Raw genomic sequence first — 56,101 nt, 5'->3', positions numbered from 1 at the left:
CCCCGGGCACCCCCGGTGGCGCGCCTCCCGGCGGTGTCCACCACGCCGCGACGGTGCTCGCCGGGCCTGGCGGCACCCCGCCGCCCCCGGGCGCCCCCGCGACCCCCGGCGTACCGCACCCTCCCGCGCCCCCCGGCGCGCCTGGCGCCCCCGGCGTCCAAGGAGGTCAGGCCGGCGTGCACCACGCCCCCACCGTGCTGGCCGCGCCCCCGGTCGGCCCCGGCGCGCCCCCGTCCGCCCCCGGCGTGCCGCAGGGTGCCGTACCGCCCCCCGGTCAGCCGCAGCCGATGTCCCAGCCGGTGCCGCAACAGGGTGCCGTGCCGCCGCCGTCGTCGCCCCCGGCGTACGGGTATCCGCCGCGGCCCGCCGGGCAGCCGACCGTCGGTCCCGGGTACCAGGCGGTGCTGCGCTACCGCGCGCAGGACGGTTCCGAGCAGCAGCTGATCCGGCGGTCCGCGCCGGGCACCCCGCATCCGGAGTGGCAGATCTACCACGAGCTGCGGGCCATGAACGTGCCGCCGGACCAGGTGCTGGAGCTGCACACCGAGCTGGAGTCCTGCGAGCTGCCGGGCGCGTACTGTGCGCGGATGATCCGGGAGCAGTGGCCGCAGGCGCGGATCACGTCGATCGCGCCGTACGGCACCGATCACGCGAGCCGGCAGCAGGGCATGGCTCAACTGATCAGTCATCAGGGCGAGTTGCATCAGGTCGCGGACGGTCCGGCGCGGCCGGCGCCGGTGCGGGCGCCGTTGCCGTCGGTGCCGCCGGCCCCGCCGCTGCCGCCGGAGGGCATCGCGCAGGAGCTGGCGGCGGCGTTCGGGCCGGGGGTGTTCCGCTTCGAGCAGGCGGCGGTGGACCGGCAGGGAGTGCCGCCGGTGGTGGCGCACACGCTGGTCGTGGCGGGGCTGCCGGTGGACATGGGACCGTTCTTCTGGGCGCAGGCGCAGCCGGGCCGGCCGGTGCCGACGCTGGCGGAGCTGGCGGCCGAGCGGGGGGTGCGGCCGGCCTCGGACGCCGGTTCGTACCTGGTCGTCGGCAGTGACTTCGGCAAGGCGGTCTGTGTGCAGTACGGCACGGCGAACATCGTGGCGGTGCCGGTGGAGGCCGGCCTCGGCGGTGCGCCGGTGCCGCCGCAGTTCGTGAACACGGGGCTGCCGGAGTTCGCGCGCTGTCTGGCGCTGCTGGGGCGGATGTGGCGGCTGCGGTACGGGCTGAACCAGGAGCAGGCGGGCCGCTGGACCGTCGACTTCCAGGCCCAGCTGGCCGCGCTGGACGGGCCGGCGCTGGGGTCGCCGGAGAGCTGGTGGTCGGTGCTGCTGGAGGAGATGTGGGACGGGCTGCTGTGACGCGGCGCGGCTGAGCGCCTCCGTCACCCCCTCCCCATGTGCCCGGAGTGTCGCGTTATGAGCACTTACGTCACATCTATAAAGATGTGCGGACATGAGCACCGCACCGATGCCGTCCCGAGGCTTCGTCCCCGTACGGGGGCGTGGCTACCGTCCTGAGCAGGTCGAGGCGTGTGCCGCGGTCCTCTGTGAGGAGCGGGACGCCGCCTGGGAGCGGGCCGCCCGGCTCACCGTGCTGGCCCGGGAGATGGCCGAGGAGCTGGCCGCGCTGCGGGAGACGGTGGCCGGGCTGGCGCCGCAGGACTACGAGGCGCTCGGCGCGGGCGCCCGCGACCTGTTCCGGGCCGCGGGCGAGGAGGCCGACGCGGTGCGCGGGCGGGCGCGGGCGGAGGGTGACCGCCTGGTGGGGGAGGCGCGGGCGTACGCGGCGGGCGTGACGGAGTCGGTACGGGCGTACGCCGACGCCGTGCGCGCCGAGGCCGATGAGCGGGCCCGGCAGCGGCTGCTCGCGGCGCGGGCCGAGGCCGACGAGCTGCGGATCGGGGCCCGGCGCGAGGTGAAGGCGCGGCGCGGCGAGGTGCTGGGCGCGCTGCGCGAGATGCGGCGGCGCACCTCCGGGATGCTCGCCGAGCAGGCCCGGGAGCACGCGGCGCGGTGGGCCGCGGCCGAGCGGGAGGACGCCGAGCGGGCCGCCGCGGTGGACGTGCGTCACGCCGAGCTGCTGGCCCGCGCCGAGCGGGAGCTGGCCGGCGCGGAGCAGGACCTGGCCGCGGCCGAGGAGTCGGCGCGGCGGCGGCCGGAGGAGGCGCGGGTCCGGGCGGCCGAGCTGGTCGCCGGGGCTCGGGCGCGCAGGGAGCGGATCGTCCGGGAGACGGAGCGGGTGCTGCGCGAGCACGGGGAGCGGTGGGACGACGTGCAGGCGCAGCTGGACCAGGTCCGCGGCCGGCTGAGCGCGCTGACGGGGCGGGCGGTGGAGTGACCGGCCGGCACCGTCGCCCCGGTCAGGCGGCCGGACCGCCGCGGGCGGTTCCCGCGTAGAGGTCCGCCTCCAGGGCCTCGTACCGTACGCGTTGTTCCTCCGCCGGTCGCCGGCCGGAGAGCACCGTGCCCAGCCAGCCGAAGGCGAAGCCGGCGGGTATGGAGACCAGGCCGGTGGTGGTGAACGGGAACCAGTTGAAGTCGGCGTCGGGGAAGGCGGCGACGGGGGTGCCGGAGACCAGGCTGGTGCCCGGGGTCAGGGCGAGCACGACGAGGCTGCCGCCGATGAGGGTCCACAGCAGGCCGCTGCGGGTGTAGCGGCGCCAGAAGAGGCTGTAGACCAGGGCGGGGCACAGGGCCGAGGCGCCCAGGCAGAAGGAGAGGGTGGCCAGCGGCTGGAGGCTGCGGTGCTGCACCAGGACGGCCAGCGCGATGGTGGGGATGCCGACGGCGACGGCGGACAGCCGGGCCATGGTCATCTCCCGGCGCGGGGTGAGCGGGCGGGGGCGGGTGGCGAAGACGTCGTGGGCGAGGGAGTTGGCGCAGGCCAGGATCATGCCGGCGACCGAGGCGAGCAGGGTGAGGAACATGGCGGTGCCGACGGTGGTGAACAGGAAGGTCTCCACCATCGTCACGTCGGTGCCGAAGGCGGCGCGGGAGCCCAGCAGGTAGGCCGAGTTGCCGGCTGCGTCGGTCTCGGCGACCGTCTCCCGCCCGACCAGCGCCGTCGCGCCGAACGCGACCACGGTGACGACCACCACGAACAGGGCCGTCAGGGAGACCGCCCAGGACATCGACCGGCGTACCTGGCGGGCGCTGGACGCGGTGTACATGCGCATGGTGACGTGCGGCAGACAGGCGCCGCCGAGGACCACGGCGAGCTGGGAGGAGAGCATGTCCAGGCCCGGCTGCGGTCCGGCGGCGTACTCCAGGCCGGGGTGCAGGAACGCCTGCCCGGCGCCGCTGCCCCGGGCCGCCGCGTCGAACAGGTGGCCCGGGTTCCAGTCGAACCGGTACAGGAGCAGCAGGGTGACCACGGCGCCCGAGCCGAGCAGCATGACGATCTTCATGATCTGGATGAGGGCGGTGCCCTTCATGCCGCCGATCGCCGCGTAGCTGATCATCAGCGCGCCCACCCCGATGACGCAGCCGGTCTGGAGCGACGCGCTGCTGAAGCCGAGCAGGAACGACATCAGCTGCCCGGTGCCGGCCAGTTGCACCAGCATCATCGGGACCAGCGCGGCGAGGGTGACCGCGCAGGCGGTGACGCGCACGGCGCGGCCGGTCATCCGGCGGGCCAGTACGTCGCCCATGGTGAACCGGCCCGCGTTGCGCAGCGGTTCGGCCATCAGGAACATCAGGAGCAGCAGCGACAGGGCGGTGCTCAGGGCGAGGACCACCCCGTCGAAGCCGAACAGGGCGATGACGCCGCCGGTGCCGAGGACGGTCGCGGCGGAGATGTAGTCGCCGGCGATGGCCAGTCCGTTGCGCAGCGCGGAGAGCGAGCCGTACCCGGTGTAGAACTCGTCCAGGTCGTCGCGGTCGGGGCCGGTCATCACGCACAGCAGCAGCGTGATGGCGGCGACGGCGGAGAAGCCGACCAGGAACATCGCCTGGGCGCTCTCGCTGAACCCGGTCATCGGCGCGCCTCCCGTCGCGCGTCCACTGCGCTCGCCTTGCGGATGCGTTCCACGAGCGGGTCGACGCGGCGCCGCGCGGTGTGCTCGTACAGGACGATCGCCAGCCAGGTGACGGGCAGTTGGAGCAGGGCGAGGAGCAGGCCGAGGGGCAGGCCGGCGGTGACGTCACCGGTCAGCGCCGACGGGGCGAAGGCGGCCAGGCAGAGGAACACCAGGAAGTAGCCGAGCGCGGCGAAGGTGGCGATCCGCCGCTGTCTGCGGTAGGCGGTGCGCAGGGCGCGTACGTCGCCGCGCGCGCGGACGGAGGGCAGGCGGAGGGTCGCGGTGTCCTCCGGTGCGGGAGCGGGGACGGGTTGCGTTAATGGCATGTACGGGTCATGGGTCATCCCGTGCTCCTTGCGAGGCTCGGGTCCGCTGTGGACGGACCGCAGGGAGAGGGGGGTGCGGTGCTCGCACGTTACCCGGCGGTTCTGGGGCGTGTGGGGTTTTCCCCAAACTGAGTGGTCGGTATGTGGAAAACCTCGGATTCCGGTTCTCCTCGGAACGGGGACCGGGCCGGTCGTTCCGTTCTTTGGTTCAGTCCGTCAGGACCGGGAACTTGCGCGGGGCGAGGATCAGCAGCACCAGGAACGCCAGGGCCGCCGCCCCCGCCGCGCCGAGGTAGACGGCGTGCACGGCCTCGGCGACGGCCCGTCGTACGGCCTCGTCCGCCACCCCCGCCCCGGCCGCGACGCCCGTCCCCGCTCCCGCTCCCGCTTCCGTTCCCGCTTCCGTTCCCGCGTCCAGCGCCCGCGTCACCGAGTCGAGGTCGCTCGCGCCGCCGAGCCGCGCGGCCAGTACCCCGTTGGCGATCGCGCCGAAGACGGCCGCCCCGGCGGTCTGGCCGCTCTGCCGGCAGAACAGCACGGACGCGGTCGCGGTGCCCCGCTCCGCCCAGCCGACCGTCGACTGCACGCCGACGATCAGCGGGAGCTGGAACAGGCCGAGCGCGCCGCCGAGCAGCAGCATCAGCAGGGCCGGCTGCCAGGCCGCGCCGGGATACGGCAGGAACGGGAACGCGAACAGGATCAGCGCGGCCGTGCCGATGCCGAGCAGGGCGGTGTCGCGGAAGCCGATCCTGCGGTACGCGTGCTGGCTCAGCGCCGCCGACACCGGCCAGCTCAGCGTCCACACCGACAGCACGAACCCGGCGGCCACCGGCGCCAGGCCCAGTACCGACTGGGCGTACGTCGGCAGGAACACCGTGGGCGCCACCATCAGCAGGCCGAGCGCGCCGAGCGCCAGGTTGACGGCGGCGATCGTGCGGCGCCGCCACACCCAGCCGGGCATGATCGGGTCGGCCGCCCGGCGTTCGACGGCCACGACGGCTGCCAGCAGGACCAGTCCCGTCCCGAACAGGGTGAGTGACGGCGCGGACCACCAGGGCCAGGCCACCCCGCCCTGCACCAGCGCGGTCAGCAGCACGCCGCCGCACGCGAACACGGTCAGCGCGCCCGCCCAGTCGGTACGCGCGCGTGTGCCCTCGCTCGCCCGGCGCGGCTCGTGCAGGTGGCGCACGACGAGCCAGAGGGCGACCGCGCCGACCGGCAGGTTGACCAGGAAGATCCACCGCCAGTCGGCGTACGAGGCGAGCAGTCCGCCGAGGGCGGGTCCGGCGACCGCGGAGACCGCCCACACGGTGGACAGCCGGGCCTGTATCTTCGGGCGGTCCTTGAGCGGGTACAGGTCGGCGGCGAGGGTCTGCACGGTGCCCTGGAGCGCGCCGCCGCCCAGGCCCTGCACGACGCGGAAGGCGATCAGCGCGGCCATGTTCCAGGCCAGCGCGCACAGCAGTGAGCCCAGCAGGAACAGGGCGGCGCCCGCGACGAGTACGGGTTTGCGGCCGAAGGTGTCGGAGAGCCTGCCGTACACCGGGAGGGTGACGGTGACGGCCAGCAGATAGCCGGAGAACAGCCAGGAGAAGACGGAGAAGCCGCCGAGGTCGCCGACGATCTGCGGGACGGCGGTGGAGACGATGGTGGAGTCCAGGGCCGCCAGTGCCATCGCCAGCATGAGCGCGGCGACCACCGGTCCGCGCCGGCCGCTGCCGCCGGCCCGCGCGGCGTCACGGGCCGCGTCCTTGGTGTCGTCCACCCTGGAACCCTCCTCCACCGGTACCTCCCCAACTGGGGGTATCAGCTTCGCACTTGCCGCTGACGCGGCGGGAGGGTGCAGGCCGGGTGCGTCCCAGGGTGGAGAGCGACCCCGAGACGCTGTCCACCGGAGGGTGGACTGCCCCTAGGGGTACCTCCGTACCAGGGCTCGGGGAGGGTTCGTACCGCCGGAGGACGAGAGCGGCCCCCTGTGGTCCTTAGCCTGGCTTTACGCCGCTGGGGGGCGGTGAACCGGACCGGTGGGGGTGGGGTTTGCCCCAGGAGAAGACTGCGCTGAACACCATCGCGGACGGCTGCCGCGGGCGGCCAGACTCTTCTCCGTCACCACGTATCCAGCACCACGTATTCAGCACTACGTATCCAGCACCACGCATCCAGCACCACGCACGCGCGCTGCTCGTCGCCGGCACCGGCGGCTCATTCGATGACCGACATAGGAGACTTGCCATGACATCGGCCGTGACCATTCCCGCGCACGGGAGCACAGGAGGACGTACGGCCGTCGCCGCGCGGGCGCGGCAGGTCGTGAAGGCGTACGGGGCGGGGGAGACCCGGGTCGTCGCCCTGGACCACGTCGACGTGGACATGGCGCGCGGGGAGTTCACCGCGATCATGGGCCCGTCGGGGTCGGGCAAGTCGACGCTGATGCACTGCCTCGCCGGGCTCGACACCGTCACCTCCGGGCAGATCCACCTGGCCGAGACCGAGATCACCGGGCTGAAGGACAAGAAGCTCACGCGGCTGCGCCGGGACCGGATCGGCTTCATCTTCCAGGCGTTCAACCTGCTGCCGACGCTGAACGCGCTGGAGAACATCACGCTGCCGATGGACATCGCCGGCCGCCGGCCCGACAAGGCGTGGCTGGACCGGGTGGTGGACACCGTGGGGCTGGCCGGGCGGCTGGGGCACCGGCCCGCCCAGCTCTCCGGCGGTCAGCAGCAGCGGGTGGCGGTGGCGCGGGCGCTGGCCGCCCGGCCGGAGATCATCTTCGGGGACGAGCCGACCGGCAACCTCGACTCCCGCGCGGGCGCCGAGGTACTGGGCTTCCTGCGCAGGTCGGTGGACGAACTGGGGCAGACCATCGTCATGGTCACGCACGACCCGGTGGCGGCCAGTTACGCGGACCGGGTGCTGTACCTGGCCGACGGCCGGATCGTCGACGAGATGCGCGAGCCGACCGCCGACGCGGTGCTCGACCGGATGAAGGACTTCGACGCGCGGGGGCGTACGTCATGACCGTGCTGAAGACCTCGATGCGCAACTTCTTCGCGCACAAAGGCCGGATGGCGCTGTCGGCGGTGGCGGTGCTGCTGTCGGTGGCGTTCGTGTGCGGCACGCTGGTGTTCACCGACACGATGAACACGACGTTCGACAAGCTCTTCGCGGTCACCTCCTCCGACGTGACGGTCGCCCCGAAGGACGCCGAGTCCGAGGACACGCCGCAGAGCGGGGTGCCGCTGTCGCTGCCGGCGGCCACGCTGGAGGAGATCCGCTCGACGGACGGCGTGCGGTCGGCCGAGGGCGCGGTCGTCTCGATGAACGTGACCGTGGTCGACGCCGACAACGACAACGTGGGCGCCACCAGCGGCGCCCCGACCATCGCCGGCAACTGGACGAAGAACGACCTGCGGTCGATGGAGATCACCTCCGGGCACGCCCCGCGCGGCCCGACCGAGACGATGATCGACTCCGACACCGCCGACAAGCACCACCTGAAGATCGGCGACGAACTGCGCACCATCGCGCAGACCGGCGACTTCAAGGCGCGGATCGTCGGCATCGCCGCCTTCACCGTCACCAACCCCGGGGCCGCGGTGATCTACTTCGACACCGCCACCGCGCAGCGCCAACTGCTCGGCGGGGCGGACCGGTTCAGCCAGGTCAATGTGACGGCGGCGGCCGGGGTGTCCGACGAGACCCTCAAGCGGAACGTCGCGCGGACTGTCGGCGACGACGCCGGCGGTTACCAGATCCAGACGGCCAAGGAGGCGTCCGACGAGGCCCGTTCGGAGGTCGGCGAGTTCATGGACGTCATCAAGTACGCCATGCTCGGCTTCGCCGGGATCGCGTTCCTGGTCGGCATCTTCCTGATCATCAACACCTTCTCGATGCTGGTCGCCCAGCGCACCCGCGAGATCGGCCTGCTGCGGGCCATCGGCTCCTCCCGCCGCCAGGTCAACCGCTCGGTCCTCATCGAGGCACTGCTCCTCGGCGTCGTCGGCTCCGTGCTCGGTGTCGCGGCCGGCGTCGGCATCGCGATCGGGCTGATGGAGCTGATGTCGGCCGCGGGCATGAACCTGTCCACCGACGACCTGACCGTGAAGGCGGCCACCCCGGTGGTCGGCCTGGTACTCGGCGTCGTGGTCACCGTGCTGGCCGCCTACCTGCCGGCCCGCCGGGCGGGCAAGGTCTCCCCGATGGCCGCGCTGCGCGACGCGGGCACCCCGGCCGACGGCCGGGCGGGACGGATCCGCGCCGCGCTCGGCGTCGTCCTGACCGGCGCGGGCGGCGCGGCGCTGTACGCGGCGGGCACGGCGGACAAGGCGAGCGACGGGGCGTCGCTGCTCGGCGTGGGCGTGGTCCTGTCCCTGATCGGCTTCGTCGTGATCGGCCCGCTGCTGGCCGGTGTGGTGGTCCGCGTCCTCGGCGCGGTGCTGCTGCGGGTCTTCGGCCCGGTCGGCCGGCTGGCCGAGCGCAACGCGCTGCGCAACCCGCGCCGTACCGGTGCCACCGGCGCGGCCCTGATGATCGGCCTGGCGCTGGTGGCCTGTCTGTCGGTGGTGGGCTCCTCGATGGTCGCCTCGGCCACCAGTGAGCTGGACAAGTCGGTCGGCGCGGACTTCATCGTCGAGGGCAACCAGCGGATCGTGCCGGGGGCCGAGCAGGCGATGCGGGACACGCCGGGCCTGGCACACGTCACCCGCTACAAGGTCCTCGACGCCACGCTCACCTCGCCCGACGGCAAGACGGACGACAACGGCGTCACCGCCGCCGACGCCACCTACGCCGAGGACCTGCGCCGCCCGACCACGGCCGGCGACCTGTCCGACGCGTACGGCACGGACGCGATGTCGGTCGGCTCGGACTACGCGAAGCAGCACGGGGTGAGCGTCGGCGACACGATCTCCGTCGCCTTCGAAGGCGGCCGGACGGCGAAACTCAAGGTCGCCGCCATCACCGACGACGACACGGCGATCGACCAGGGCGCCCGCTACCTCAGCATCGACACGATGCGCAAGTACGTACCGGCCGCCGCGATCCCGCCGAACACGATCATGTTCGCCAAGGCGGCGGACGGCCAGGAGGACCAGGCGTACGCGGCGCTGAAGAAGTCGCTGGACCCCTACCCGCAGTACCAGGTCCGCGACCAGACCGACTACAAGCAGGAACTGAAGGACCAGATAGGCCAGTTGCTCAACATGGTCTACGGCCTGCTCGCCCTGGCCATCGTCGTCGCGGTGCTCGGCGTGGTGAACACCCTGGCCCTCTCGGTCGTCGAACGCACCCGCGAGATCGGCCTGATGCGCGCCATCGGCCTCTCCCGCCGCCAACTGCGCCGCATGATCCGCCTGGAGTCCGTGGTCATCGCCCTCTTCGGCGCCCTGCTCGGCCTCGGCCTCGGCCTGGGCTGGGGCACCACCGCCCAGCGCCTGCTCGCCCTGGAGGGCCTGAACGTCCTGGACATCCCCTGGCCGACCATCACCGGCGTCTTCGTCGCCGCCGCCTTCGTGGGCCTGTTCGCCGCGCTGATCCCGGCGTTCCGCGCGGGCCGCATGAACGTACTGAACGCGATCGCCACGGAGTAGCCACCTCCTGAAGACCACCGTGTACGGGGGACACGGGGGAACGGCGCCGGGGAGTCAAGGACTCCCCGGCGCCGTCGCGCGCCGGTGCCGGACGCGCCGTGGCGGGACGGGGCGATGGCCCGTTCGGGACGTCCGGGGGGTGCCGAGGGGATGGGTTCCCGGCGATCAGTTAGACGCAGCGCGACCGGTCGTTACGTTCAGCGCATGACGCCCGCGCGGCGCCGGGCCGCCGGTGCGCCGAGGGCGGACCCGATCCCCACCCGGTGCCACCGAGCCGAGGAGTACCCCGTGAACGGACAGCCCATCGCCCACCCTGCCGGCCGCACCCGCCCAGGCGGGCTCGTGGTGGCCGGGGGCGTGCTGGCCACCGCCGTCGTCGCCGTGGCCCTCAACGCCGCCGTCGCCGCGATCGCCCACGCCGCCGGCGCCTCCGACGACTTCGAGCAGCTCCACCTGGCCGACTACGCCCTCCTCACCGTCGTCGGCGTACTGGCCGGCGCCGGCGGCTGGGCCCTGGTCCGGGCCCGCGCGGCCCACCCCGCCCGGGTACTGCGCACCTGGATACCGGTGATCCTGCTCGTCACGTTCGTCCCCGACATCCTCCTCGGCACCTCCGACCAGCCCGGCACGAGCTGGGGCGCGGTCATCGCCCTGATGGTGATGCACCTGATCGTCGCCGCGGTGGCCGTCCCGGCCTTCCGCGTCCTGCTGCCGCTGCCCGGCAGACAGGACTGACCCGGACGTCAGCGACAGCGGGGGCAGGCGCAGGGCGGATACCGGCTGAAGAGTTCCGGCAAGGTGTCGGGTGTCACGGTCCGCTTGCCCCGTACCGGGGTGCGCGCACCGGTCCGCGGATCGACCCGGTAGACCCGGATGGTCATGGCCACTGCTTGCCCCCGTCGATTCGCGCGAGCCGGTAGCCGCCCCACAGTTCCTGACCTTCGGCACACCCCTCCGCGACGGCGGCGACCCGCTTGCACACCTCGCACCCGCGGGCGTGCTCGAACCAGAGCCGGTAGGCCCGCTGCCAGTCGGACTCGGGGGCGCTCACCGGCCGGCTCCCGGCACGGTGCTCGTGGCCTGCGGGGCCGCCCAACTGGCAGGTGGCAGAACCCACGCCGGGCCGTACGGAACCGGAACCGGAACGGGCGTCGGCACCGGCACCGGCACCGCCCTGACCGGGGAGTCCCACGGGCTCGCGGGCCCACGCCGGACGGCCGTACTCAGCCACCGCAAAACTGTATGGACAACGTTTCTCATGTCCTCGCTCCTCTGAAGCGTCGGCCACGCCCCCGGGTCGTTCGCGCGGTCGCGGGGGTCCTTGCCTGAGTCAGGCTGCCGGGCCGTACCCAGGTCGCACCACGGCGGAAATGCGGCATCCCGGCGGCGGAAAGGCCGCACGCGCTACGCTGACCAGGGCGGACGGCATCCCGGACGGAGCACGGGCATGGCAGTGAAGCGGCAGCGTCTGGCACGGCGCCGAAAGGCGAGCGGGTACACGCAGGAAGAGTTCGCGGAAGCGTTGCGTGTCGACCGCACCACTGTGCAGAGATGGGAACGGGGTGACGCGGAACCCCAGCCGCACCAACGCCCGAAGTTGGCGAAGCTCTTGCGCTTGACGTCCAGGGGACTGGACGAACTGCTGGCGGCAGATGTCCTGCCCGCCGCCGACACATCCGGCTGGCTCTGCCACGGTGAGCCGGCCGACGATGCCGAAGTGGCCGCCTGGGAGTTGGCGCGGCGCGTGCAGGCCAGTGACGTCGGGCCGGAGACGCTCACCCGCCTCGAAACCGCCTTCGACGACTTGGCGATGGCGTATCCGGTGACGCCGCCGGTCGAGCTGTTGGAACGCGTCCGGAAGCACTCCGCGTACGTCGTGCGTCTGCTCGACGCCCGCATGACCCTTGCGGAACATCGGCGGCTGCTGGTCGTCGGCGGCTGGCTGTCCCTGCTCGGTGCGACGCTCCACATCGACCTGGAACAGGAGCGTGCGGCGACCGCCGGGCTCCAGGCCGCGACCACCCTGGCACGACAGGCGGACCACCCCGAGATCGAAGCCTGGTGCTTCGAGACCGACGCGTGGCGCGTGCTCACGACGGGTGACTACCCGCGTGCACTGGACCTGTCGCTGGCCGCCCAGAGCGTCGCCCCCAAGGGTTCCTCCGCCCTGATCCAGGCCACCGCCCAGGAAGGGCGCGCACGCGCGCGGCTGGGGCAGGCCAAGGAGACATACGCGGCCGTCGACCGGGTGCAGAAGATGTCGGCCGCGCTGGTGGCACCGCAGCGGCCGAGGGAGCATCACTACCAGTACGACCCGGCCAAGTGCCTCGCGTACACGGCGACCACGCTGGCGTGGCTGGGGGACGCCGCGGCGGAGCCGTACGCGCGTGAGGTCATCAAACGTCTGGGCCCCTCCGAAGACGTCGGTCAATGGCCGCGTCGGGTGGCTTCCGCCAACATCGATCTGGGCTTGGTCCTCCTCGCCGGGGACCGTCTGGACGAGGCGTGCGACGCGGTACGGAAGGCCATACTGAGCGGCCGCGTCGTGCCGTCCAACCACTGGCGGGCACTGGAAGTCGTCCGCGTGGTGGAGGCGAGACGACTGTCGGAGGCGTCCGATCTGCGGGAGGCTTATGAAGGGCTGCGGGCCCGGTGAGGCCGGTGCGCGTGGTGACCGTGTCCGGAACGCGTGACATCGCGCATCGAAGTGTCACCGAGTACGCAGATCTGTTCGCCGCCTACCTCGGACCGCTCGTGGACGGTGCCCACTGCTACGTCGGCGGAGCCAAAGGCATCGACACGCTCGCCCTGTGCTGGCTGGCGAGCAGGACCGGGGCCGGGCTGACCGTAGTGGTCCCCGGCACCGTGCAGCAGCAGCCGGCGGAGGCCCGGCAGGCCATCGCCCAGGTGCGTGATCGCCTCGCGGAGGTCGTCGAGCTGCGCGCCCCGGCGCTGGATACGCCCGCCTATCACGCCCGCAACCGCTGGATGGTCGACCGCAGCACGATGACGATCGGTTTCCCCCGGGCCGAGCGGACCCGGTCGGGAACATGGCAGACGTTGACGTATACGCACGATGCGGGGAAGCCGCATCTGATCGTGCCGGTGTAGCGGCCTGACGTGTCCCGAGCCGCTCGTTCCAACGGGTGAACGCCCCCGACCCGACGTACCCTGGACACCCCCGCCCCGCGCCGCGTGTCGGGCCCTTCGTGTTGTCCAGCCCCAGGATTCACGGCCCCCGGGATTCACGGTCCCCGGGATTCACAGTTCACCCAAGAAGCACAGTTCGGACGGAAAGCCTCTCCATGAGCCTGCACGGTCTGCTCGACGCCGTCGTCAAGGACACCGCCCTCGCGGAAGCGATCGCGGCGGCCGGTGACGGCAACCGCATGCATGTCGACCTGGTCGGTCCGCCCGCGGCCCGGCCCTTCTCGGTGGCCGCGCTGGCCCGTGAGTCGGGCCGCACCGTGCTCGCCGTCACGGCGACCGGGCGGGAGGCGGAGGACCTGGCCGCGGCGCTGCGCTCGCTGCTGCCGTCCGAGGGCGTGGTCGAGTACCCGTCCTGGGAGACGCTGCCGCACGAGCGGCTCAGCCCGCGCAGCGACACCGTGGGGCGGCGCCTCGCGGTGCTGCGCCGCCTCGTCCACCCCCGGGCCGACGACCCGGAGACGGGGCCGGTCTCCGTCGTCGTGGCGCCGGTGCGGTCCGTGCTCCAGCCGCAGGTCAAGGGGCTGGGGGAGCTGGAGCCGGTGGCCTTGCGCAGTGGGCAGACGGCCGATCTGGAGGAGGTCGTCACCGCCCTCGCCGCCGCCGCGTACGCACGGGTGGAGCTGGTGGAGAAGCGGGGGGAGTTCGCCGTACGGGGTGGGATTCTCGACGTGTTCCCGCCCACCGAGGAGCATCCGCTGCGGGTGGAGTTCTGGGGCGACGACGTCGAGGAGATCCGGTACTTCAAGGTCGCCGACCAGCGGTCCCTGGAGGTCGCCGAGCACGGGCTGTGGGCACCGCCCTGCCGGGAGCTGCTGCTCACCGAGGAGGTGCGCCGACGGGCCGCCGCCCTGGCCGAGGAACATCCCGAGCTGGGAGAGCTGCTCGGGAAGATCGCCGAGGGGATCGCCGTGGAGGGGATGGAGTCCCTCGCGCCGGTGCTCGTCGACGAGATGGAGCTGCTGCTCGACGTACTGCCGGACAGCGCGATGGCCGTCGTATGCGATCCGGAGCGGGTGCGGACCCGGTCCGCCGATCTCGTCGCCACCAGTCAGGAGTTCCTCCAGGCGTCCTGGGCGGCCACCGCCGGCGGCGGCGAGGCGCCGATCGATGTCGACGCCGCCTCCCTGTGGTCGCTCGCGGACGTCCGGGACCGGGCCCGTGAGCTGGGCATGATGTGGTGGTCGGTGTCGCCGTTCGCCGCCGACGACGAGCTGGACGAAGACACCCTCAAGCTCGGCATGCACGCCCCCGAGACCTACCGCGGCGACACCGCCAAGGCGCTGGCCGACACCAAGGGCTGGCTGGCCGACGGGTGGCGGGTCGCCTACGTGACGGAGGGGCACGGCACCGCCGCCCGGACCGTCGAGGTGCTGGGCGGGGAGGGGATCGCGGCCCGGCTCGACATCCCCGACGCCAAGTCGGCGGGGCTGGGGGAGCTGAGTCCGGCCGTCGTGCATGTGGCCTGCGGGTCCATCGACCACGGGTTCGTCGAGCCGGGGCTCAGGCTCGCCGTGCTCACCGAGACCGACCTGTCCGGGCAGAAGGCCGCCGGCCGCGAGGGCGCGCGGATGCCGGCCCGGCGCCGCAAGACCATCGACCCGCTCACCCTGGAGGCGGGCGACTACATCGTCCACGAGCAGCACGGCGTGGGCCGCTACATCGAGATGGTGCAGCGCACCGTGCAGGGCGCCACCCGGGAGTACCTGGTGGTGGAGTACGCGCCGGCCAAGCGCGGACAGCCCGGCGACCGCCTCTACATCCCCACCGACCAGCTGGAGCAGATCACCAAGTACGTCGGCGGCGAGGCCCCCACCCTGCACCGGCTCGGCGGCGCCGACTGGACCAAGACCAAGGCGCGGGCGAAGAAGGCGGTCAAGGAGATCGCCGCCGATCTCATTAAGTTGTACAGCGCGCGGATGGCCGCCCCCGGGCACGCCTTCGGGGCCGACACGCCCTGGCAGCGGGAGCTGGAGGACGCCTTCCCCTACGCGGAGACGCCGGACCAGCTCACCACCATCGCCGAGGTCAAGGACGACATGGAGAAGACGGTCCCGATGGACCGGCTGATCTGCGGTGACGTGGGCTACGGGAAGACCGAGATCGCGGTGCGGGCCGCGTTCAAGGCGGTGCAGGACGGCAAGCAGGTGGCCGTCCTGGTGCCGACGACGCTGCTGGTGCAGCAGCACTTCGGGACGTTCAGCGAGCGGTACGCGCAGTTCCCGGTGAAGGTGCGGGCGCTGTCCCGGTTCCAGACCGACACCGAGTCGAAGGCGACCCTGGAGGGGCTGCGGGAGGGGTCCGTCGACGTCGTCATCGGCACCCACCGGCTGTTCTCCGCCGAGACCAAGTTCAAGGACCTCGGCCTGGTCATCGTCGACGAGGAGCAGCGCTTCGGCGTCGAGCACAAGGAGCAGCTGAAGAAGCTGCGGGCGAACGTGGATGTGCTGACGATGTCCGCCACGCCCATTCCCCGCACGCTCGAGATGGCGGTCACCGGCATCCGCGAGATGTCCACCATCACCACCCCGCCCGAGGAACGGCACCCGGTGCTGACCTTCGTCGGCCCCTACGAGCAGAAGCAGATCGGCGCCGCCATCCGCCGCGAGCTGCTGCGCGAGGGCCAGGTCTTCTACATCCACAACCGGGTCGAGTCCATCGACCGGGCGGCGGCCCGGCTGCGCGAGATCGTGCCCGAGGCGCGGATCGCCACCGCCCACGGCCAGATGTCCGAACAGGCCCTGGAACAGGTCGTGGTCGACTTCTGGGAGAAGCGGTTCGACGTGCTCGTCTCGACGACGATCGTCGAGTCCGGCATCGACATCTCCAACGCCAACACCCTCATCGTGGAGCGCGGCGACAACTTCGGGCTCAGTCAGCTGCACCAGCTGCGCGGCCGGGTCGGGCGCGGCCGCGAGCGCGGGTACGCGTACTTCCTGTACCCGCCGGAGAAGCCGCTGACCGAGACCGCGCACGAACGGCTCGCCACCATCGCCCAGCACACCGAGATGGGCGCGGGCATGTATGTGGCCATGAAGGACCTGGAGATCCGCGGCGCGGGCAATCTGCTCGGCGGCGAGCAGTCCGGGCACATCGCCGGCGTCGGCTTCGACCTGTACGTGCGGATGGTCGGCGAGGCGGTGGCCGACTACCGGGCCGCGCTGGAGGGCGGTGTGGAGGAGGAGCCGCCGCTGGAGGTCAAGATCGAGCTGCCGGTCGACGCGCACGTCCCGCACGACTACGCGCCCGGCGAGCGGCTGCGCTTGGCGGCGTACCGCTCCATCGCCTCCGCCAACAGCGAGGAGGACATCAAGGCGGTACGGGAGGAACTCGTCGACCGGTACGGCAAACTCCCCGAACCGGTGGAGAACCTGCTGCTGGTGGCGGGGTTGCGGATGCTCGCGCGGGCGTGCGCCGTCGGCGAGATCGTGCTCCAGGGCAACAACATCCGGTTCGCGCCGGTCGAGCTGCGGGAGTCGCAGGAGCTCAGGCTGAAGCGGCTCTACCCCGGCACGGTCATCAAGACGACCGCCCACCAGGTGCTGGTGCCGCGCCCGAAGACCGCCAAGGTCGGCGGAAAGCCGCTGGTCGGGCGGGAGTTGCTGGCGTGGGTCGGGGAGTTCCTGACCTCTGTGCTGGGGTCGTAGCCAGGCCCGTGCGACGTGCGAGAGGGCCCGTGGCGCTGTTGGCGCCACGGGCCGTCCCACGTCGCTGAGTGGGTCAGTGCTGGTCGCCGCCCCGCTTGCCCATGCCGAACCTGTCCTCGGCCTGCTGCTGCGCGGCGTCGACCTGCTTCTCGTACTTGCCGCCGGTCCGCTGGTCGACCTGTTTCGCAGCGGCGTCCGACATCTTCCGGGTCTTGTCGGGGTTCTTGCCGGCCATGCTCTTGACCTTGTCGAGGAAGCCCATGCAGGTGCTCCTTCCGAGACGTAACTCTTTTCGACGTTACGCCCTAAATCGGCTAAATGCCCCTTAAGGCACCATTTGGTCTGGACCTCTCCCTCGCTACCGTGGGACGGACGCACAACAAGGGGAGGCGCGCATGGCGCGGTACGGCAGGACGCGAACCGGATGGGCCGCGGCCGCGGCACTGGCTCTGGCCCTGGTCAGCGGGTGCGACGGGCTGGAGGACGGCGGGAGAACGGCGGCCGGCAGCGGCGGCAGCGGCGCGGAAGCGGAACCCGCCGCCGGGCCCGCCGTGAGCCCGCTGAAGAACCCGGACGGGACCAAGCCCGGCCTCGCCGTCGTCACCGACGACGCCGACCGGTCCGCGGCCCGCGAACTCATCGGCAAACTGGACACCAAGGGCCGCGGCCCGAAGACCGGCTACGACCGGGACGAGTTCGGGTACGCCTGGATGGACACGGCCGACGGCGTGCCGCTCGCGAGAAACGGCTGCGACACCCGCAACGACGTGCTCCAGCGCGACGGCCAGGACGTGAAGTTCAAGTCCGGCTCCGACTGCGTGGTCGTCGCCATGACGCTGGCCGACCCGTACACCGCCAAGACCATCGAGTGGCGCAAGCAGGACGCCGCCGAGGTGCAGATCGACCACGTGGTGCCGCTCTCCTACAGCTGGCAGCTGGGGGCCTCGCGATGGGAGGAGAAGAAGCGGCAGCAGCTCGCCAACGACCCGCTCAACCTCATCCCGGCCGACGGCTCCGCCAACTCCGCCAAGGGCGACTCCGGACCGGCGACCTGGCTGCCGCCGAACAAGAAGATCCGGTGCGCCTACGCGGTCCGCTTCGCGCAGGTCGCCGAGAAGTACGAACTGGCGGTGACCAAGCCGGACCGGGCGGCGCTGCTGAAGCAGTGCGGGGGGTGAGGGCCGGCGCCGTCACCCCCCGCACTGCTCACTCGGCGGGCGGCGCCGGGAGCTTGTGTGCGGTGAAGGTGGGTGCGGGCTTGGCGGCGGTGGTGGAGCGGGCGGCGAGGCCGGTGGCGCCGGCTTCGTAGACGCGGGTCTGGTTGCTGCTGGTGCGGAAGGTGTAGGCCCAGGTGGGGCCGTTGGTGTTGGTGTAGAGGAAGGCGGTGGGGTCGGTCGCGGCGGTGTCCCAGTCGAGTTGCTGCCAGGTGCGCCAGGTGCCGGAGCCCTGGGTCTGTTCGCCGGTGTTGTAGGTGTAGCCGTCGTCGGCGCGGGCGACGATCTCGGTGATGCCGGTCAGGGGGCTGATGACGGCGGAGGGTGAGCCGGCGAAGGTGTTGTCGCCGACCTGGGCCCAGGCGGCGGGGAAGGCGGTGCCTTCGGTGGTCTGGGTGAGGCCGATGATGTGGCCGGTGGTGTCGCGGGCGAAGACGCCGAGGCGGTAGCCGGGGTAGACGATGACGGACGGGGTGCCGGTGATGGTCCGGTCGCCGAGGGTGGTCCAGGTGCCGACGGCGCCGTTGCTGAAGGTGGCGGTGCGCAGGGTGCCGTTCGCGTCGGTGCCGAAGAGCTGGATGCCGTCGCGGACGGTGACGGCGGTGAGCGGTCCGGTGAAGCCCTCGCCGGTCAGCGGCATCCACCCCAGGAAGTCGACGTTGGCCCGCTGCTGGACGCGGTACCAGGGCTTGCCGTCGGCGTCCACCGCGAACTGCGCGAGCACCCCGGCGGCCGTCTTGGCGGTGACCGGGTGCTCGGCCATCGCACCGGCCAGATTGACCCAGCCGCCCCAGTCAGGGGTACTCGCGGCGTGCCGCCGCCACCAGATCTCGCTGTTGACGTTCTGCGCGGTCAGCGCGACCTTTCCGTCCGGCTGCTCGGCGAGCTGCGGCTGCCCGGAGAAGGCGTCGTTGTCCGAGACGGTCGTCCACTGCACCGAGTTGAAGTCCGCCGGGTCGGTCTGCCGGCCGCTGACCAGCCGCCCGATGTTGTCCGTGTAGGCGTACTCGATCTCACCGCTGGACGCCTGCATGACACTGTTCGGCGTGAAGGACTCGGTGCTGACGGCGGGGCTGGCCGGGGTGTGGTCCGCGGCCAGCCGGCAGGCGTCCGGGGCGCCGGTCACGCTGGTGTAGCCGGACCACCAGCTGCCGCTGCCCAGCAGCACGTTGTAGGGGGCGAAGTCACCCGCGTCCTCCCGGAAGCGGTACTGGCGCACCTCTCCGTTGGGCTTGACCCGGAGGATGGTGTCACCGCCGAAGGAGGTGAGGTCCTCGGTATCGCGCCAGTCCGCCCAGCTGACCGTGCGGTGCTGCTCGATCCAGCGCTGGCTGGTGAAGTCGTAGCGCGAGCGCAGCAGGTAGCCGGTGGTCGAGTCCACGCCGTAGACCACGCCCAGCTCGGTGGCGACGATGAAGCTGTACCGGCCCCAGCCCGAGGCGACCTTCCAGTTGCTGGTCGCGGTCCAGGTGTCGGTGGAGCTGAGGTAGCGGGCGGTCCGCAGGTCGCCGTCGCCGTCGACGAACCAGAGGTTGCCACCCCGGTCGGCGCTGATCTTGTTGCGGCCGGCGTCCAGGCGGTAACCGCCGAACGAGTCGCTGATCTTGCGGTGGTGAACGTCCCAGGTGCCGGTCGTCCCGTCGCGGTGGCTGAAGTACAGGCCGTCCGACTTGATGCCGTAGAAGGTCGCCCCGTTGGCGGTCAGTACGCGCGGGTACTGGTCCCAGCCGGTGTCGATGGTGCTGGCCTCGGGCAGGGCGCCGGTCGCGCCGGCCGGGTCGGGGACGTTGCGCCGCAACAGGCTGCCCGCGGTGGTGACCGAGTAGAGGGCACCACTCGACGAGCAGGTGATCTCGTCCGCGGCCTGGGCGGTGCCCGCGGCGGTGGTCATGACGATGGGCAGTGCGGCGGCCGCGGTGGTGAGGGCGATCACCCGGCGGCTGAACCGTCCACGGGACAGGGGTCTCATCTGCATCCTTCCGGACTGTGACTCGGTGGGGTCCGGCCGTCCCGCGGCACAGGGCGGTGGGACGGCGGGCGGACGGGGGTGGCGTGGCTCCGGTCGTCGTTCATGTGAAGACGATGAGGAGGACGGCGGCCGGCGGCGTCAACGCGGCTGCGCGCGGGCCGCAGCGGGCGCCGGAAAGCGGCTTCATCGATGTCCTCCCAGCTCAGCGCGGTGATCCCGGGCAGGAAGGCAGCGAGCCGACATGATCGCGCACCCCCCGGCAGGGGGACGGTAGGCGGCGCCGGGTTAACGCGGCAGTGGCGGGAGAGTGAACAGCTAACTCGTGTACATGACAATCAGGTGGACAGTCGGTGCGCCCCTGGACAAGATCTTCACTCAACTCTCAGGATCCACAAGTCGATTCATCACCCGCATGTGGTCCTGAGGGGGAACTGTGCCTGGCTTCCGGAGAGCTGCCCGGAGACTGCTCGTCCGCCGGCTGTGCCACAGCCGCTGGGGCATGGCCATCGGCATCCTCCTGGCGTCCCTGATCGCGGTCAGTTCCCTGGAACTGTCCGGCACCGGCATCCCGCTGTTCCCCGCGGACCCCCAGGGCCGCTCGGCCCCCGGTCAGCGCTGGTCGTCCGCGGCCGGCAAGGACCACCTGGTCGGCGAGAACGACATCAACACCAAGGCCCCGAGCACCCTCCGGTCCAGGTACCCGCTCAAGAACGCCAAGCAGAGCCTCGCCGCCGCCGGGAAGAAGGCCCGCAACAAGGCCGCCGCCGTCGCCCCGCCGGCCACCGAGGTCACCGGATTCGACGCCGAGCACAGCGAGGAACTGCCCGCCGAGCGGAACGGGTTCAGCCGCACCTACGCCAACGAGGACGGCACCCGGACCACCGAGGTGTCCCCGACCCCCGTCAACTACCGCGGCCCGAACGGTGTCTGGCTGCCCATCGACACCGAGCTGCGGGCGGCCGGCGACGGCGGCGGCTGGCGCAACACCGCCGACTCGGTCGGCGTCCGCGTCGACGAGCGGGCCGACTCCGCGCGGCTGGCCACCGTCGAACTGCCCGGCGGACAGTCCCTGTCGTACGGCCTGAGCGGCGCCGCCGCCGTGCAGGGCCGCGCCGCCGGCAGCACCGTCTCCTACCCGGGGGTGCTCCCGGACACCGATCTGACGCTGGCGGCCCAGGCCGGCGGCGTCAAGGAGACCCTCGTCCTGAACTCGGCCGACGCCCCGACCACCTTCGACTTCCCGCTCGCCCTGGACGGGCTGACGGCACGGATCGTGGACGGCGCGGTCGAGCTGACCGACGCCAGGGGCCGGGTCGCCGGTGTCGTCCCGGCCGGTTTCATGGAGGACTCCGGACACGGCGGCGAGCAGGGCGCCCCGGCCCGCTCCGAGGACGTGACCTACGACCTCGTCGAGCAGGCCGGCGGCGGCCAGGCACTGCGGATCACCGTCGACGCGAACTGGCTGCGCGACCCGGAGCGGGTCTTCCCGGTCCTGGTCGACCCCTCCGTGGACACCTCGTCCGCCGAGACCAGCGTCTACGTCAAGAGCGGCGGCTCGGTCGTCGGCACCAGCGAACTGCAGGCCGGCAAGGGCGCCGACGGCGCGACCGCCAGCTACCTCGGCTTCCCCTCGCTGGACGAGGAGCTGAAGCACCACAAGATCTTCGGCGCCCAGCTCCAGCTGACCAACTACGACGCCCCCTCTTGCAAGGCCCGCCCGGTCACCGTCCACCCGGTCACCGAGTCCTGGTCCGCGGGCACCGGCCTCAGCTACCCCGGCCCCGCGGTCGGCGGCAGCCTCGCCGCCAAGTCCTTCGCCTACGGCTACATAGCCACCGGCAAGTCGAAGTCCGCCTGCCCCGCCGCCTCCGAGCTGTTCGACCTCGGCAAGTCCGGCCGCGACCTGGTGCAGCGCTGGGTCGACGGCACCCAGGCCAACTACGGCCTGTCGGTGCGCGCGTCGGCCACCGACTCGCTGGGCTGGAAGAAGTTCGCCGGCACCGGCTCCGCCAACCCGCCCAAGCTGTACGTCACCCACTCGCCCTACAACGCGAGCTACTCCTTCACCCAGCCGGTCCCCGACCCGCCGGTCCTGCAGAACCAGGCCGGCCAGGTCAAGGTCGCGGTCACCAACAAGGGCGCGCAGACCTGGACGCCCGGCGGCTACTACCTGGCCTACCGGGCCTACGACAAGGACGGCAAGCTGGTCACCCAGCAGCGGGCCGCCAACCTCACCACCAACGTCGCCCACGGCGCCAGGACCACCTTCACCGCCACCATCAAGGCGCTGCCGCCGGGCGCGTACATGCTGGACTTCTCCATGGTGAAGTCCGGCGGCCCGGTCTTCACCGACGAGCAGGTCGCCCCCGGCCGGCTCTCCCTCCAGGTCTTCGACATCGCGCCCGTGGTGCAGGAGCAGTACCCGCCCAACGGCTACCAGGCGCAGACCCTCAGCCCGCAGCTGTGGGCCAGCGCCGTGGACATCGACGCGCCCGCCGGGCAGACCCTCCAGTACAAGTTCGAGGTCTGCGAGAAGGGCGACGACGACCAGCCCGTCAACTGCGTCACCTCGCCCTACCAGTCGAGCCCCGCCTACTCCGTCCCGGCCGGCCAGCTGTCCTGGAACAAGACCTACCTGTGGCGCGGCTTCGCCAAGGACGCGAGCAACGAGGTGCCCACCGCGCAGATCGCCATGCTCACCTCGGTGCCGCAGCCGGAGATCACCTCCCGGCTGAGCGAGGGCCAGGACCTCGAATTCGATCCGGGGGTCGGCAACTACGCGACCTCGGCGATCGACGCCTCACTGGCCGGCGTCGGCCCGGACCTGACCCTGGTACGCACCTACAACAGCCTCGACCCGCGCCGCGACCTGGCCTTCGGCACCGGCTGGACGACCCGCTACGACATCCGGCTCACCCCCGACAACGACGGCACCGGCAACGTCGTCATCCGCTACCCCGACGGCCGGGACGTCCGCTTCGGCAAGAACCCCGACGGCTCCTACGCCCCGCCGCCCGGCCGGTTCGCCAAGCTCGCCCAGGACACCACCGCCGGCACCTGGACGCTCCAGGACAAGTCCGGGACGACGTACTCCTTCAGCAACACCGGCCTGCTCGTCAAGATCACCGACGCCACCTCCAACGTCGTCAACTACACCTACTCCGGCGGCAAGCTCGCCAAGGCCGAGAACCCGCGCAGCAAGCGCTCCCTGACCTTCACCTGGACCGGCAGCCACGTCACCCGGGTCGCCACCAACGCGGTCGACGGCGCCCCACTCGCCTGGACGTACACCTACACCGGTGACGTCCTGGACCAGGTCTGCGACCCCGCGGCCGGCTGCACCGCCTACACCTACACCGCCGGCAGCCACTACGCGGCCGGGGTGCGCGACTCCCGTCCCGAGTCCTACTGGCGGTTCGGTGAGGAGGAGGGCACGACGGCCGACAGCGCCATCGAGGTCAACCTCGGCAAGGACCGCGGCACCTACACCGACGTCACCCTCGGCACCGCGGGCGCCGCCACCGGCGACCCCTCCACCGCCGCCACCTTCAACGGCACCACCTCCCGCGTCACGCTGCCCGGCGGCACCCTGAAGGCGAGCCGGGACGCGGCCGTCGAGGTGTGGTTCAAGACCATCGCCAGCGGCGTCGGCGGACCGCTGCTCGGCTACCAGGACAAGGCGTGGGGCACCGCCCCCGGCACCGGCGTGCCCACCCTGTACGTCGGCACCGACGGCAAGCTGCGCGGCCAGTTCTGGGACGGCACCGCCCACCCGATGACCGCCACCAGCGTCAACGTCAACGACGGCAAGTGGCACCACGCGGTGCTCTCCGCCACCGGCTCCACCCAGACCCTCTACCTGGACGGCAAGCAGGCCGCCACCCTGGCCGGCGGCCAGCTCGCGGCACAGAACCTCACCTACAACCAGATCGGCGCGGCCCGGCCCAGCTCCCCGGCGAGCTGGCCCGGCTGGGGCGGCGCCCAGGACCGCTCCTTCGCGGGCTCGATCGATGAGGCCGCCGTCTACCACCACCCGCTGGGCTCCCAGGCGGTCGCCACCCACTACGCCCTGGGCACCAAGGCCGCCGACTCCCTCGTGAAGACGGTGCTGCCCAGCGGCCGCACCGCCGCCGAGGTCGCCTACGACACCGCCCGCGACCGGGTCAGCGAGTACACCGACGCAGGCGGCGGCACCTGGGAGCTGGGCGCCCCCGCCGTCTTCGGCGACACGGACGACCTGCGCCGCACCGTCGAGGTGCACGACCCGGTCGACCAGCCGTACTTCTACGAGTACGACGGCATGACCTCGCAACTGCTGCGCTACGGCGAACCGCTGGGCCTGGGCACCCGGCAGTACGACGAGACCCCCTCGCCGTCCCCGTCCACCTCCGCGCCCACCGAGGTCTGCACGGACCCGGACCCCGGCGACCCGATGTTCTGCACCACCCCGCCGGGCAACGACGACGGCAGCCCCGACTTCATCCGGCACCCCGTCGACGGCGTCGCGATCCGCAGCTACACCTACGACGACCGCGGCTACCAGACCGTCACCACCAGCGAGACCGGCGACACCGTCACCCTCGGCTACGACGACCGGGGCAACGTCAACAGCCAGACCACCTGCCGGGCCAAGGGCGACTGCCACACCTCGTACACCACCTACCCGGCCGGCCTGGACGAGCTGGACCTGCGGATCGACCTGCCCACCGAGACCCGCGACGCCCGCTCCACCAGCGCCACCGACAACCGCTACCTCACCACGTACAAGTACGACACCAACGGCAACCTGCTCACCCAGAAGAACCCGGACAGCGGCTCGGTCCTCAACACCTACACCACCGGTGTGGAACCGGCCCGGGACGGCGGCAACACCCCCACCGGCCTGCTGAAGACCAGCACCGACCCGCGCGGCGCCATCACCCGCTACGCCTACTTCAACAGCGGCGACATCGCCGAGGTCACCGAGCCGTCCGGCCTGATCACCCGCTACACCTACGACGCCATCGGCCGCCGGCTCAGCGAGACCGAGATCTCCGACAGCCAGCCCGCCGGCGTCACCACCACCTACCAGTACGACAAGCTGTCCCGTCTGGTGTCCGCCACGGACCCGCAGGTCGGCGACGCCGTCACCGGCGCCCAGCACCAGCAGCGCACCACGACCACGTACGACCCGGACGGCGTGGTGACGGCCACCGCGATCGACGACGTGGTCGGCGCCGACCTGCCGCGCGCGATGACGTACGAACTCGACGACCACGGCCGCCCGGCGCGGGTCACCGACGCGGAGGGCAACGAGACCTCCTACGGCTACGACCCGTTCGGCAACCAGACCTTCATGGTCGACGGCAACGGCAACCGCTTCGAGTACACCTACACCGCGCGCAACATGATCGCCGAGGTGCGCCTCGTCGACTGGGACGGCGACCCCGACGACGCCGACGGCGCCGGCTCCGGCGAGGACCTGGTCATGCAGTCCTACGCCTACGACATGGCCGGCCGCCTCGCCCAGCACACCGACGCCATGGGCCGCACCTTGGAGTACCAGTACTACGGCGACGACCTGGTCAAGTCCATCACCCTGAAGGGCTTCCACAACGCCGACGGCACCACCCGCGACATCGTGGTGGAGGCCAACGAGTACGACGGCGCCGGCAACGTCACCAAGGAGACCACCGACAACGGGCAGACCGTCACCAAGACGGCCTACGACCCCGTCGGCCGGGTCGCCTCCACCGTGACCGACCCGGACGGCCTGGCCCGCTCCACCAGCTACACCTACGACCAGGCCGGCAACGTCCTCACGACGAAGAACAGCGGCAACCCGTCGCACGTGCCGTGGCCGGTGAGCGCCACCCCGGAGCAGGTCGACTACGTCTACGACCTCGCGGGCAACGCCACCAAGGAGATCGTCCACAACGGCACCGAGACGCTCACCACGACCTACGCCTACGACCAGCGCGGGCTGACCGAGTCCGTGACCGACCCCGCCGGGAACGTCACCGACCACGGCTACGACGCGCTGGGCCGGCAGATCTCCACGCTGGCCCCCGAGACCGACACCGAGCAGGCCGGCACCGCCGCCGCGCGGACCCGCGCGCTGAGCATCGTCGGCCTGGACACCTACGGCGCCGCCACCTCCACCCAGGACCCGCTGGGCAACATCAGCCACACCGAGTACGACCGGCTGGGCCGGCAGATCAGCAGCACCGGCACCCCGTACACCGCGCCCGGCAGCAGCACACCGGTCACCCCGGCCGCCCAGTACCGCTACGACGCGCTCGGCAACGTGGTCGAGGCCACCGACCCCCTCGACCAGGTCACCCGCTACAGCTACGACCGCCTCAACCGGGTCACCACCCGCGACGAACCCACCGGCACCGGCGACGACCGCGCCCAGTGGAAGTACACCTACACCCGCACCGGCGAGGTCCTCTCCGTCACCGGCCCGACCGGCGCCCGCGCCGAGACGACCTACGACGACCTGGACCGCCCGGTCACCCAGACACAGATCGAACGCAAGCCCAACGACGACGCGTTCACCACCCGCTACAGCTACGACGACGCGGGCAACGTCACCGCGCAGACCGACCCCAGCGGCGCGAAAACGTCGTTCACCTACGACAGCCTCGGCCAGATCGTCCGGCTGACCGAACCCAGCGGCACGGTCACCGAGTTCGGCTACGACCTGACCGGCCGCGAGGTCCGCCGCTCCGACGGCCTCGGCCGCACCTCGTCGCTCCTCTACGACCAGGCCGGCCGCCTGGTCTCCGAGTCCGACCTGGCCCCGAACAGCAACGCGCTGCGCACCATCGGCTACGACTACGACAAGGCCGGCAACCTGGTGGGGTCGACCGACCCGCTCGGCCACACCACCAGCTACGCCTACGACGCGCTGGGCCGCCTGACGCAGCAGACCGAGCCGGTCTCCGACACCGACACCATCACCACCTCCTTCGGCTACGACGCGGCCGGCCACCGCACCCGCTACACCGACGGCCGCGGCAACGCCACGTACTACACGTTCAACACCCTCGGCCTCGCCGAGTCGGTCATCGAGCCGGCCACGACGGCTGACCCGGCCGCCGCCGACCGCACCTGGACCACCGCCTACGACGCGGCCGGCCAGGCGGTACGGGCCACCGCCCCCGGCGGCGTCACCCAGAACCGGGTCTACGACAACACCGGCCAACTGGTCAAGGAGACCGGCACCGGCGCCGAGACCGCCACCGCCGACCGCTCCTACGGCTACGACGCGGCCGGCCGCCTCACCTCCGCCGCCACCCCCGACGGCGACAACACCTACACCTACGACGACCGCGGCCTGCTGCTGGCGGCCAAGGGCCCGTCCGGCGAGGCGAGCTACACCTACGACGACGACGGCCTGCTGACCAGCCGCACCGACGCCGCCGGCACCTCCCTGTTCACCTACACCAAGCAGCAGCTGACCACGGCGAACGACTCCCTGACCGGAACGTCCCAGAGCTACGCCTACGACACCTCCGGCACCCTCCGCCAGGTCTCCTACGGCGCCGGCCAGAGCCGCAGCTACGGCTACGACGACCTGGGCCGCATCGACACCGACACCCTCACCAACAGCACCGGCCAGGCCGTCACCGCCATCGACTACGGCTACGACGACAACGACCACCTGACCTCGAAGAAGGTCACCGGCAGCAACGCGGCCGACAACACCTACGACTACGACCAGGCCGGCCGCCTCACCTCCTGGACCGCCGGCGACGACACCACCGCCTACGCCTGGGACGACTCCGGCAACCGCACCCAGGAGGGCGACAAGACGGCCGTCTACGACGAACGCAACCGCGTCCAGTCCGACGGCGACTACACGTACACGTACAGCTCACGCGGCACCCTGTCCTCCCGCACCAGCTCCGGCCTGACCGAGGACTTCGCCTTCGACGCCTTCGACCGCCTGCTCCAGGCCGGCGACGTGTCGTACGACTACGACTCCCTGGACCGCGTCGACTCCCGCAACGGCACCGACTTCAGCTACGCGGGCCTCAGCCCCGACCCGACCAGCGACGGCACCTCGACCTACGGCCGCGGCCCGCTGGACGAGCTGATGTCGGTCTCGGAGAACGGCACCGCGCAACTGATCCTGACCGACTCGCACGGCGACGTGGTCGGCGACTTCGACGCGACGGACGCCGACCTGACGGAGCTGGCGGACGCGACTACGTACAGCCCGTTCGGCGAGGAGGTGGAGTCGGAGGACACCGGCTCCGGAGTGGCGGGCGAACTCGGCTACCAGGGCGACTACACCGACCCGGACACCGACCAGGTGAACATGGGCGCCCGCTGGTACGACTCCGGCACCGGCACCTTCGACTCCCGCGACTCGGTGGGCTACGCGGGCGGCGCCTCCATCCTCGCCAACCGCTACACCTACGGCGCCGGCGCACCGCTGGACTACGTCGACGCCGACGGCCACTGGCCCAGCTGCGGCTGGTGCAAGAAGGTCGCGTCCGGGGTGAAGAAGGTCGGCAGCGCCATCAAGAGCGGCGTCAAGAAGGTGGCCAGCAAGGTCAAGTCGGTCGTCAAGAAGGCATGGCGGGTCGCGGTATCCGCGGTGAAGGCGGTCGGCCGGGCCATCAGCAGGGCGGCCAGCTGGGTCTACAACAAGGCGAAGTCGGCCGTCAGCTGGGCCGTGCAGAAGGTGTCCTCGGCGGTCAGCTGGGTGACGAGCAAGGCGACCTCGGCGGCGAAGTCGGCGGCCGCGTGGGCCCGCGAGAAGGCGGCGGCGGCCAAACGGGCCGCGGTGGCCCGCGCGAAGGCCATCACCAAGAAGGCGAAGGCGGCGGTAAGTTACGCGATCCAGCACAGCCCCCTCCCGGAGATAGCGGCGGCGGTCAAACCTCTGATCTCGGTGACGAAGGACATCGTCTCCGCAGCGGCCAACCTGCCCGCCCAGATCGTGGACACCGCCCGCAACGTCATCGCGGACGCGGCCCAGGCGGCCACGGACCTGCGGGACGCGGTGGTCGCGGCGGCCGGCGAGGTCGTGGAGACGGTCTCCGCAGCGGTCGAGGCGGCCACGGAGTTCGCCCGTGCCGCCGCCCCCTACATCCGGGACGGTCTGAAGGTCGGCCTGGAGCTCGCGGCCGAGGCCTCCGGCTTCAACGACTTCAAGGACTGCCTGACCAAGGGCGACATGGAGGCGTGCGCCTGGGCGGCGGCCACGGTGGCCGGCGCGCTGGCGGGCGGCGCGGGAGCGGGCGTGGTCCGCGCGGCCAAGGCGGGCCGGATGGCGACGAAGGCGGCGAAGTACGCGGACGACATCGCGGAGGCCGCCGACAAACTCGACACGGCGGTGGAGTACACGTCCTGCGCCGCGGACGTGGCCGGCCTGGCCGCCTCGGCCAACAGCTTCGTCGAAGGCACGAAGGTGGTCATGGCGGACGGCAGCCGCAAACCCATCGAGGACGTCGACGTAGGCGACTCGGTACAGGCCACCGACCCGACGACGGGCGAGTCCGTATCGTCGGAGAAGGTCACCGCCACGATCACCGGCAAGGGCGAGAAGCACCTGGTCGCCCTGACCATCGACACGGACGGCCCGGCCGGCGACGCGACAGCCGTCCTGACCGCCACGGAGGGCCACCCCTTCTGGGTCCCCGACCTGAACGAATGGCTGGACGCCGGCGACCTGAAGCCGGGCCAGTGGCTGAGCACGGGCTCGGGCACGAAGGTCGAACTGACGGCAGTGAGGGCGTGGACCCAGACCACGGCAGTCCATAACCTGACAGTGGACCGGGCCCACACGTTCTTCGTGGCGGCGGGGGCTGCGCCGGTTCTGGTGCACAACTGCCCCTCGGGCACCAGGGGGCTGCAGGGCAAGTTCAAGCCCTCCTTGATGATGGACCGTGCTCAGGGCAACTGGCACATGGACACCAGGCTCTCCGACGCCACCGCGCTGCGGGACGAGATGGCGAGGGCAGCGACGGGAAAGGCGAAGTCGCGCACGTACACGGCGGCAGTGAACAAGAAGTCCGGTGACATCGCAGTGAGTTGTTCCGGCAACGGAAGCTGCGCGGAGCCGAACATTCTGAACGCCACCGGATGGTCGGCGGACGATGTGACCTTTACGCGTGCCGTTCGAAGAGAGGACGTTGGCGACGGCATGGGCAAGGTGCTCCAGGAGAAGGAAATATGCGTCGTCTGTCAGGGCAATTACGGACCCGACAACTTCGTATCAGGAGTTCTGTACGATCCTCAGGGACCTTGGATGCTGGGGGCAGGATGAGAGCTTCATCTATCGAGCTGGGACGACATGACTGGGCTTCCCTTCGATGCGGGTGCGGACAGTCGGCTGCGCATATCCCCTCATCGCTGACCACCCTCATCGAGGCCAAGTCGCTGGAGGAGACGATCGGCCGCACGCTGGACGGTCACTTGGAACGGCAGTCCATGCTGTTCCAGGTGGCGCCCCACACAGTGCCGGTCATCCTGGCGGCGCTGACGGAGGAACTGCCGCAGTTCACCAGAGGCCACTTCCTGAACATGCTCTGGTACCTCGTCACGGGAGAGTCTCACTCGACCGAGGTGGAGGCGGGGCTGCCCGACCTGGAGATGGACTGTCTTTCAGCCGTCCGGGAGGGGCTCTGGCTGGTGTACAAGGAAGCGGCGTCGGGAGACAGCGAGACCGCGCTGGACATCCTGGAGTTCGCGGACCCGGACGTCGATCGATTCGAATACTTCCGGTCGGTGGTGACAGCGAGCGAGAAGTGAGGGGCTCGCCGCGCGGTGGGAGTTTCCAGGGCTTGAGTGACCTGAGGACGGCGGCGAACGCGATGACCGGCAAGATGAGGGCGCGGGCGGTCGGTGCTCCGAAGCCGCGTATCCCCACGTGACTTGGGTGGCTTGTCGCGGATCGGGGCGTGGGACACCGACCCCGTGCCGCCCGACCGGCCCGCCGGTGAACTGGAGGATGGTCGGGGGCTGACCCTGGTGCGGGCCTGCGCCGACCGCCCGCCCTGAACTCCGTCAAGGTCATGAACCGACCCGACGGAACGAGGAGCGCCCCGATGGGGCGACAGCCCTTGACACTCGTCTTGACCACCGCGGTCGTGGCCGCACTGTCCGCCGCCTGGGCGGGGCGGGCGGCAGCGGAGAGGGCGCGGACTACGGCGCGATCAGCTGAGCGGTGCAGAACGTGTCCTCGGCGGTCAGCTGGGTGACGAGCAAGGCGACCTCGGCGGCGAAGCCGGCGGTACGGGCGTGAGGATGACCACAGTCCCCCTGACCATCACTGCCGTGGCCGTCCTGACCGCCGCCTGCACGGTGTCGGGCGGCGGTGGAGAAGCGGCGGGCTCCTGCGCGATCACGGCCACGTACGGAGGTCGGACCTACATGGATGCGGCCGACGCCGACTTCACCGTGGGCGCTGTCCTCGGTACCGCGGTGTTCCCGCCCTGTGTCGACACCCCGAACGGTCCTGACGACACGGTTCCTCGCGGACCTGCCACGGCGTACGCCGTCGCGGGCGTGGATCCGCGTACGGCCATCGCGGTGCGCTGGGACGAGGGCGAGCTGATGCTGCTTACGGTTCAGCAGGGCTGACGGGACGGCGAGGGGGTGTCCGGTGAGTGTTCGGAAATGGATGACAGTTCGGGGGGAAGTGTCATCCATTTGTTGGAGAGGGTTCAGGACTTGAGCGATCTGACGAAGGTGGTGAAGGCGACCACCGGGAAGGTGAGGGTGGGGGCGGTCGGGGCCGTCTTCGAGTCGCGTATCGCCACGTGGGTTGGGGAGTTGGCTATCTCCACGCAGGCGTTGCCGTCATCCGGACCCGAGTAGGAGGACTTGCGCCAGTTGTCCATGCCGTTCCTCACAACTCTTTCGCCAGCCGGTTGATGAAGTCGCGCGACCGTTCGGGGCTCATCGATACGGCTTCCACCTTACGGAAGCGAGCTCGGAACACGCCCAGTTGTGCCTCGCAGTCGATGAAGGCCGACCCGTAAGGCACGTCACGTACCACTGTGTCCAGCTTGGTGACGGGCCCACCCACGTACGTCATGGCACTGGTCGCCCGGGTGAATCCGTCCAGGTCGAAGGGGATGACGCGCACGGTGATGCGATCGGCCTCGGAGAGCTGCAACAGTGTGGTGAGCTGCGCCCGGGAAGCGGCGCGGTCACCGACTCTGATGCGCAAGGCAGCCTCGTGAATCACCAACTCGTACGGGCTGGTGATGCGCTGGCGCTTCAAGCGGTGCTGTACGCGTAGCTCAAGTTCTGCGGGTGTCAGTTCAGGCACCCGTGACGAGAAGATGGCGCGAGCGTACTCCTCCGTCTGCAACAGGCCGGGAACGTACAGAACCGCCACTTCGCGCTGGAACGCGGCGTGGTGCTCCAGTTCGGCAAGGTCCAGGAAAGGCGTGGGCAGCAGGCCCCGGTACTCCTCCCACCAGCCGCGCGTCCGGTCCGTGGCCATGGGAACCAGGGAGTTGACGAACTGCTCGTCGATGCAGGAGTAGTGGGACGCGAGGCGGCGCAGTCGCTCCTCGCTCACGCCCGCGAGGCCGGCTTCGATCTGGCTGATCTGGACCCTGTTCGCTCCCAGCAGTGCCGCTGCCTCGATGGTCGTGAGCCCTGCCGCTTCGCGGAGTCTGCGCAGCTCGACTCCCAAGCGCGCCTGACGTGCCGTTGGTTCACGCCTGAGGACCACAGTTGCTCCCTGGTACAGCCCGTTCGGGGTCACGTTACGCGATCAGCTTGCCACGTATTACGTGCAAGCCCTACCGTCGGTGATGCGACGCACACCCTGCGAAACACTGGGGCACCGGAAGCGCACCGCTCCGTCCTGCCATCACGGCTGCGGCAATGACACCGACCGCCCCCACTCATCCCCCACACCACACACCTGGAGCTGCGCTATGCCCGAAACCGCCCCCTGGGAGTACACCCTCTACATCCCGAACGACGTTCGCGCCGTCACCGTCAGCCGCCGCACCCTCCGCCTGATCCTGACCGTGCACGGTCTGATCCGCCTCGTCGACACCGCCGAACCGCTCGCGGCCGAGCTGGTCTCCAACGCCGTACGGCACACCAAGGGCCCCGCCGGACTCCGGCTGCGCTGGTCGGGCGGCGTGCTGCGGATCGCGGCGTGGGACACCGACCCCGAGCCGCCCGCACCGCCCCCGGCGCCCGACCGGCCCGCCGGTGAACTGGAGGACGGGCGGGGCCTGACCCTGGTGCGGGCCTGCGCCGATCTGTGGGGGTGGCAGCCGCTGGTCGAAGGCGGCAATCGAGGCAAGTTGGTGTGGTGCGAGCTGGCGGCGGCCTGACGTCGTTGTCAGTCGTTTCACTGACTGTTCAGTGGATCCACACAGGGAAACACGAGTCGTTCTCCCGTCCGACACTGCCCAGTTCACCGACCGTTGCCTAACGTCCGGTGATCAAGAGATTCGGCTCCGTGAGGGAAGGACATCGATGAGACACCCGACGCGAAGACGAGCCGGTCGCCGGCTGGCCGCATTCGTGACCGCTGCCGCCGCGCTGCCCGTCGTGGCGCTGGCGCCCACCCCCGCCCAGGCCGCCGCCGCAGTCACCTGCGCCGCCACCGGGCCCACGTACGCCGTGGACACCGCCGGCAACCTGCTGCGCCAGGCCATGCCCACCCCCCTGACCGGCGGCACGATGCCGTCGCCCAGCACCATCGACACCGGCTGGTCCGGCTACGGGCAGGTCATGGCCGGCCCGGGCGGGGAGCTGTACGGCGTCAAGGCCGACGGTCTGTACCTGAGCCGGCGCACCAGTTCCGGCACCTGGGACATCCACCACAAGAAGATCAGCAACAACTTCGGCCAGTATCAACAGGCCGCGAACCGCGACAAGATAACCGTCGACCGCGGCGGCCACATCTGGCGGCTCGACGAGAACGGCGCCCTGCGCTGGCACCAGTACTTCGCCGACACCAGCTCCTGGTATCCCGGCGGCGACAAGATCGTCGACGCTGACTGGAGCCGCTACGACGCCATCGTCGCCGGTGACGAGGGAGTGATCTACGGACGGGAAGCCGCCACCGGCTCCCTCTACCGCTCCCGCTACGACTTCACCAGCCAGCGCTGGATCGAGCGCCACGTACGGGTGAGCTACTCCGGTTGGAACACCGAGGGCGACCTGGCGTCGCTCGGCGGCGACACCCTGCTGCGCGTGATGCCGGACGGCAACCTGCGTTACTACCGCTACGACGAGGACACCGACGCCTTCGCCGTCGCCGCCAAGGTGATCGGCTCCGACCGCTGGGCCGGCTACCTCAACGTGACCGCCGCCCCCGACACCTGCGCCGTCACCACCGGCCACACCCCGGCCTCGCCCTCGATCGCGCTGGAGGGCGACGCCGCCACCAGCATCCTCCAGTCCTCCGCAGGCACCCTGGAGTACGCCTACACGGACGGCAACGGCCGGCTCGTCCACGGACGCCAGGCGGACCCGAGCGACTTCAACAGCGTCCAGTGGACCCCCATCCACGACAACGAGGCGTTCGCCGGTCAGCCGTCGCTCGCCGAGCAGGCCGACGGCCGCGTGGTGGTGACCGCCCACAACGTCAACGGCAGCGTCTGGACGCGCGACCAGGCCGCCCAGTCCAGCGCCGACTGGTCGAACTGGGTCGACCTGGCCGGCGCGATGGCCCAGCACGCCACCACGGCGAAGCTGCCGGACGGACGGCTCGTGCAGTTCTCCGTCGACGCGGAGGGCCGGCCCTGGTACCGCAGCGAGCAGGCGGCCAACGGCTATTTCATGAGCTGGCTGCCCCTGAACGGCGGCAGCCACAGCCGGCCGCTGACCGCAGTCACCGTCCGCGACGGCGTCCAGTTGTTCGGCGTCAACTCCTCCGGCTCCATCACCACCGCCCTCTTCAGCGGCGACGGCACCCTCTCGGCCTGGACCAACCTCGCCGGTACGGGCTTCACCGGTACTCCGGCGGTGGTGGTCTACCCGGGCTACCGGCTCGCCGTGTTCGCCCGGGACGCCGACGGGCACATCGTCACCGTGCGGCAGGCCACCGAGGGGGCCGCCTTCCCGGACGCCTGGTCCCAGGTCGGCGACGCCACCTTCGCCGGTGCGCCGTCCGCCGTCATCAGCCCGCTGACCGGCAACACCGAGATCGTGGCCCGCGCCGACGACGGATACATGTACAACACCGGCGAGCAGACGCCCGGCTCGGGCACCTGGCGGGCCTGGCAGCAGGAGAGCTACGAGGCGGCGGCCACCGACCCGACCGCCTTCACCTACACCAACTCCAGCGGATCCACCTGGGCCTACTCCTACCGCACCGGCACCAACCAGACCCGCGTCTACGAAGTCGCCCCGACCACCTTCGCCGCCGCCCGCTCCACCACGGCCACGGCCACGGCCACGGCACCGGCACCGGCGGCACCCGCCTTCACCGCCCACGACCTGCCCGTACCCACCGGCGGATAACCCGCGCCGGTCCGACCGGAACGCGGCGGTGCCCGACGTCCCGGTGAATCGTTGGTCCAATGGGTTGGCCGGAGCCCGCCCACTGCCTACCATCGATCACCGCAAGACTTTGTGCACCGTCGCACAATCTCCAACGGGAGGTTCCCTTGCACCGCCGCTGCCGTCGCCGTCGCTCCGCGCTCGTCCTCACCGCCGCGATCGCCGCGGCCGCACCGCTCCTCACCGCCTGCGGGAACGACGCGCACCCCGGCGCGGCGGCCGTCGTCGACGGCCGGCGGATCACCGTCGCGCAACTGGAGGACCGGGTCGACGAGGTACGGGCGGCCCAGCGCGCGGCCGTGCCCGACGAGACGCAGTACGAGCAGGCCATCGCCCGCACCGGCGGCCTCACCCGCGACACCCTCCAGAGCATGGTCCTCGACCAGGTCCTGCACCGCGCCGCCCAGGACGCCGACGTCACCGTCACCCGCAAGGAGATCCAGGGCATGCGGGCCGGGCTGGAAGGCCAGGCCGGCGGCGCCAAGGCACTGGAGACGGTCTGGCTCCAGCAGTACGGCATCGCCCCCGCGCGCGTCGACGAGAACCTCCGCCTCCAGCTGGAGGCCCAGAAGCTCGCCCAGCACCTCGGCACCGACACCGGCCAGCCCGCCTTCTGGAAGGCCCTCGCCGACACGTCGAAAAAGCTCGACATCGACCTGAACCCCCGCTACGGCACCTGGGACGTCGAGAAGAGCAGCCGCGCCGACGTGAAGACGCCCTGGGTGCGGGAGGTCACGACCGAGGCGGGAGCGCCCCGTACCGCGTGACGGGGGTGCGTTACGTTTCGGATGTGAACGCCAGCACTCCAGCCGCAGCTCCCGGCCGCATCGTCCTCCTCACCACCAGCCACCGCGTCGCCCCCGGCCTGCTGTCCTGGCCGGCCTGGCAGGCGCTGCGCGCCGCCGACCGCGTGCTGTGCGCGGACGGCGCTCACCCGCAGCTGCCGTATCTGCGCGAGGCGGGCATCCGGGTGGAGGAGGCGGTCCCGGCCGCCGAGGAACTGGTCGGCGCGTGCGCGGGCGGGCACACGGTGGTGGTCGTGGCGACCGGCGAGGGGGAGCCCGCCCTCACCGACGGCCTGGCCCGTCTTGCCGGTTCCGGCCGCCTCGCCATGCCGGAACTGGAACTGCTGCCCGCCTCCTACGACCTGCCCGGCGCCCGCCTGCTCGACCTGGTGCAGGTCATGGACCGCATCCGCGTCGAGTGCCCGTGGTCCTCGCAGCGCACCCACAAGGGGCTGGCGAAGTACGCCATCGAGGAGGCGTACGAACTCGTCGAGGCCATCGAGGACGGCGACCGCGACGAACTGCGCGAGGAACTCGGCGACGTCCTCCTCCAGGTCGTCTTCCACTCCCGGATCGCGGAGGAGGACCTGGAGTCCCCCTTCTCCATCGACGACGTGGCCGGGACCATCGTCGCCAAGCTGATCCACCGCCACCCGCACATCTTCGGCGACGAGACCGCGACCACCCCGGAGGAAGTGCGGGCGCTCTGGCTGCGCGCCAAGCAGGACGCGAAGCAGCGCACCTCCGTCACCGAGGGCGTCCCGCTCGGCCAGCCCGGCCTCGCCCTCGCCGCCAAACTGGCCTCCCGGGTGCGCACGGCTGACCTGGACGTCCCGCTGCCCCGCGGCGCGGGACTCGGCTACGAACTGCTGGCGCTGGCCGCACGCGCCGAGGCCGAGGGCGTCGACCCGGAGGCGGCCCTGCGCGCGGCGGCCCGCGCCTACCGGGACGCGATCCGGGAAGCGGAGACGCGGACGCCGAGGTGAGCGCGGGGCCGGATACGGTCGAGGCGTGACCGACCGCGCCCATCCCGCCAGCACCGCCCCCGAACTGTTCACCTGGGAGTTCGCGAGCGACCCCTACCCCGCCTACGCCTGGCTGCGCGAGCACGCCCCCGTGCACCGCACCAAGCTGCCCAGCGGGGTGGAGGCCTGGCTGGTCACCCGGTACGCCGACGCCAAGCAGGCGCTCGCCGACCCCCGGCTGTCCAAGAACCCGGCGCACCACGCCGAAGGCGCCCACGCCAAGGGCAAGACCGGCATCCCGGGCGAGCGCAAGGCCGAGCTGATGACCCATCTGCTCAACATCGACCCGCCGGACCACACCCGGCTGCGGCGACTGGTCTCCAAGGCGTTCACCCCGCGCCGCGTCGCCGAGTTCGCACCCCGCGTACAGGAACTCACCGACCGGCTCATCGACCAGTTCGCGCACACCGGCAGCGCCGACCTCATCCACGAGTTCGCCTTCCCGCTCCCCATCTACGCCATCTGCGACCTGCTCGGCGTCCCCCGCGAGGACCAGGACGACTTCCGGGACTGGGCGGGCATGATGATCCGGCACGGCGGCGGGCCCCGGGGCGGGGTCGCGCGGTCGGTGAAGAAGATGCGCGGCTACCTCGCCGACCTCATCCACCGCAAGCGCGCCGACCCGGGCGACGACCTGATCTCGGGCCTGATCCGCGCCTCCGACCACGGCGAGCACCTCACCGAGAACGAGGCCGCCGCGATGGCCTTCATCCTCCTCTTCGCCGGCTTCGAGACCACCGTCAACCTCATCGGCAACGGCACGTACGCCCTGCTCACCCACCCCGAGCAGCGCCGCCGCCTCCAGGACTCCCTCGCCGCCGGGGAACGCGGCCTGCTGGCGACCGGCGTCGAGGAACTCCTGCGCTACGACGGTCCGGTCGAGCTGGCCACCTGGCGGTTCGCCACCCGGCCGCTGACCCTCGCGGGCCAGGACATCGCCGTCGGCGACCCGGTGCTCGTCGTGCTCGCCGCCGCCGACCGGGACCCGGCCCGCTTCACCGACCCGGACACCCTCGACCTCTCCCGCCGCGACAGCCAGCACCTCGGCTACGGCCACGGCATCCACTACTGCCTCGGCGCCCCGCTGGCCCGGCTGGAGGGGCAGACCGCGCTCGCCACGCTCCTGACCCGGCTGCCCGACCTGAGTTTGGCCGCCGACCCGGCCGAACTGCGCTGGCGCGGCGGCCTCATCATGCGCGGTCTGCGCACCCTGCCGGTGGCGTTCACCTCGGTCGCCTGAAGAGACCGTCGCAACCGCAAAGGTGACACGCAGTCACCTCTGTGATCTCCATGTGATCTACACGGCATGAACTTGTGATGAGTGATCGTATGCCTATACGTTCACGGATCAGCGCGGCACCGAGCATCAATCGCCGTGCGGGCCCTGCTGTCTTGTGAAAGGTCTCCGCATGCTCTCCGGGAACGGCCGACACCGTCGCCCCCGCCAGGCCCCGGCCCTGGTCGTCGCTGCCGGAGTCACCGGCTCCGCCATCGCGATCCCGCTCCTCGGAGCCACCGGCGCGCACGCGGCCGACGGTACGACCTGGGACCGTGTCGCCGAGTGCGAGACCGGCGGCGCATGGAGCCAGAACGGCGGCAACGGCTACTACGGCGGTTTGCAGATGTCCCAGGAGGACTGGGAGGCGTACGGCGGCCTCGCCTACGCCACCAGCGCCGACCAGGCCAGCCGCTCCCAGCAGATCCGGGTGGCCGAGAAGGTCCTGGCGGCCCAGGGCATCGCCGCCTGGCCGACCTGCGGGCTGCTGGCGGGCCTGGACGGCAGCGCCTCGGACGATTCATCCAGTTCGTCTGATTCCTCCACCTCGTCCGACGCGACCGACTCGTCCGACGCGACCGACGCGACCGACTCGACCGACTCCGACTCCTCGGCGTCCCCGTCGGCCACCGAGTCCACCGACTCCCCCACCGACTCCTCGGACAGCGGCGACGAATCACCCAAGTCCGACACTTCATCCAAATCCGCCTCGCCCACCGACGAGGCGAGCGACGAGCCCACCACCAAGAGTGACACCGCGGGCATCGGTGACAGCGCCGACAACCTCGAACCCGCTCCTGGCACTTCGAGCCTCACCGACACCGGCGCCGGCCGGCACCGGGGCGGCAGCGCGGACGACGAGACGGCGAGCGGCCGTTCCGAGTCGGCCTCCGGGCGGCACGCCTCGCGTGACGACGAGACGGCGCGGGACGCGGGCGACGGGACGTACACCGTGCGGGCCGGCGACAACCTGTGGGCCATCGCCGACTCCCTTGACCTCGCCGGGGGATGGTCCTCCCTCTACGCCGAGAACAAGGACACCGTCGGCGCCGACCCCGACCACATCCTGCCCGGTCAGAAGCTTGCTGTTGGGGTCGAACCGGTCGAAAAGCAGCGGTAGTTCACGTCACGGTTCGGGCTGAATGTCCGTATTAAACGCCGTGAGAGATAGGTCTCAGAAGCCCTGATCGTCTTTGTAAATCCGCCCGGGTCCTGTCTACGGTCAGGACCGCTCGCCATCGCGGGCCCCGGCCGCCGCAACGCCGAATCCTGCCAGCGGCAGCCCGGGAACAGTCGTCGCGCAAGCGCCGCAGGCAGGAGCGGGGGACCCAAGGTAGGCGCCGCACCGGGCAGTTGAGCCGGAGCGGCTAGGGGTGAAGCCGTGTCCGTGCGTAATACGCAAGTGAGTACGCACGTGACACGGCCGGGCAACCGAACCGGCCCGAACCCGACAGCTCACCTCGCAGGCGTCGGTGAGGGGATCAACCATGCTGTTTTCCAGCAAGGGCAAGCACCGCCGTCCGTCCAAGGCCACTCGTGTCATCGCCATAGCCGGCGTGACCGGTGCCGCCGTCGCCGCCCCGCTGATGGCGGCCGGCAGCGCCTCCGCCGCCTCCGAGTCCGAGTGGGACACCGTCGCCCAGTGCGAGTCGGGCGGCAACTGGTCCATCAACACCGGCAACGGCTACTACGGCGGGCTCCAGTTCTCCGCCTCCACCTGGGCGGCCTACGGCGGCACGCAGTACGCCTCCACCGCCGACCAGGCCAGCAAGAGCCAGCAGATCCAGGTCGCCGAGAAGGTGCTCGCGGCGCAGGGCAAGGGCGCCTGGCCGAGCTGCGGCACCGGCCTGTCGGGGGCCGGCGGCTACACCGGCTCCTCCGACGAGAGCGACAGCCAGAGCAGCGGCTCCAACAGCTCCAGCGGCTCCACCGAGACCCGTGAGACCCAGGAGCAGCCGGCCTCCCGCTCCCAGGAGCGCCCGGCGGCCGAGACCACGCAGAAGTCCGACAAGACCGTCACCACCCCGACCGGCAAGAAGGTCGAGAAGGGGGACGGCGAGTACAAGGTGGTCAAGGGCGACACCCTCAGCTCGATCGCCGAGGCGCACGACGTCGACGGCGGCTGGGCGAAGCTGTTCAAGCTGAACGGCGACATCGTCGACGACGCCGACCTGATCTACCCGGGCCAGCAGCTGCACCTGAAGTAGCCCCCGAAGTAAGCGGCGCGAAGCTCCCCGCCCCGGTGCGTGTTCCCCCGTACGCACCGGGGCGGGGTCATGTCCGGTTCGCGGAGCGCTTTTGTTCCGTTCGGAAACAATTTACTCTCGGTTCTGTCCAACGGGTGGGTGACCGGCTGGCCGATCGCCCCGGGCCGGTTAGGCTCGTCCCGCAGAGCCGCGCGTACCGCGCACCCGCGTCACACAGAAGCGTCACATTGAAGAAGGAGATGCTCGTGCCGTCCATCGACGTCGTCGTAGCCCGGGAAATCCTGGACTCCCGAGGCAACCCCACGGTCGAGGTCGAGGTCGGCCTCGACGACGGCAGCACGGGTCGTGCCGCCGTTCCGTCCGGCGCCTCCACCGGTGCCTTCGAGGCCATCGAACTCCGTGACGGCGATGCCAACCGTTACCTCGGCAAGGGCGTGGAGAAGGCCGTCCTCGCCGTCATCGAGCAGATCGGCCCGGAGCTGGTCGGCTACGACGCCACCGAGCAGCGGCTGATCGACCAGGCCATGTTCGACCTGGACGCCACCGACAACAAGGGCTCGCTCGGCGCCAACGCCATCCTCGGCGTCTCGCTCGCCGTCGCGCACGCCGCCTCCGAGGCCAGCGACCTCCCCCTCTTCCGCTACCTGGGCGGCCCGAACGCGCACCTGCTGCCCGTTCCGATGATGAACATCCTGAACGGCGGCTCGCACGCCGACTCCAACGTGGACATCCAGGAGTTCATGATCGCGCCGATCGGCGCCGAGTCCTTCTCCGAGGCGCTGCGCTGGGGCGCCGAGGTCTACCACACGCTGAAGAAGGTCCTGAAGAACAAGGGCCTGTCCACCGGTCTCGGCGACGAGGGCGGCTTCGCCCCGAACCTGGAGTCGAACCGCGCCGCGCTCGACCTCATCCTCGAAGCGATCAAGGAAGCCGGTTACACCCCCGGCGAGCAGATCGCCCTGGCCCTGGACGTGGCCGCCTCCGAGTTCTACAAGGACGGCGTCTACTCCTTCGAGGGCAAGGAGCGCACCGCCGCCGAGATGACGGACTACTACGCCGAGCTGGTCGAGGCGTACCCGCTGGTCTCCATCGAGGACCCGCTGTTCGAGGACGACTGGGACGGCTGGAAGACCATCACCGAGCGCCTCGGCGACCAGGTCCAGCTGGTCGGCGACGACCTGTTCGTCACCAACCCGGAGCGCCTGGCCCGCGGCATCGAGGAGAACGCGGCCAACGCGCTGCTGGTCAAGGTCAACCAGATCGGCTCGCTGACCGAGACCCTGGACGCCGTGGAGCTGGCCCAGCGCAACGGCTTCAAGTGCATGATGTCGCACCGCTCCGGCGAGACCGAGGACGTCACCATCGCCGACCTCGCCGTCGCCACCAACTGCGGCCAGATCAAGACCGGCGCCCCGGCCCGCTCCGAGCGCGTCGCCAAGTACAACCAGCTGCTGCGCATCGAGGAGATCCTCGACGACGCGGCGGTGTACGCCGGCCGTTCGGCGTTCCCCCGCTTCAAGGGCTGACCGCCCCTCAGTAGGCAGCGTCGTACGTACGTCCCCGTACCCGGTCCCGTACCGTGTGCGGGGACGTACGCGCGTGCACGGGAGGCGGAAGAGCGATGGCCGTGAAGGACCGGGACCGTTTCTCCACCGCGACCCGCATCCGGGCGCTGGGGGAGCAGACGGCGGCCCGGGTCTACCGCTCGCAGACCAAGCGCCAGGCCCGCCGCTCCCGGCTGACCGGCCGGGCCGCGCTGCTGGTGATGGTGATCTGCTCCCTGGTCGTGGTGCTCGCCTACCCGATACGGCAGTACGTCGCCCAGCGCGCCGAGATCGCCGACCTCCAGCGGGAGAAGCAGGAGGCCCGGCAGCGGGTCGAGGACCTGCGCGACCTCAAGGCCCGCTGGCAGGACGACGCCTACGCCGAGCAGCAGATCCGGCTGCGGCTGCACTATGTGATGCCGGGGGAGACGGGCTTCGTCGTCATCGACCCGGGCACGGCGAAGCAGTCCCGGGCCGGACTCGGCGCGGCCGGCCGGCCCTGGTACCGCACCGTCTGGGACGGGGTCGACAAGGCCGACGCCGCCACCAGCCACCACCAGTAGGACCCACAGGAAGACCGACAGAAGCCAGTCATGCACACGCCCCCGCCGCCCACCCCGCGCACCGAGCCCACCGACGCGGACGTCGAGGCGTTCCGGCAGCAGCTCGGCCGTCCGCCGCGCGGCCTGCGCGCGATCGCGCACCGGTGCCCCTGCGGGCAGCCGGACGTCGTGGAGACCGCCCCCCGGCTGCCCGACGGGACGCCGTTCCCGACGCTGTACTACCTGACGTGCCCCAAGGCGGCTTCCGCGATCGGCACCCTTGAGGCCAACGGGGTGATGAAGGAGATGACCGAGCGGCTCGCCACCGACCCGGAGCTGGCCGCCGCGTACCGCGCCGCGCACGAGGACTACATCCGGCGCCGCGACGAGATCGAGGAGCTGACCGGCTTCCCGAGCGCGGGCGGCATGCCGGACCGGGTCAAGTGCCTGCACGTCCTGGTCGCCCACTCGCTGGCCGCCGGGCCCGGGGTGAACCCGCTGGGCGACGAGGCGATCGAGATGCTGCCCGAGTGGTGGCGCAAGGGCCCGTGCGTGAGCACCGCCCGAGGGGAGGACGAGAAGTGACCCGGGTAGCCGCCGTCGACTGCGGTACGAACTCCATCCGCCTGCTGGTCGCGGACGCCGACCCGGCCACCGGCACGCTCACCGACCTGGACCGCCGGATGACGATCGTCCGCCTGGGCCAGGGCGTCGACCGCACCGGCCGCCTCGCCCCGGAGGCGCTGGAGCGGACCTTCGCCGCGTGCCGCGAGTACGCGTCGGTCATCAAGGAGCACGGCGCCGAACGGGTCCGCTTCGTGGCCACCTCCGCCTCCCGGGACGCCGAGAACCGCGCCGACTTCGTCCGCGGCGTCCTGGACATCCTCGGCGTCGAACCCGAGGTGATCACCGGCGACCAGGAGGCCGAGTTCTCCTTCACCGGCGCCACCAGGGAACTGACCGGCCGCACCGACCTGCACCGGCCCTTCCTGGTGGTGGACATCGGCGGCGGCTCGACGGAGTTCGTCGTCGGCGACGACCAGGTCCGCGCCGCCCGCTCGGTCGACGTGGGCTGCGTCCGGATGACCGAACGGCACCTGGTGGCGGACGGGGCGGTCACCGACCCGCCCGCGGAGGAGCAGATCGCGGCGATGCGGGCGGACATCGAGGCGGCCCTCGACCTCGCCGGGCAGACCGTCCCGCTGGCCGAGGCCCGCACCCTGGTCGGCCTGGCCGGCTCGGTGACGACGATCTCGGCGATCGCCCAGAACCTCCCGGCGTACGACTCGACGGCCATCCACCACTCCCGGATCACCCGCGCCCAGGTCGACGAGATCACCACCCGCCTCCTGCACTCCACCCACGCCGAACGGGCCGCGATCCCGTCCATGCACCCGGGCCGCGTCGACGTGATCGGCGCGGGCGCGCTGGTCCTGCGGACCATCATGGAACGGACCGGCGCGGCGGAGGTCGTGGTCAGCGAGCACGACATCCTGGACGGGATCGCGTTCAGCGTGGCAGAAGAGATCGAAGAGGGTACAGCGAGGGACTGACCTGCGCGCATGCGCAGAGATCAGACACACCACGGCCCCGGTGCCCTACTCGGCGGAACCGGGACCGTCGGCCCGTCATGGGAACGTTGACCGGTCCCTCGCCGTCGAGGTCGGCAAGGTGCGGGTACTTGACCCGTACCTCGGTCGTCTTCTGACCGGCGGCGACCAGGCCGAAGTACCGGCGGTAGACGTTGAACTCGCGGATGCGAGCGCTGGTGTCTGTCATGGGGCGGCAACGCTCCTGACTGAGTACCGGTCATCATCGGGGTGCTGTCCGGCGGATTGTGAAAGAAGGACGCTATCGCGCGGCGTTCATCACACGGGTACGCAGCGGTCCGGCCGCCAGTGTGCGGGCGGGCCGCCAGGAGTAGGCAGTGACCTCTTCCTCCTGCAACTCGACCAGGTCTGCCGTGGTCCGGAAGAGGTAGCGGAAGTCGAAGTGGAGATGTTCGGGTTCGCCCTTTGCGGGGTTCGCCGGGATCGCGTGCGTGTCGATGTGCAGTGGCAGGCCACCTTCGGGCGTGACGCGGTAGGGGCTGATCCCGGTCTCTTCGGCCAGTTCCCGCAGGGCCGCGTCCATGAGTGTCGGGTCGTCGTCCTCGATGTGCCCGCCGGGCAGCAGCCACGTCCGCAGCGCCCGATGCTCGATGGTGAGGACACAGCCATCAGGACGTAGCACGGCAGCACCGGCCGTGGTGTGGCCGTGGAACTCTTTCCGTGACGTAACCGAGTCGCCCACCCGGCCGAGCGTCGCGACCAGTGCGGACAGGGCAGCCCACTCGTCGGGGTACTCGGCGAGGTAGGCGTCGACCGTCTCGCGTACCTGCAGTGCCGTGATCGGCATGGTTGCTCCGTTCCCGTTGCGCTATCGGTTGTAGTAGCTCAGCCACGTCGCCGCGATGGCTGTGCGATCGCTGGCGGCGGCCTCGTGCATACCGGGTCCGAGGCCGCCGCGGGACAGCATCCGGATGCCGGCGAGGATCTCGGACTGTACGAGGAAGATGAAGGGCCCGACATGGGCGCCGTGCAGGAAGTTGACGGCGTTTCCCCCATTGAGCAGGTAGAAGTAGTGGCCGGTCGTCGAGTAGCGGGTGACGTGCTCACCCTGCGGCGCCCGCTGGTAGACGCGGGGGAGTGCCGCGAGGTCGAGTTCGTCCTCGGACGATGTCACGGTCGCGACGTACGCTCCGTTCCGCAGTGTGGCGAAGTCCTCGCCGCGCAGGGATACGGCCCCGGTGGCGCACAGTACGAGGCCGGCGCCACGCAGGGCGGTGTCTCGGTCGCGTGCCACGGTGAAGCCCTGCGAGAGGGCCTGTGTCTGCCGTACGGGGTCTACGTCGTGCACGGTGACCTGGACGCCCTTGGCATGCAGCAGCCGGGCGATGGAAGAGCCGAGCTTGCCGAACCCGATCACGAGGGCGGGCCGACCGTGCAGAATGTCGCCGCGGCCGCGCATGAGCGCTTCGGCGGAGAACACGACCGACTGCCCCACGAGGAAGTCCTCGGGATCTTTGAGCGGGGAACGGGCGACGGAGACGACGGGACAGGGCAGCTTGTCGTGGTCGGCGTACCGGCGGTGTCCGTTCTCGGTGTCCTCGACGACGCCGAGCACGCGTCCGGAGAAGCGGTCGCACAGGGCGTCGATGGACGGGGCGAAATACCCGCCCACATCGAGTAGAACGACGGACTCGCCGGCCGCGCGCGACTCCAGGTACTCGACTGCCGTATCCGGGTTCTCGAACAGCTCGCGCGACAGGGAATCGCAGGGCGTCACCTTTTCGACCGCGCGGAGAGCGGCCGGGTCGATGGACTTCGGCTTGGGCAGGACGGCCCGAAGGGTGCTTGACACGCCCACCGCGTGGACGAAAGCGGGGCGCTCGGGCAGAAGATGCGTGATCAGAACGGACGACGGGCGCTCTGCCGGAGCAAAGGCATCCGCGACGCGCGCGAAATAGGCGTCAAGCCGAGCACGCTCGAACTGTTCCATGGGCTTGCTTCCCTTGTTGAGGGTTGAGGCGGGGCAGGTTGGCGAGGAGCGGTTCATCGACAGCGGCGGACGCGAAAGGCGGCTATGACGCGTGAAGCTCGGCCCATACGGCTTTTCCCGTAGTGGTGTCACGTGCCCCCCACCCTCCGAGGCACAGGGCGTCGACGAGCGTCAGCCCGCGTCCGGAAACGTCGTCGTAGGCGGCGGTGCGCATGCAGGGGTGCCGACGGACGGAGTCGTGAACCTCGATGCGAGTGCGACAGTCATCGGCGTCGATCGTCAAGCGGAGCAGGTCCCCGGGGACGCCGCCATGACATACGGCGTTGGTGACGAGTTCACTTGCGACCAGCACTACTTGGTCAAGGTGGTCCTCGCTGGCATCAGGAGCGTTGACGGCGAGGTACTCGCAGACGAAAAGCCGTGCCTCGGCGGCTGCTTCGGGCCGGCAGCGCAGAAACAGGATGTGAGGGAAAGGCACATGCACGAGGGCTTGCGAGATGGAGGGGGTGGTCCACCTGTCGAGGGACATCGGCCGTCCTTTGTGGCTTCCTGGTCCGAATTGACACTTTCAAGGGAACCGCAGCGGCCCGGACGTGACCACGGCAGTGATGCGGCACTCTTGACGCACATCTGATGCACGGGCGCCGGACGAGGTGCCGACCGGGTCCGGCGGGGGAAGGAAAACGGCGTGACTCTCAAAGACCGGCGAAAAGCGCTGGGCTACAGTCAAGAGGGGATGGCCACCGCGCTGGGCGTCGACCGCACAACGGTCGGCAGGTGGGACCGCGGAGAGACCGAGCCGCAACCGGAGTACCGCCCCAGGATGGCCGCCTTGCTGCACGTCGACCTTCTGACGCTCGACGCTCTGATCAAAGAATCATCACGGTCCCCGGAACCGGATGCGGGGGCGCCGTCGCACGACGCCTACGGCCCGGGGGAAGAAGACATGATCCGACGTGAGTTCATGCGCGTCCTGGCGGTGGCCGGAGCGCTTGTCGCCCTGCCCGCAGACGAGGCCGGCGTCCTCGCGGAGGATGCCGCGCGCGACGATGCGGCCGGGTATCTGCGCATGAACGACCACCTCTGGCAGGTGTACCAACTCGCCCGTTCCAAGGACTCCGTACGACCGGTGGTCACCGGGCAGCTCGCAGCTTTGAACGAGAGTCTCTCTGACCGCCCGTCGACTCCTGCCTCCCTGTGCGTAGCGGCGGGCGACCTGTTCCAGCTCGCGGGCGAACTGGCGTTCGACCGGAATCGCCATACGGAAGCGGCGGCGGCGTACTCGCTCGCTGCCTCGGCAAGCAAGGAAGCCAGGGCGTTCGACCTGTGGGCCTGCGCCTTGGTCCGGCACGCTTACGTGGAGACGGCGGGCGGCCGGTACCGCGAGGCCGTCGGGCTGCTGTCGGTGGCCGAGCGAGTGGCCCAGCGCGGTGATCACTCTCTGTCCACACGGCAGTGGGTTGCGGCCGTACGGGCTGAGGCGTACGCCGGGCTGGGGGATCTGGCGGAGTGCGAGCGTGCCCTCGACGAGGCCGAGGAGGTGGTGCACCTCGGTGATCATGCCTACAACAGCGGGTGGCTCCGGTTCGACGGATCGCGTCTGGCCGAGGAGCGTGGCGCCAGGTACGTGCAACTGGGCCGACTCGACAAGGCGGAGGCCGCGCTCGACGTCGCGCTGAAGCAACTCGCGTCGGCCCGGAGGCAGTCGTTCCGGCGGCGTGGCGCCGTGCTCGTGGACCTCGCCGCTCTCGGGGCCAAGCGGCGGGACATCGACCAGATACTCACCTGTGCGACCGAGGCGCTGCGCCTCGCCCGGCAGTCTTCGTCCGGGTACATCGCCCATAGACTTCGAGCGCTACCGGCTGAAATCGGGGCACTGGCCGACGATCGCCGCGTCGCTGAGCTGAGCGCCGAGATCGCCGCATTGAGCGGAACGTGACGAGAGGGGTCGCTGTGACGAATGTCGAGGGTGCCCGGCTGTTTCGCGAGTCCTGGATCGTGGGGGTGCGCAAGCACTTCCCGGGTGAGCCGAAAGCCGGGTACGTGACGGAGTGGGACGCGACACCGGAGTGGGAGCGGCAGGCCGCGGGTGCCGTGTACGAGCAGGTCCGGCAGTTCCTTGAGGTGAGCGACGGGCACGCCGGCCGGCTGAGCCGTGAGCAGAAGGGCCGGTTCGTCGCGATCGCCTGGACGGCGCAGATGTACAAGCACTTCGGGGATCCGAAGCCGGGATACGTGGCCGATTGGGCGGCCCTTCCCGAGTGGCAGCGGGAGACGGACGCGGACATCTTCGAGGCGATCGAGGACGCGGTCGGCTGACGCGACGTCCCGAGCGAGCGGTGCTGGGCGTACGCCGTACGCCGCCCGTCTCCGTCAGTCCCGCCCCGTCCCCTCCGGCGGCCCCGTCTCCGACACCGTCACCGCGATCACCGTCAGGTCGTCCGCCAGGACACCCTCCCGCGTGCCGGTGGACCAGGTCGGTCAGGTGGTCCACCACGGCAGGCGGTCCCTGGCTCCAGGTGTCGCGCAGGCCCGCCTCCGGAGAGTAGAAGGCGCCCTGCGTGTCGCGGGCCTCCAGGAGGCCGTCCGTGCAGAGGAGGAGCAGGTCGCCGGGGGTGAAGGGGCGGGTCCCGTGGGCCCACGGGCCGGGGTCCAGGTCGCCGAGGCCGAGGGGGAGGCCCGGGTCGGCCGGTTCCCAGCGGGCCACCCCCTCCCCCGTGGCGAGGAACGCCGGGCAGTGGCCGCGGCTCAGCAGCCGTATCTCGCCGCCGCCCGGGGGCAGTTCGGCGACGGCGGCGGTGATGAAGTGTTCGCCCGGCGCCGGGCCGTCGTCCCGTACCTCGGCCGTCTCCCGGATGTGCCGGGTCACCGCCTCGTCCAGGTGGCGGGCGAGCAGCGGCAGGGTGGAGGTGTGGTGCGCGGCCTCCCGGAAGCAGCCCACCAGGGCTGCCACGGCGGGAATCGCGTCGGGTCCCTTGCCGCGTACGTCGCCGATGAGCAGCCGTACCCCGTACGGGGTCTGTTCGACGGCGTAGAGGTCGCCGCCCACGGCCGCCGCGTGCGAGGCCGCCTCGTACCGTACGGCGATCCAGGTGCGGCCGAGCCAGGCCCGCACCGGTGGCAGTACGGCCCGCTGGGCGTACTCGGCGGCCTGCCGGGTGGCCAGCAGGCGCCGGTCCAGGGAGAGCCGCAGCAGGCACAGCGGGACGGTCGCCCAGACCAGGACCAGCATGGCGAAGAAGTCGACCACGGCGTGCCCGCCGTCGGAGTCCAGGTGACGGGCGAAGAGGAAGAGCAGGCCGGCGGCGGTGTTGAGGAGCGCGACCAGGACCGCCCCGCGCAGCGGGAGCACGCAGGCGGCCGTCATCGAGCTGAGGATCAGCAGCGCGTCGCCGCTCACGCCGCCCGGGGTGGGCAGGTCCACCACGCAGGCCAGCAGGGTCAGGGCCGGCGGCGTGTGCCACACCCACCGCGGGACGGTACGGGCCGGTGGGCCCGGGGCGTGGGACAGCAGCCCCGTCGTACGGCGGTGCGGGCTCATGGGGTCAACGTAATCCGCCCGGACCGGCCTCGCCCCCCGACGTATGAGCAGGTCGGGGAACGTCTGAGCGGGTTCGGCGGGCTCCGGGAACGGTCCGTGGGAGGGCCGCACAGGAAAGTTCGTGAAGTTCTTCACAAGAGATTGGGCCTCGATGAGCGACAAACGGCTTCCGGTTGACCCTTTCAGGGCCTCAACTGCCCTTTGAACATGTTCAGAAGCGTGGTATAGGAGTGGCCGGAGCGCTCGCGCGCGGTGACTGTCGCGGCGGGTCCGCAGGGCCGGAGCGGCAGCTCACGCGGCATTGACAACGGCGCGCACTACACGTGGGTTCCGGTTTCGCGCCATGACCTCCGTCACGCGAGCGGAGGAGTGTAACACGACCCTCACATAAGCTTGTGAAGGGGCGCACGAAGCACCCCCCTGGGGCAGGTGGATACTCGATGCCATGAGCACCACGGAGCGTCCCAGGATCCTCGTAGTAGGCGGTGGGTACGTAGGCCTGTACGCGGCTCGACGCATTCTGAAGAAGATGCGTTACGGCGAGGCGACCGTCACGGTCGTCGACCCCCGTTCGTACATGACCTACCAGCCCTTCCTTCCCGAAACCGCCGCCGGCAACATCTCCCCGCGCCATGTCGTCGTACCCCTGCGACGCGTGCTGCCGAAGGCGGAGGTCCTCACCGGTCGGGTCACCACCATCGACCAGGACCGCAAGGTCGCCACGGTCGCCCCGCTCACCGGCGAGGCGTACGAGCTGCCGTTCGACTACCTGGTCATCGCCATGGGCGCGGTCTCCCGCACCTTCCCGATCCCCGGCCTCGCCGAGCAGGGCATCGGCATGAAGGGCGTCGAGGAGGCCATCGGCCTGCGCAACCACGTCCTGGAGCAGCTGGACAAGGCCGACTCCACCACCGACGAGGAGATCCGCCGCAAGGCGCTCACCTTCGTCTTCATCGGCGGCGGCTTCGCCGGCGCCGAGACCATCGGTGAGGTCGAGGACATGGCCCGGGACGCGGCCAAGGAGTACAACAACGTGTCCCGCGAGGACATGCGGTTCATCCTGGTCGACGCCGCCGACAAGATCCTCCCCGAGGTCGGCCCCAAGCTCGGCCAGTACGGCCGGGAGCACCTGGAGAGCCGCGGCGTCGAGGTCTACCTGTCGACCTCCATGGACTCCTGCGTCGACGGCCACGTGGTGCTCAAGAACGGCCTCGAGGTGGAGTCCGGCACGATCGTGTGGACCGCGGGTGTCAAGCCCAACCCGGTGCTGTCCCGCTTCGGCCTCCCGCTCGGCCCGCGCGGCCACGTCGACACCCAGGCCACCCTCCAGGTGCAGGGCACCGACTACATCTGGGCCGCGGGCGACAACGCCCAGGTCCCGGACGTCATCGGGCGCAAGAACGGCAACCCGAACGCATGGTGCCCGCCCAACGCCCAGCACGCGCTGCGCCAGGCCAAGGTGCTCGGCGACAACGTCGTCTCCGGCATGCGGGGCTTCCCGCAGAAGGAGTACAGCCACGCCAACAAGGGCGCGGTCGCGGGCCTCGGCCTGCACAAGGGCGTCGCGATGATCGTCATGGGCAAGATGAAGATCAAGCTCAAGGGCCGGCTCGCCTGGTACATGCACCGCGCCTACCACGGCATGGCGATGCCCACGTTCAACCGCAAGATCCGGGTCTTCGCGGACTGGACGCTCGGCATGTTCCTCAAGCGCGAGGTCGTCTCGCTGGGCGCCGTCGAGACGCCGCGCGAGGAGTTCTACGAGGCCGCCAAGCCGGCCCCGAAGCCCGCCGCCGTCCCGGCCGCCCCGAAGGCCGAGGAGAAGGCCAAGGCTTCCTGACCCCGGTCAGCCGGCCCAGTTCAGCCAGCGCAGTGCCCGAAGGGGCCGTCCGCCATCCGTGGTGCGGACGGCCCCTTCGGCGTCCCCCGGCCGGGGGAACTGGATGGGATCTACAACTATTTTGCGGAGTCGTGACCACCGTGCGGGACTGCGGATCCCCTCATCCGGTGTTTACGTGGTGACCAAACATCCGGTCTTACGGAGGTGTGCGCCATGGCAGACGCCGCGTTGCGGCTGAAGAGCCTCGTCGAACAGGTGCTGGGGGCCCCGCTCCCGGTCCGCATTCGCGCGTGGGACGGCTCCGAGGCCGGTCCCCCGGACGCTCCCGCGCTCGTCGTGCGCAACCGCCGCGCCCTGCGCCGTCTGCTGTTCAAGCCCGGGGAGCTGGGCCTGGCCCGCGCCTGGGTGGCCGGCGACCTGGACCTCGAGGGCGACCTCTACGCCGCCCTCGACCTGCTCGCCGGGCTGATCTGGGAGCGCGGCGAGGACGCCCGTACCCTCGGCCAGGCGCTGCGCGACCCCGACGTCCGCGCCGCCGTGCGCGGCCTGGTCAAGCTGGCCGGCCCGCCGCTGCCGCCCGCCCCGCCCGCCGAGGAGATCCGCCGCCGCCGCGGCCACCTGCACACCCGCCGCACCGACAAGCGCGCCATCAGCCACCACTACGACGTCGGCAACGACTTCTACGAACTCGTCCTCGGCCCCTCGATGGTCTACTCCTGCGCCTACTGGCCGGCCCCCGAGGCCGCCGGCGGCACCCTGGAGACCGCCCAGCGCGACAAACTGGAACTCGTCTCCCGCAAGCTCGGCCTCCAGCCCGGCATGCGCCTGCTCGACGTCGGCTGCGGCTGGGGCTCGATGGCCATCCACGCCGCCCGCGAGCACGGAGTGAGCGTCGTCGGCGTCACCCTCTCGCAGGAACAGGCCGCGTACGCCCGCAAGCGCATCGCCGAGGAGGGCCTCACCGACCGGATCGAGATCCGGGTCCAGGACTACCGGGACGTCGTCGACGGCCCCTACGACGCGATCTCCTCCATCGGCATGGCCGAGCACGTCGGCGCCGAGAAGTACCTGGAGTACGCCCGCGACCTGCACGCCCTGCTCAAGCCCGGCGGGCGGCTGCTGAACCACCAGATCGCCCGGCGCCCGCAGCGCGACGAGCCGGCGTACAGCGTCGACGAGTTCATCGACTCCTACGTCTTCCCCGACGGCGAGCTGGCCCCGGTCGGGACCACCGTCGGCCAGCTGGAGCGGGCCGGGTTCGAGGTGCGCGACGTGGAGGCGATCCGCGAGCACTACGCGCACACCCTGCGCCGCTGGGTCGCCAACCTGGAGGCCGGCTGGGACCGGGCGACCCGGCTGGTCAGCCCCGGCCGGGCGCGGGTGTGGCGGCTGTACATGGCGGCCTCCGCGCTCGCCTTCGAGCACAACCGCATCGGCGTCAACCAGGTCCTCGCGGTGCGGACGCCCGAGTCCGGGGCGTCGGGGATGCCGCTGCGGGCCCGTACCTGGAACTGACCTCCGGGACGGTTGCCGAAGGGCCCCTCCCGGCCGGGAGGGGCCCTTCTGCAACCTTTCGGCAGGGTCCGGCTACTCCGTCTTGATGGCGGTGAGCAGGTTGAGGCGGGCCGCGCGGCGGGCCGGCCACAGGGCGGCCAGCACGCCGACCGTCGCGGCCAGCAGCAGGAAGACCGCGATCCGGCCCCACGGCAGCACCAGTTCGTAGGTGGCCAGCTGGGTGCCCACCAGCTCGCCCGCCGCCCAGCCGAAGAACACGCCCAGGCCGATGCCGAGCACCGCGCCGAACAGGGAGATGACCAGGGACTCCAGCCGGACCATCCGCTTGATGCCCTTGCGGTCCAGGCCGATCGCGCGGAGCATGCCGATCTCCTGGGAGCGCTCGAACACCGACATGGCCAGGGTGTTGACGACACCGAGGACGGCCACGATCACCGCCATCGCCAGCAGCCCGTACAGCATGTTCAGCATCAGCGTGACCATCTGAGCGATCTCGTCGGAGATGTCCTGCTTGTCCTGTACGGAGATGGCGGGGCTGTCGCCGAGCGCCGCGCGCAGGCCGTCCTTGGCCGCGTCGGACGCGCCGCCGTCCATCTTCACCAGGACCTGCATGTCGGCCGGGTCGTCGAGGTGCGGGGTCAGCGTCGGGAGGTCGACCATGATCCCGCGGAACATCTCGTTGCCCTGGTAGATCCCGGCGACCGTGAGTCGCTGCTTCTTGTCGTCGTCGTAGGTGGTGGTGAACGTGGACCCGGCGTGCCAGCCGTGCGACGTCGCGGTGTCCTCGTCCACGACGACCCGGGTGCCGCCGATCTCGAAGGCGCCGTCCGCGACCGGGAGGTCGGCCAGTTCGCCGAACGCGGTGCCGGTGACGCCGGTCAGGTACTCGTCCGCGCCGTCGATCTCGGAGTACGAGTTGCGCATCGGGCTGCTGGCGGTGACCCCGTCGGTGCCGGCCAGCTTCTCGGCGACGTCCGGGGAGAGGTAGCTGCCGTTGGCCATCGACACCACGTAGTCGGCCGCGATCGAGTCCGCGGCCATCTTGCCGATCGCCTGCTGCACGCCGGTCGCCGCCACCGTCATCCCGGTGATGAGGGTGAGCCCGATCATCAGGGCCGAGGCGGTGGCCGCGGTACGGCGCGGGTTGCGGACCGCGTTCTGCCGGGCCAGCTTGCCGGAGACCCCGAAGATCCGCAGCACCGGCGCGGCGGCCGCGATCAGCGGACGGGACAGCAGCGGGGTGAGGACGAAGACGCCGATGATGATCAGTGCCGCGCCGAGCCCCATCGGGGCCTGCGCGTCGCCCGCGTCGCCCATCGTGGTCGCGGCCAGCACCACGGCGACGCCCGCCGCGGTGAACAGGGCGCCGATCGTGTTCCGCAGCACCAGCGACCTGGTGGTCGGCGTGGCGTGCAGGCTGTTCATCGCGGCCACCGGCGGGATCTTCGCGGCGCGCCGGCCGGGCAGCCACGCGGCCAGCATGGTGATCAGGACGCCGACGGCGAGCGCGGCCACCACGGTGCCCGGGGAGACGACCAGCGGCCCGTCCGGGAAGTCGGCGCCGAGCGAACCCATCAGGGCCCGCAGCCCGGCGCCGATGCCGATGCCCGCCAGCAGACCGGTCACCGCGGCGACCGCGCCGACGATGAACGCCTCGAACAGCACCGACCGGGTGACCTGGCGGCGCGAGGCGCCCACCGCCCGCATCAGGGCCAGTTCCCTGGTGCGCTGGGCGACCAGCATGGTGAAGGTGTTGGCGATCAGGAACGTACCGACGAACAGCGCGATGCCCGCGGCGACCAGCAGGGTCTGCTTCAGGCTGTTGAGCTGCGAGGCGATCATCTCGGCCTGCTGGTCGGCGAGTTCCCGGCCGGTGGTCAGCTCGACGGTGTCCTTCGGCAGGCTCTTGCCGAGCGCGGCCAGCAGCGCCTGCTGGCTGACGCCCGGCTCCGCCTTCACCAGGATCTCGTCGTAGCCGCCCGCCGTGCCGAAGAGCCGCTGCGCGGTGGCCGTGTCGAACAGGGTGAGGCTGCCGCCCGCCGCGACCGCGCCGTCGTCCGTGCGGAAGACCCCGGCGACGGTGGCGGTGAGCACCGGGCCGTCCACGGACATCAGGATCTTGTCGCCGACGCCGTACCCGGTCCGCTCGGCGGTCGCCGAGTCGATGACGACCTCGCCGTCGCCGCGCGGCGCGTGGCCCTCGGTGATCGGGTAGCGGGGGTCGTCGGTGCCCCAGTAGTTGCCGCCCCGCACCTGCCAGCCGTCGCCGACCGGGTCGCCGTTCTTGTCGGCGAGCGCGGTGAAACCGGAGACGCTGCCGAGGGCGGAGGCCGCGCCGTCGGTGGCCGCGGCCCGCTCCAGCAGCGCCTCGGTCAGCTCGGCCGCCTTGTCGTCGCCCTCCTTCCAGGACGGTTCGACGGAGACGTCGACCTGGTCGAATCCCTTGGCGGAGGACTTCTCGTACGCGGCGGAGACGGTGTTGGTGAAGACCAGGGTGCCCGACACGAAGGCCACGCCGAGCAGCACGGCGAGCACGGTCATCAGCAGCCTGGCCTTGTGCGCGAGGACGTTGCGCAAGGCGGTACGGAGCATGGGGGTTTCTCAGTCCAGACGTGAGGGGACGGATTCTTTCGGTGCGCCGTCAGCTGGTTACGGCCGTCAGCTGGTCCGGCCCTTGGCGTCGAACTGCTTCATCCGGTCCAGCACCTTGTCGGCACTCGGCCCGTACACCTCGTCGACGATCCGCCCGTCCGCCAGGAAGACCACCCGGTCCGCGTAGGCCGCGGCGACCGGGTCGTGGGTCACCATCACCACCGTCTGCCCCAGCTCCCGCACCGAGTTGC

General features: G+C 71.1%; 40 protein-coding genes, 2 pseudogenes and 1 riboswitch (1 of these 43 cut by a window edge). Of the genes and pseudogenes, 27 read left to right on the top strand and 15 right to left on the bottom strand.

What is annotated here, in order from left to right:
- Both ACTT8P_RS07080 and ACTT8P_RS07075 read left to right on the top strand, forming a co-directional pair.
- The coding region (locus ACTT8P_RS07080; protein WP_442830666.1) for an SUKH-4 family immunity protein at positions 1-1,346 on the top strand (1,346 nt) is incomplete at its 5' end.
- Positions 1,347-1,440: 94 nt separating this feature from the next.
- Positions 1,441-2,325 (top strand): cellulose-binding protein, encoded by an 885-nt coding sequence (locus ACTT8P_RS07075; RefSeq protein ID WP_442830665.1) that lies wholly within the window; start codon positions 1,441-1,443, stop codon positions 2,323-2,325.
- Positions 2,326-2,347: 22 nt separating this feature from the next.
- Here the strand turns inward: ACTT8P_RS07075 and ACTT8P_RS07070 are convergent, their stop codons facing one another.
- The 3 genes from ACTT8P_RS07070 to ACTT8P_RS07060 all read right to left on the bottom strand — a co-directional run bounded on the left by ACTT8P_RS07070 (position 2,348) and on the right by ACTT8P_RS07060 (position 6,097).
- Positions 2,348-3,964: a sodium/solute symporter gene (locus ACTT8P_RS07070; protein ID WP_442830664.1), complete on the bottom strand. Its 1,617-nt coding sequence runs from the start codon at positions 3,962-3,964 to the stop codon at positions 2,348-2,350.
- Positions 3,961-4,350: a DUF485 domain-containing protein gene (locus ACTT8P_RS07065; protein ID WP_442830663.1), complete on the bottom strand. Its 390-nt coding sequence runs from the start codon at positions 4,348-4,350 to the stop codon at positions 3,961-3,963. The genes ACTT8P_RS07070 and ACTT8P_RS07065 overlap by 4 nt, the downstream gene beginning before the upstream one ends.
- 190 nt (positions 4,351-4,540) lie before the next feature.
- On the bottom strand, positions 4,541-6,097 hold the full coding sequence (locus ACTT8P_RS07060) for an MFS transporter (protein WP_442830662.1): 1,557 nt from the start codon (positions 6,095-6,097) through the stop codon (positions 4,541-4,543).
- A 467-nt stretch (positions 6,098-6,564) separates the two neighbouring features.
- Between ACTT8P_RS07060 and ACTT8P_RS07055 the strand changes: the two genes are divergently transcribed.
- The 3 genes from ACTT8P_RS07055 (at position 6,565) to ACTT8P_RS07045 (ending at position 10,658) form a co-directional block, all read left to right on the top strand.
- Positions 6,565-7,353, top strand: a complete 789-nt coding sequence (locus ACTT8P_RS07055; RefSeq protein ID WP_442830661.1) for an ABC transporter ATP-binding protein — start codon at positions 6,565-6,567, stop codon at positions 7,351-7,353.
- Complete coding sequence (locus ACTT8P_RS07050) at positions 7,350-9,923, top strand: ABC transporter permease (RefSeq protein WP_442830660.1); 2,574 nt, start codon at positions 7,350-7,352, stop codon at positions 9,921-9,923. The genes ACTT8P_RS07055 and ACTT8P_RS07050 overlap by 4 nt, the downstream gene beginning before the upstream one ends.
- Before the next feature lie 288 nt (positions 9,924-10,211).
- Positions 10,212-10,658, top strand: a complete 447-nt coding sequence (locus ACTT8P_RS07045; protein WP_442830659.1) for a DUF6069 family protein — start codon at positions 10,212-10,214, stop codon at positions 10,656-10,658.
- 142 nt (positions 10,659-10,800) lie between these two features.
- On the opposite strand, the gene ACTT8P_RS07040 is transcribed toward ACTT8P_RS07045, so the two are convergent.
- Positions 10,801-10,974: a hypothetical protein gene (locus ACTT8P_RS07040; RefSeq protein ID WP_442830658.1), complete on the bottom strand. Its 174-nt coding sequence runs from the start codon at positions 10,972-10,974 to the stop codon at positions 10,801-10,803.
- Positions 10,975-11,370: 396 nt separating this feature from the next.
- On the opposite strand from ACTT8P_RS07040, the gene ACTT8P_RS07035 reads away from it, so the two are divergent.
- From ACTT8P_RS07035 to mfd, 3 genes are all read left to right on the top strand, one after another.
- Positions 11,371-12,579 (top strand): helix-turn-helix transcriptional regulator, encoded by a 1,209-nt coding sequence (locus ACTT8P_RS07035; protein ID WP_442830657.1) that lies wholly within the window; start codon positions 11,371-11,373, stop codon positions 12,577-12,579.
- A 5-nt stretch (positions 12,580-12,584) separates the two neighbouring features.
- Positions 12,585-13,034, top strand: coding sequence for a hypothetical protein (locus tag ACTT8P_RS07030; protein WP_442830656.1), 450 nt, complete (start codon positions 12,585-12,587; stop codon positions 13,032-13,034).
- A gap of 194 nt (positions 13,035-13,228) precedes the next feature.
- Entirely contained in the window at positions 13,229-16,777 is a 3,549-nt protein-coding gene (gene mfd, locus ACTT8P_RS07025; RefSeq protein WP_442830655.1) for a transcription-repair coupling factor, read from the top strand.
- A gap of 73 nt (positions 16,778-16,850) precedes the next feature.
- Here mfd and ACTT8P_RS07020 read toward each other — a convergent pair whose 3' ends face one another.
- Entirely contained in the window at positions 16,851-17,039 is a 189-nt protein-coding gene (locus ACTT8P_RS07020) for an antitoxin (protein WP_442830654.1), read from the bottom strand.
- A 133-nt stretch (positions 17,040-17,172) separates the two neighbouring features.
- On the opposite strand from ACTT8P_RS07020, the gene ACTT8P_RS07015 reads away from it, so the two are divergent.
- The gene (locus ACTT8P_RS07015; protein WP_442830653.1) at positions 17,173-17,955 is read left to right on the top strand and encodes an HNH endonuclease family protein; all 783 of its coding nucleotides are present in this window, start codon (positions 17,173-17,175) and stop codon (positions 17,953-17,955) included.
- A gap of 28 nt (positions 17,956-17,983) precedes the next feature.
- Here ACTT8P_RS07015 and ACTT8P_RS07010 read toward each other — a convergent pair whose 3' ends face one another.
- Positions 17,984-19,966, bottom strand: a complete 1,983-nt coding sequence (locus tag ACTT8P_RS07010; RefSeq protein WP_442830652.1) for a tachylectin-related carbohydrate-binding protein — start codon at positions 19,964-19,966, stop codon at positions 17,984-17,986.
- Between the two features lie 493 nt (positions 19,967-20,459).
- On the opposite strand from ACTT8P_RS07010, the gene ACTT8P_RS07005 reads away from it, so the two are divergent.
- The 3 genes from ACTT8P_RS07005 (at position 20,460) to ACTT8P_RS06995 (ending at position 31,540) form a co-directional block, all read left to right on the top strand.
- Entirely contained in the window at positions 20,460-30,224 is a 9,765-nt protein-coding gene (locus ACTT8P_RS07005) for a LamG-like jellyroll fold domain-containing protein (RefSeq protein ID WP_442830651.1), read from the top strand.
- A 149-nt stretch (positions 30,225-30,373) separates the two neighbouring features.
- Positions 30,374-30,709, top strand: a complete 336-nt coding sequence (locus ACTT8P_RS07000; protein WP_442830650.1) for a hypothetical protein — start codon at positions 30,374-30,376, stop codon at positions 30,707-30,709.
- Between the two features lie 495 nt (positions 30,710-31,204).
- Positions 31,205-31,540: a DUF6281 family protein gene (locus tag ACTT8P_RS06995; RefSeq protein ID WP_442830649.1), complete on the top strand. Its 336-nt coding sequence runs from the start codon at positions 31,205-31,207 to the stop codon at positions 31,538-31,540.
- Positions 31,541-31,623: 83 nt separating this feature from the next.
- Here the strand turns inward: ACTT8P_RS06995 and ACTT8P_RS06990 are convergent, their stop codons facing one another.
- Positions 31,624-31,800 carry a DUF397 domain-containing protein gene (locus tag ACTT8P_RS06990; RefSeq protein WP_442830648.1) on the bottom strand — a complete coding sequence of 59 codons (177 nt, stop codon included), beginning with the start codon at positions 31,798-31,800 and terminating at the stop codon, positions 31,624-31,626.
- Positions 31,801-31,808: 8 nt separating this feature from the next.
- Positions 31,809-32,645, bottom strand: coding sequence for a helix-turn-helix domain-containing protein (locus tag ACTT8P_RS06985; RefSeq protein WP_442830647.1), 837 nt, complete (start codon positions 32,643-32,645; stop codon positions 31,809-31,811).
- Positions 32,646-32,853: 208 nt separating this feature from the next.
- On the opposite strand from ACTT8P_RS06985, the gene ACTT8P_RS06980 reads away from it, so the two are divergent.
- The 11 genes from ACTT8P_RS06980 to ACTT8P_RS06930 all read left to right on the top strand — a co-directional run bounded on the left by ACTT8P_RS06980 (position 32,854) and on the right by ACTT8P_RS06930 (position 44,375).
- Complete coding sequence (locus tag ACTT8P_RS06980) at positions 32,854-33,264, top strand: ATP-binding protein (protein ID WP_442830646.1); 411 nt, start codon at positions 32,854-32,856, stop codon at positions 33,262-33,264.
- Positions 33,265-33,409: 145 nt separating this feature from the next.
- Complete coding sequence (locus ACTT8P_RS06975; protein WP_442830645.1) at positions 33,410-35,404, top strand: tachylectin-related carbohydrate-binding protein; 1,995 nt, start codon at positions 33,410-33,412, stop codon at positions 35,402-35,404.
- A 146-nt stretch (positions 35,405-35,550) separates the two neighbouring features.
- A complete protein-coding gene (locus ACTT8P_RS06970; protein ID WP_442830644.1) occupies positions 35,551-36,210 on the top strand; it encodes a SurA N-terminal domain-containing protein in 660 nt (219 codons plus the stop codon).
- A gap of 23 nt (positions 36,211-36,233) precedes the next feature.
- A complete protein-coding gene (locus ACTT8P_RS06965) occupies positions 36,234-37,214 on the top strand; it encodes a nucleoside triphosphate pyrophosphohydrolase (RefSeq protein ID WP_442830643.1) in 981 nt (326 codons plus the stop codon).
- 25 nt (positions 37,215-37,239) lie between these two features.
- Positions 37,240-38,493, top strand: coding sequence for a cytochrome P450 family protein (locus tag ACTT8P_RS06960; protein ID WP_442830642.1), 1,254 nt, complete (start codon positions 37,240-37,242; stop codon positions 38,491-38,493).
- Between the two features lie 169 nt (positions 38,494-38,662).
- Complete coding sequence (locus ACTT8P_RS06955) at positions 38,663-39,649, top strand: transglycosylase family protein (RefSeq protein WP_442830641.1); 987 nt, start codon at positions 38,663-38,665, stop codon at positions 39,647-39,649.
- Between the two features lie 175 nt (positions 39,650-39,824).
- Positions 39,825-40,013: riboswitch (cyclic di-AMP (ydaO/yuaA leader) on the top strand.
- Positions 40,014-40,016: 3 nt separating this feature from the next.
- Entirely contained in the window at positions 40,017-40,736 is a 720-nt protein-coding gene (locus ACTT8P_RS06950) for a transglycosylase family protein (RefSeq protein ID WP_442830640.1), read from the top strand.
- Positions 40,737-40,981: 245 nt separating this feature from the next.
- Complete coding sequence (gene eno, locus ACTT8P_RS06945; RefSeq protein WP_442830639.1) at positions 40,982-42,262, top strand: phosphopyruvate hydratase; 1,281 nt, start codon at positions 40,982-40,984, stop codon at positions 42,260-42,262.
- Between the two features lie 95 nt (positions 42,263-42,357).
- Positions 42,358-42,843: an FtsB family cell division protein gene (locus ACTT8P_RS06940; protein ID WP_442830638.1), complete on the top strand. Its 486-nt coding sequence runs from the start codon at positions 42,358-42,360 to the stop codon at positions 42,841-42,843.
- Positions 42,844-42,873: 30 nt separating this feature from the next.
- Positions 42,874-43,407, top strand: coding sequence for a DUF501 domain-containing protein (locus ACTT8P_RS06935; protein WP_442830637.1), 534 nt, complete (start codon positions 42,874-42,876; stop codon positions 43,405-43,407).
- Complete coding sequence (locus ACTT8P_RS06930; protein ID WP_442830636.1) at positions 43,404-44,375, top strand: Ppx/GppA phosphatase family protein; 972 nt, start codon at positions 43,404-43,406, stop codon at positions 44,373-44,375. Before ACTT8P_RS06935 ends, ACTT8P_RS06930 begins: the two co-directional genes overlap by 4 nt.
- A 106-nt stretch (positions 44,376-44,481) precedes the next feature.
- Here the strand turns inward: ACTT8P_RS06930 and ACTT8P_RS06925 are convergent.
- The 4 genes and pseudogenes from ACTT8P_RS06925 to ACTT8P_RS06910 form a co-directional block, all read right to left on the bottom strand.
- Positions 44,482-44,601, bottom strand: a pseudogene (locus ACTT8P_RS06925) (ASCH domain-containing protein); the annotation flags it as partial.
- 72 nt (positions 44,602-44,673) lie between these two features.
- Positions 44,674-45,219: an NUDIX hydrolase gene (locus tag ACTT8P_RS06920; protein WP_442830635.1), complete on the bottom strand. Its 546-nt coding sequence runs from the start codon at positions 45,217-45,219 to the stop codon at positions 44,674-44,676.
- A 21-nt stretch (positions 45,220-45,240) separates the two neighbouring features.
- Positions 45,241-46,362: an adenosylhomocysteinase gene (locus ACTT8P_RS06915; protein ID WP_442830634.1), complete on the bottom strand. Its 1,122-nt coding sequence runs from the start codon at positions 46,360-46,362 to the stop codon at positions 45,241-45,243.
- Between the two features lie 82 nt (positions 46,363-46,444).
- A complete protein-coding gene (locus ACTT8P_RS06910) occupies positions 46,445-46,891 on the bottom strand; it encodes an ATP-binding protein (protein ID WP_442830633.1) in 447 nt (148 codons plus the stop codon).
- Between the two features lie 159 nt (positions 46,892-47,050).
- Here ACTT8P_RS06910 and ACTT8P_RS06905 point away from each other — a divergent pair, with 159 nt between their 5' ends.
- Positions 47,051-48,301, top strand: coding sequence for a helix-turn-helix domain-containing protein (locus tag ACTT8P_RS06905; RefSeq protein WP_442830632.1), 1,251 nt, complete (start codon positions 47,051-47,053; stop codon positions 48,299-48,301).
- 14 nt (positions 48,302-48,315) lie between these two features.
- Positions 48,316-48,681, top strand: coding sequence for a hypothetical protein (locus tag ACTT8P_RS06900; RefSeq protein ID WP_442830631.1), 366 nt, complete (start codon positions 48,316-48,318; stop codon positions 48,679-48,681).
- Between the two features lie 196 nt (positions 48,682-48,877).
- Here ACTT8P_RS06900 and ACTT8P_RS06895 read toward each other — a convergent pair.
- Positions 48,878-49,594, bottom strand: a pseudogene (locus tag ACTT8P_RS06895) (PP2C family protein-serine/threonine phosphatase); the annotation flags it as partial.
- 754 nt (positions 49,595-50,348) lie between these two features.
- Here ACTT8P_RS06895 and ACTT8P_RS06890 point away from each other — a divergent pair.
- Positions 50,349-51,743 (top strand): NAD(P)/FAD-dependent oxidoreductase, encoded by a 1,395-nt coding sequence (locus tag ACTT8P_RS06890; protein ID WP_442830630.1) that lies wholly within the window; start codon positions 50,349-50,351, stop codon positions 51,741-51,743.
- 213 nt (positions 51,744-51,956) lie between these two features.
- Positions 51,957-53,258 (top strand): class I SAM-dependent methyltransferase, encoded by a 1,302-nt coding sequence (locus ACTT8P_RS06885; protein WP_442830629.1) that lies wholly within the window; start codon positions 51,957-51,959, stop codon positions 53,256-53,258.
- Positions 53,259-53,330: 72 nt separating this feature from the next.
- On the opposite strand, the gene ACTT8P_RS06880 is transcribed toward ACTT8P_RS06885, so the two are convergent.
- Together ACTT8P_RS06880 and ACTT8P_RS06875 are read right to left on the bottom strand one after the other, a co-directional pair.
- On the bottom strand, positions 53,331-55,850 hold the full coding sequence (locus ACTT8P_RS06880; protein ID WP_442830628.1) for an ABC transporter permease: 2,520 nt from the start codon (positions 55,848-55,850) through the stop codon (positions 53,331-53,333).
- Positions 55,851-55,916: 66 nt separating this feature from the next.
- A protein-coding gene (locus ACTT8P_RS06875) for an ABC transporter ATP-binding protein (RefSeq protein ID WP_442830627.1) crosses the window boundary here: on the bottom strand, positions 55,917-56,101 show its final stretch. 586 nt of this gene lie beyond the right edge of the window; 185 of the gene's 771 nt are visible here — the last part of the coding sequence; its start codon lies off the right edge, out of view; it ends in the stop codon at positions 55,917-55,919.

Source organism: Streptomyces sp. JW3 (genome assembly GCF_052216785.1).
GTDB lineage: Bacteria > Actinomycetota > Actinomycetes > Streptomycetales > Streptomycetaceae > Streptomyces.
The sequence above is the reverse complement of the archived record's forward strand: the minus strand, read 5'-3'. Positions and strand labels throughout refer to the sequence as shown.

Bases quoted from the DNA above. Each gene is read 5' to 3' on its own strand.
- ACTT8P_RS07075 (WP_442830665.1), top strand. From the start codon at position 1,441: ATGAGCACCGCACCGATGCCGTCCCGAGGCTTCGTCCCCGTACGGGGG.
- ACTT8P_RS07070 (WP_442830664.1), bottom strand. From the start codon at position 3,964: ATGACCGGGTTCAGCGAGAGCGCCCAGGCGATGTTCCTGGTCGGCTTC.
- ACTT8P_RS07065 (WP_442830663.1), bottom strand. From the start codon at position 4,350: ATGACCCATGACCCGTACATGCCATTAACGCAACCCGTCCCCGCTCCC.
- ACTT8P_RS07055 (WP_442830661.1), top strand. From the start codon at position 6,565: ATGACATCGGCCGTGACCATTCCCGCGCACGGGAGCACAGGAGGACGT.
- ACTT8P_RS07050 (WP_442830660.1), top strand. From the start codon at position 7,350: ATGACCGTGCTGAAGACCTCGATGCGCAACTTCTTCGCGCACAAAGGC.
- ACTT8P_RS07035 (WP_442830657.1), top strand. From the start codon at position 11,371: ATGGCAGTGAAGCGGCAGCGTCTGGCACGGCGCCGAAAGGCGAGCGGG.
- mfd (WP_442830655.1), top strand. From the start codon at position 13,229: ATGAGCCTGCACGGTCTGCTCGACGCCGTCGTCAAGGACACCGCCCTC.
- ACTT8P_RS07020 (WP_442830654.1), bottom strand. From the start codon at position 17,039: ATGGGCTTCCTCGACAAGGTCAAGAGCATGGCCGGCAAGAACCCCGAC.
- ACTT8P_RS07015 (WP_442830653.1), top strand. From the start codon at position 17,173: ATGGCGCGGTACGGCAGGACGCGAACCGGATGGGCCGCGGCCGCGGCA.
- ACTT8P_RS07010 (WP_442830652.1), bottom strand. From the start codon at position 19,966: ATGCAGATGAGACCCCTGTCCCGTGGACGGTTCAGCCGCCGGGTGATC.
- ACTT8P_RS07005 (WP_442830651.1), top strand. From the start codon at position 20,460: ATGGCCATCGGCATCCTCCTGGCGTCCCTGATCGCGGTCAGTTCCCTG.
- ACTT8P_RS06995 (WP_442830649.1), top strand. From the start codon at position 31,205: ATGACCACAGTCCCCCTGACCATCACTGCCGTGGCCGTCCTGACCGCC.
- ACTT8P_RS06990 (WP_442830648.1), bottom strand. From the start codon at position 31,800: ATGGACAACTGGCGCAAGTCCTCCTACTCGGGTCCGGATGACGGCAAC.
- ACTT8P_RS06980 (WP_442830646.1), top strand. From the start codon at position 32,854: ATGCCCGAAACCGCCCCCTGGGAGTACACCCTCTACATCCCGAACGAC.
- ACTT8P_RS06975 (WP_442830645.1), top strand. From the start codon at position 33,410: ATGAGACACCCGACGCGAAGACGAGCCGGTCGCCGGCTGGCCGCATTC.
- ACTT8P_RS06955 (WP_442830641.1), top strand. From the start codon at position 38,663: ATGCTCTCCGGGAACGGCCGACACCGTCGCCCCCGCCAGGCCCCGGCC.
- ACTT8P_RS06950 (WP_442830640.1), top strand. From the start codon at position 40,017: ATGCTGTTTTCCAGCAAGGGCAAGCACCGCCGTCCGTCCAAGGCCACT.
- ACTT8P_RS06940 (WP_442830638.1), top strand. From the start codon at position 42,358: ATGGCCGTGAAGGACCGGGACCGTTTCTCCACCGCGACCCGCATCCGG.
- ACTT8P_RS06935 (WP_442830637.1), top strand. From the start codon at position 42,874: ATGCACACGCCCCCGCCGCCCACCCCGCGCACCGAGCCCACCGACGCG.
- ACTT8P_RS06920 (WP_442830635.1), bottom strand. From the start codon at position 45,219: ATGCCGATCACGGCACTGCAGGTACGCGAGACGGTCGACGCCTACCTC.
- ACTT8P_RS06915 (WP_442830634.1), bottom strand. From the start codon at position 46,362: ATGGAACAGTTCGAGCGTGCTCGGCTTGACGCCTATTTCGCGCGCGTC.
- ACTT8P_RS06910 (WP_442830633.1), bottom strand. From the start codon at position 46,891: ATGTCCCTCGACAGGTGGACCACCCCCTCCATCTCGCAAGCCCTCGTG.
- ACTT8P_RS06890 (WP_442830630.1), top strand. From the start codon at position 50,349: ATGAGCACCACGGAGCGTCCCAGGATCCTCGTAGTAGGCGGTGGGTAC.
- ACTT8P_RS06885 (WP_442830629.1), top strand. From the start codon at position 51,957: ATGGCAGACGCCGCGTTGCGGCTGAAGAGCCTCGTCGAACAGGTGCTG.
- ACTT8P_RS06880 (WP_442830628.1), bottom strand. From the start codon at position 55,850: ATGCTCCGTACCGCCTTGCGCAACGTCCTCGCGCACAAGGCCAGGCTG.